Below are 57,671 nucleotides of genomic sequence, written 5' to 3'. Positions count from 1 at the left end.
ACCGGTTCGATCCGTGCCTTGTTGCCGGAAGGAGAACGCACCGAGCTTGCGCCGCATGTGGTTGGTCAGAAGCCGCTGATTGATGTGGTCAATCTTGCCAAGACCTATCAGGGCAAAAGCGGCCCGGTTCATGCGGTCAAGAAAATCAGCTTTACCATCCACGAAGGCGAAAGTGTCGGTCTGGTCGGTGAATCCGGTTGTGGAAAATCGACCACGTCCTCAATGCTGGTACGGTTGCTTGATGCCACATCGGGCAGCATCTTTTACCGTGGCGAAGATATCGCCAGCCTCCCGGCGGCGAGCTTTGCCAGGCATCCGTTGCGTTCGAAAATCCAGATGGTTTTTCAGGACGCAACGGATAGCCTCAACCCGCGCTTTACCGCCCGTCAGGCCATTGCCGATCCGTTGTACCGGTTGATGGGGATGCGCGGGGATGCAGTGACCAAACGGACCGAGGAACTGGCCGAAATGACCGGCTTCCCGGCCCATCTTCTGGACCGGTTCCCCCATCAGCTTTCCGGTGGGCAAAAGGCCCGTGTGGGAATTGCGCGCGCCCTTGCCACTGAACCTGACTTTCTGATCCTTGATGAACCGACCGCTGCCCTTGATGTGTCGATCCAGGCACTGGTTTTGAACCTTCTGGCGGATCTTCGTGTGCGTCTTGGTATCAGTTACCTGTTTGTCAGTCATGACCTTAACGTTGTGCGGTTGCTGTGTGATCACGTCATCGTCATGCAGAACGGTGCAATCGTTGAATCCGGTCCGGTCGCGACCGTGATGGAAACCCCGCAACATCTCTATACCCGCGAATTGCTTTCGGCCGCCCCACAGGCTCCGGAACGTGAAATCGCCTGACCGATATCTGCCTTCAAACTTCAATTACGCCACAGACGGAATGCAAAAATGATTGCTGATCTTCCTTTTACACTTGCCGCCCTGCGGCAGGCATACGCATCAGGTGTGAGTCCGACGCAAGTCATCGAAGAGGCGTTTCGTCGACTGGATGCCACCAATGATCCGGGCATCTTCATTCATACTGCACGCGATGCAGCCCTTGCCGCGGCCAGGGAACTTGGCAGTTATGACGGGCGTCCTCTTTGGGGAGTGCCCTATGTCGCCAAGGACAATATTGATGTTCTTGGCATGCCAACTACGGCAGCCTGTCCTGATTTCGCCTATGATGCGACGCGTGATGCCTTTGTAGTGGCCCAGCTTCGTGTGGCCGGTGCGATCTGTCTTGGCAAAGCCAATCTTGATCAGTTCGCAACGGGCCTTGTCGGGGTGCGCAGCCCCTATCCGGTGCCACTGAATGCGGTTGATCCGGCAATTGTGCCCGGTGGTTCATCGTCGGGATCAGCCGTTGCGGTGGCGCACGGGATTGCGACATTCTCGCTTGGAACTGATACGGCGGGGTCGGGGCGTGTACCCGCAGCGCTAAACAGCATTGTCGGCCTTAAACCGACCCTTGGTGCCTTTTCGGCAAGCGGGGTGGTTCCGGCCTGTCGTACCCTTGATACGATTTCGATCTTTGCGTTGAACGTGTCAGATGCGTGGGACGTCTTCGAGGTTGCCGCGAAATATGATCCCAAAGATGCCTATTCCCGAGACTTCCCGGCAATGGGCGGGTTGCGCTCTGTTGTACCGACGCGGGTTGCCGTGCCCAATGCCAAGACCCTTGAAACATTTGGCGATGACATTCAGGCCAGCCATTTCCACAAGGACGTCAAAAAGCTGTCCGAGCTTGGATGCGAAGTCACCGAGATCGATTTCACGCCGTTCTACAATGTCGCCAAGATGCTTTATGAAGGCGCATGGGTGGCCGAACGTGTTGCCGCTGTTGGATCGCGTCTGATCGAAAAGCCCGAAACCATCCACCCGACCACGCGCGCCATTCTTGAACCGGGTTTAAAGCTTTCAGCTGCCGATGCCTTTAACGGTATGTATCGCCTTAAGGATCTGGCGCGGGAATGCGAATTTGCGATGGCCGGGATTGATGCGATCTGTGTGCCGACCATTCCGCATTTCGTATCGGTCGAGGATATTACTGCCGATCCGATCGGGCCGAATTCCCGTCTGGGGACCTATACCAATTTCGTCAATTTGCTTGATATGTGCGGGATTGCCGTGCCCACGGGGGCGCGCAGCGATGGCCGCCCGGGCAGTCTGACCATCCTTGCGCGTAAGGGCGAAGATGCCATGGTTGCCTCGCTGGCAGCGCGTATGGAAGACGGCATGGTTGGTGCGACCAGTTGGGATCGGGCTGAACCGTTGCTTCCTTCTGATACGGTCGGGGCCGATGAAATCGGCATGGTGGTTTGTGGGGCACATATGTCGGGCCTGCCACTTAATCCCGAATTGACCGGACGCGGAGCAAGGTTGATACGAAAAACCAAGACCGCAGCAAAATACAGCTTCTACGCTCTTGCCGGTGGTCCTCCCAAACGTCCGGGCATGGTTGCGATGGCCGATGGTGGTGCGGCGATTGAGGTCGAGGTTTGGGCATTGCCGAAATCGGAAGTCGGTGGCTTTCTTACCGGGATTCCGTCCCCGTTATGTCTTGGCTCGGTAGAGCTTGAAGACGGAACCTTCGAGAAGGGCTTCCTGTGCGAAAGTGCCGGTCTGGTCGGTGCAACCGAAATCACCGATCTTGGAAGCTGGCGAGCCTTTATCACCAAGATGGCAGGCTAAGCTATCGGGTTTTGTGCGGTGCTAGCACGAAATCAAATGTGGATTTCCAAATGGTCGTGCCGTTATCAACTTTGTCAAACGGCGCGACCAGACTTTCCTTCACGCCAAAGACTGTATTGGCCGGATATGCAGCGGGCGATGGGGCTATCGTGGGGCTGGTCGCAGCACAAGGATACTCAATCGGAAATGACGCGGATCGGCTTTCCATTGATCCATGCCAGAACGGCCTCAACGGTTTGACCGTAAAACACTTCCCAAGTGTGGCGCGTGACATAGCCAAGATGGGGTGTCAGCAACAAGCGGTCACATTTGCGCAGCGGATGCGATGGCGGCAAAGGTTCGCGGTCATAGACATCAATTCCGGCGCCTGCGATCTCGCCCTTGTTAACGGCATCAATCAGGGCAACGTCATCGACAATCGGTCCGCGTGATGTGTTGATCAGGAAGGCAGTTTTCTTCATCTGTGCGAATTCAGCACTGCCTATCAGCCCGCGTGTCCGGTCCGAAAGACGCTGATGAATGGTGACGAAATCGGCATCACGCAACAGGGCTTCCTTGCTGTCCATGTATTCGACGCCCAGTTCTTCGCAGCGTTCTCTGGTCAGGTTGGCGCTCCAGGCAGTGACGCGCATCTCAAAGGCCTGTGCGATTTTGGCGATCTTTGCGCCAAGCCGTCCCAGACCAACGATCCCCAGTGTCGAACCGGCAAGGTCCTGACCAAGACCAATCTGCCAACCGCCACCGCGCATGGAAGCGTTCTCGTCGACGATATTGCGCGCCAGTCCCAGCATCAGGGCAAAGGTCAGTTCAGGTGTTGCGGTGGACGGGCTTTCTGTGCCGCAAACAGTGATGCCAAGTTGATTGGCGGTTGCGACATCAATCGCGTCATTGCGCTTGCCGGTCGTCACAATCAGTTTCAGGTTTGGTAATGCGCGTATCAGTTCGCCGGATATCGGGGTGCGTTCGCGCATGACGCACAAGACATCAAAGGGCATCAAACGATCACGAAGGGCATCCGGATGAATGATCGTGTCATTAAACACCGTGATTTCGCCGTGAGCAGTCACGCCTGACCAGTCCGCAGCTTGCAGGGCAAGGTTCTGGTAATCGTCAAGAATGGCAATGCGCATAGTGTGGTCGTTCCCGTTTCGGCCCGCGTTTTACGCTCTGGCAAGGATCAGTGACGTATTGATACCGCCAAAGGCGAAATTGTTGCTCATCAGATATTCCGCAGCAATGGCGCGCGGCTTGTCCCGGATATAGTCAAGCTCGGCACAATCGGGGTCGGGGGTCACAAGGTTTGCGGTTGGAACAAAGGTTCCTTCGCGCATCATCTCAAGCCCAAGCCAGGCTTCAATGGCGCCGCATGCCCCAAGAGTATGGCCAAAATGACCTTTCAGGGTATGGATCGGAACGGCACGTTCAAACACGGCCCGTGTGGCTTTGCTTTCTGCGAGGTCGCCATGATCGGTTGCGGTGCCGTGACCGTTGACGATGTCGATATCGGCCGGTGACAGGCCCGCATCTTCAAGCGATTTGCGCAGGGCGATTTCCATCTTGTCGGCCTGTGGCTGGGTGATGTGTGCCCCGTCGGAATTGGATGCAAATCCGACAATCTCGCCAAAGATGGTCGCACCGCGCGCGACGGCATGTTCATATTCTTCAAGGATCAGGGTCCCGGCCCCTTCACCGATCACCAGACCATCACGGTTCTGATCATAGGGGCGCGGGGTGATTTCCGGATGATCGTTGTTGTCGCTGGTGGCAAACAGGGTATCAAACACGGCCACCATGGTGGGGCAAAGTTCTTCGGCACCACCGGCAATCATGACGTCTTGCATCCCGTATTTGATGGCCTCATAGGCATAACCGATCCCCATGCTGCCCGATGTACAGGCGGTTGATGTGGGAATGATCCGCCCGCAAATACCATAAAGGACACCGATATTGACCGCTGATGTGTGGCTCATCATCTGGATATAGCTGGTCGCGGTAATCGCGTTGCTGTCACCGGTTTCCATCAGTCGGGTAAAGCCAAGAACGGGCGGGGTGCTTCCGAATGAAGACCCATAGGCAATGCCAAGGCGTCCCCCCTGCAGGATTGATTTTTCGTCGCGCAGGCCCGCCATTTCAAGTGCCCGGTCGGTTGCGGCAACCGACATCTGGGCAACGCGGCCCATGCTGCGCAGCTGTTTGCGGTTGAATTTGCCCTTAAGGCTGAAATCCTCTACAGGACCGGCAAGGCGGGTACGGAGATCATATTTCCCGTCCCATTCATCCATGCGTTTGATGCCGGTTTCACCCGCATTCATCCGTGATGAAATGGTTTGCCAGTCATTGCCCAATGCGGTGATCCCGGCCATGCCGGTCACAACAACCCGTCTGGTCATAGCATCCCCCCGTTCACGCTGATGACCTGCCGGGTGATATAGGACGCATCGGCACTGCACAGGAAGGCCACGGTTGCCGCAATTTCATCAGCGGTGCCGTAACGACGCATCGGGATCATGGCCTTGACCTCGTCTTCGGGCAGGTCATCGGTCATTTGCGTTTCAATAACCCCCGGTGCCACGGCATTGACGGTGATCTTGCGTTTGGCAAGTTCAAGTGCCAGCGATTTAACCGCACCAATGATACCCGCCTTGGATGCGGCATAGTTCACCTGACCGCGATTGCCAGCAAGTCCGGCAATCGACGTCAGTGCAACGATACGTCCACCTTTGCGACGCTGGATGATCGGCATGATCACGGGTTTCAGGACATTGTAAAAGCCATCAAGATTGGTGTGCAAGACACTGTCCCAATCGTCATCTTCAAGTGCGGGAAAGGCATTGTCACGCGTCAGACCGGCATTGAGAACCACGCCATAAGGCGCGCCAAATTGTGCGATATCTTCCTCAAGCGCGGTGCGTGTTGCGTCACGATCTGCAATGTCAAAGCAGATCAGACGGCCCTGACGACCAGTCGCAATGACATCATCAAGAACCTTTTGCGCGCCAATCTGATCGGAATTGTAATGCACGATGACGTCAAATCCGTCGCGGGCAAGGCGTCTTGCGGTGGCGGCACCAATGCCTTTGCTGGCACCGGTTACCAGTATGGTTTCTGTCATGGCTTTGCCGTGTCCTGATTAATGGTCGTCGTGTTTTCTTGTTGTGCGTCGTTTTCCGAAGCGGGCTGATAGACATTGATCTGTGCAAAGACCAGAACAGTTTCCCTGTTTCTGACTTCGCCTTCAAAGACGCCCATCTGTTCATCTTCGAAGATGTTTTTTACAAAGACATCAAGACAACTGCCAGCCTGAAACCAATCGCATGCAAGGGTCATTTTGCGCGTTCCCAGAAGATAGCCGATCCGGGGCGGCGAGGTCGGGTCTTCCTGCTTGCCGCGCCAGCCGCTATAGGCGGCAACGGCCTGCGCGATATATTCAATCCCGACATAGGCCGGAACCCCAAGTCCTTCCTCGAAAAACATGCTGTTTTTGTGAATGGTGACGCGGGCATGGAGTGTTTGCGGATCAGCCGAACATACCTCGTCAATCAGCAGCATCGGGGATGCATGCGGGACCAGTTCATCAACAGCAGGGATGGCAGAATGTTCATTCATGATGACGGGCCACTATTGTTAAAACCGCGCCCGAGAATTACGGACACATTGCTGCCGCCAAAGGCAAAGGAATTGCTCATCATTGCAGACTGATCAGCTGGCGCAAGACGCTGACCGACGGTTTCGACCAGATTGATGGCAGGAATCCCGGGATCAATAACACCATCCCAGATATGGCGGGGCAGCGGTGCACCATCATGCATCTGGTTGAGCGACAACCAAAGAATTGCAGCCTCGATCGCCCCCGCCGCACCAAGGGTGTGACCGGTCATTGGTTTGGTGGAACTTACTGCGACCGGGTGATCAAATATGGTGTGAACCGCGCGGGCTTCCATGCTGTCATTAAGCGGGGTCGCTGTACCATGCAGATTGACATAGGAAATGGCGTCTGTTGGCAAACCTGATTGTTCAAGGGCTGCGCGCATTGCCGCCATCGCCCCGATCCCGTCAGGATGTGGTGCGTTCGGATGATGGGCATCGGACGTTTCGCCGACCCCCATAACAGCAATCTTGCCGCGATCCGGACGCATGACAAACAATGCTGCCCCTTCGCCAATATTGATCCCGTCACGATTGATACTCAGCGGATTACAGATGCCTGTTGCAACCGAACTCAGCGAATGGAAACCGCGCACGGTCAGGCGGCATAGGCTATCAACACCGCCAACCAGAACCGCATCACACAAACCCGCCCGGATCAGGCGCTGGGCCGCGCCAAACGCCTTGGCACTTGATGAACATGCCGTTGAAATCACATAGGCCTGGTTTTGCAGATCAAGCGCATCGCGCAGGAATTCGGCAGGTGATCCGATTTCCTGATCCTCATAACGGAAACTTTCCGCCCAATGGCCGGTCGTCAGCCGGTCGCGATAGCCAGAAGTGCCTTCTTCGATCCCTGATGTACTCGTTCCAAGAATGACAGCGACCCGGTCCTTGCCAAATGTTGCAATAACATCGGAAATTTCATCAGAAATCTGGTTTGCCGCAGTCCAGAGCAAACGGTTGTTGCGCGTATCGTAATGACCAAGATGATCGGGTAAAGGATCAACCGCCCCGGTAAAAGTCCCCAATATGGTGCTTTCACCAACCAGATAGTCCTCATGCAGACGCATGTCTGCCGGGCGATCACCAAACAGCGTTTCCGATGATTGGGCGATCCCCGTACCGAGGGCCGATACCATGCCCAACGCGGACAGAAATGCGGGTTTTTCGGTCACGTTCATGGCGTCATCCGCCTTGAATTAATGGCAAGATCATAGCCAAGTGCCAAATTGCGCAACGTTGCCTGACCCTGCCAGGGATCACCATCAGGACGGTTGATCTGCATGAAGATATCGCCATCATTTTGGGTCTTGATCATGCGTTTGTTGCCTGTCTCCGAAATCGACAAATCAGTGCCAAGGGCGCTGCGCACAACATCGACCGGCCAATAGGTCATGATCATATCGGCAAGCAGGCGACGCCCGTCAACCATTCCGGAAACCCAGTCTGCGGTGGTGATATCAAGTGCATTTTCTGTCCAGTCGATATCAAGGGCACGGCGTCCCAGATCGTCAAGTACCGTGATTTTGACGCGGTCGGCATTGATGGCAATGCGGGCAATAAAGGTTGCGCGATCCTGCCCGGATTGGGGGGTCGGGTTCTTCCATTTTGCCGAAACCTGCTGGGTGACATTGATGACCGTGTCTTTCAGCCAGGGCTGATCGGGAAGTGTCAGCGCAGCACCACTGACCTGATCAAGCACGATCACGTTATACGCACTTGTCCGCGCCATTTCCGAAGTGGAACTGGTCGATATTTGCGTACTACATGCACCGAGCATCACGGCGGTCAACAAGGTCAGGACTGATCGCATAGGTCGTGCAACATCTTAAGGTAATGGTCGGTTTTGCTTACCAGTGGATTGTCGATATTCCAGGCGTAACCGGCAAGGATCGAGACAACCATGCGCTTGATCTGTGTGTCGTCGGTCGGCTGATTGAAAATGATCGTCTGAAGGCGCTCGTCATACCATGCGTCAACATAGGAACGAAAGGTCGCAACCCCCTTTTCGAGCGGGTCGGCATAGTCCTTTTGCCAATCCACGTCTTTGCCCTGATGATGTTCGATCAGAACCTTGGCGGCCATTTCGGCTGACTGCAGGGCGATGGTTACCCCCGATGAGAAAACGGGATCAAGGAACCCGGCGGAATTACCCAGCAGGGCATACCCATCCCCGAATAGCTGGTCGGACTGGGCACTGTACCCGGCAATCGCATTCAGCGGCCGGGTTGGTTTGGCGTCGGCCAGCAACGTGCCCAGTCGGGTCTCGTTGATCAGTGTGTCAAAGATATCCTGCTGTTCCATGGCTGACCATTTGGGGTCTTGGTCCGGAAAGATAACCCCGACCGATGACGTGCCGTCCGAAAACGGGATCAGCCAATACCAGATTTCATGATGGGTCGGATGAACCGTAATCAGGATCTTGTTCCGGTCATAGTCCGGATCGGTAATGTTGTCCTGAATATGGGTAAAGAGTGCCCGCCGCTCTGTCGAATGGTCCGACCGTGCAATGCCCAGCATGCGGGGCAATACGCGTCCGTAACCACTGGCATCAAGGACAAATCCGGATCGAAGATGCTCGACCGCGCCCTGATCATTTTCAAATGTCAGTTGGCATTCGCCCTTGGCAAGTTCGGCACGGGTTACCTTGTGACCAAAACGGATATCAATGCCCGCATTTGTCGCATGATCGGTCAGGATTTTGTCAAACCGGGCGCGTTGGACCTGAAAGGTTGTTCCCCAGCCGTCGGTTTCGAAATTCTCGCGAAAATCGATGGCCTGATATTGCGGGCCGCGTTCAAAGACAGCACCATTTTTGAACTGGAACCCGGCTTCTTCGACAGCATCCAGAAGACCTGCACGTTCAAGAATATTCATGCAATTGGGCAAAAGGCTTTCGCCAATCACAAAACGTGGAAAGGTTTGTGCTTCCAGGACAATAACACTGAGCCCGGCATCATGCAGAAACTTGGCTGCAACCGCACCCGCCGGTCCGGCACCGATAATCGCAACATCGCAATCGCGCATTTGTGTTCTTCCTTTCGATTACCGGCTGTCGGTAGTGTCAGCTTGTGCGGGTATTGAACACATCCAGTAGGAAAGTATCCAGGCACAGGCCAGACCGATTGAAATGATGGTGCCGATGGTATTGACCACCGGTACCGAGCTTGTCGCCAAAAGCCCAAAGGCCAGAATGCTGCTGATCAGGGACAGGAACACGGCAAAGCGGATTTCCGTCTGTTGGCCGTGATGTCGACTTTCAGAGGTGAAAATCGCGTAATCCGCCCCGATGGCAAACACCAGAAACAGCGCCATGATTGCAAAGAAATTGATCGTCACACCCAATGCGAATGCTCCGATAACGGCAATCAGGATGGCAATCAAGGGTGCGGCAAGAACGTTCAAACCGGCATATGCACCATATCTTATGACGGCAAGGATACCGGCAACGATCAGCGATGCCGCAAGCGCAATCGTGGCCCAGTTCCGGTAATGGGCGAACTGGGCTGTGATGGTTTCGCGTGGATTGATCAGTCGGGCATTGGGAATGTCTGCAATTGCGTCGCGAATGGCATCGGCATTTTTAACGGCACCAAGCCGGATAATATCGGTTTCCCCGTGCTGCAAGCTCGCAAGGGCCGGGATGGTCCCCAAAATATCCGGATCAGGTTCCAGAAAATCACTTTCGGTATGTTGGGTGGGAATTTTGATCGGTAATGATGCCCGCAGCTTTGCCCCAAAGGGTTCTTCCAGTTCCTTAGCAACCAGTTCGCGGTTTTCTTGCTGTCGTTTAATCGATGGAATGACATCGGACAGACCAAACAGACTTCCCAGAATACCGTCCCGGATAATCGGGGTCAGGGCGGTGCGTACAGCTTCACCTGTTTCGAGGCGGTCCTGAACATTGCTGCCATCAATGCGGATGAATTGCGGATTGCCCCCGATACCCAGCGTTTCGCCAATCTCGCGGACATCTTCGATCAAGGCTGCATTGCCGTGACCAAGGGCCGCTATATCGTCATTGGCGGGCAGGGAATAGACGGTTGTAATCAGGCCGATGACCGCACATGCCAGAACCGCCAGACGTTGTTTCTGAGGGATGCGGACTTTCAGCAAAGCGGTATCAATATGGGCATAGATCGTGCGGATGGCTGACCGCTCCCTTGCATCACGATGGGGCAGAACGGGCAGGATCGTCACCACAGTGACATAGGCCGCAATCAGTCCGGAAATGGAATAAAGCGATATCTGTGCAAGCAAGACTGTCGGCGTCACGGCAAGGGCTGCAAAGCCGCAAACAGTGGTCAGAAGGCCAAGCCGCAAGCCCGGACGAATATGCGCAAGCCGTGCGCTGGCAGCCCCGACTGACTTTGGCAGAACCAGAAAATGCAGCGCATAATCAATCGAAATACCAATCAGGCTTGCACCAAACACCAGTGCAATGGCGTGGATGCTGTCAAAGACGACAACAAGGGCGGTAATCCCGGCAAGCAATCCGCTGCCCACGGTCAGCAGTGTCGCAACCAGTGGAAGTGCCGACATAAAGACACCAACCACCATCATGATCACACCGATGGTGGCAATTATCGCAATGCGTTGAACGTCGCTGCGTGCGTGGCTGGCTTCTGATACGGCAAAGAAAACCTGACCGGTTTTTGCGATGTGAAGCGCAGCATCGGATGCGCTTCTTGTCGCAATCACATCGTTGATCTGTTCCACCCATTGCGCTTCCTGCCCGTTGGTGCGGACATCCGGCGACAGGGTGATGATGATTGGTGTTGCAAACCGGTTGTCATCCTGAACCAGACCGCTTTGTCCGATCTTGCCACCAAGTTCGGACAGAAACCCCGGAAGAAGCGAAAATGGGTCGTTTCCAAGCGACTGAGCACTGATCATGGATGACGGGGAATAGAGGTCCTGCAAGGCACGACGAAACAGTCGCTGCCCGTCACTATTCATCAGACTATCGCGATCCTTTTGCGATAAAAGCCCGTTGGCATGCTTTTGATAAAACCCATAAAGGGACTGCGCATCACCGGTTTCAAAACCCGGCAGACTGACATTGTTCGTGCCAGCAATGTCACGAAACTCTTGCGCCATATCCCGGCTTGCGGCCTCAAGGGTATTGCGATTGCCATGTGAGACCATAACGATGGCCTGACGGGCATCGCGTGCCAAAAGATCACGGACAATATTGATATCTGAAAACCGTTCGGCGTTTTCCGGACCACTTTCCTGCCCGATCAGGGCAAGAATATCGCCATCAATGCGGCTGTGCTTCGCGCTGATCTGCCAGACCGTCACGATCCCCATGACCAGCAGACAGATCACCCATATGGTGGCGCGCAGCTTCATTATTGTGCCTGCCCGGACAGAAGGACTGCGATATCACCCGGCAAGGGCAGGGATGCCTTTGCCTGATTGCCAAGTGTGATGTCATCATAATCGCCAGATGGCTTTTTAATCGTGACATGTTCAACGAATTGGTCGCCCGATGCCGTGATCTCGATGATCTGATCGGCAATCGGAAGACCGGCAAGCGGGACAAGTTTTACGTGCCAGGATGCATTGGTTTCGCCGGTTTCCGGGGGAATTTCAGAAAGGGTGAAATGTGCCGACAAGGCATCCCAGTTTCCGGCAAGAACGGCAGAAATCAGGGCGATGAATTGATGAAACTGTGCGCCACTTGCAATGACTTCTGTGCTGCCATCGTCAAGCACACGGGTAATCCCGCGATCTGTCATCACAGTGGTATCGGGGAATGGTTCCTGATTTTCCCACACCAGCCCGTCTTTGGGTGACAGGGTAAAGTTGCCCGTTGAAACAAGGGGCTGATCAAACCCGTTCAGGTGCCGGTCCAGTTGAAAGACCCCGGTCAGATAGGCATCATCGGAAATTGAAAGTGGTGCGGAAATACCCGCACTATCGGCCCGCACAGATGAAACCAAAGCTGAAATTGTCATCAGAATGACAACGCCAAAGGTCACCAATATCTGCTGTGCGATGGTGCGAAGCCTGATCATTTTTGTACTTCCAGCTTGGAGATCAGACATTCCGGGCTGGCAAACAGCATTTCGCCGGTCGCCTTTTCAACGGCAACCTGAATGGTAAAGCCCTTGGTCAGCTTGTCACCGGTTTTGGCGTCGGTAATCAGATAATCAATCTTGAGCCGGTTTTCATATTCCCTGAGTGTTGCGGTAATGCGGATTTCCTGTCCGAACCGGCAGGGACGGACATATTTGACCCGCATATCGACGACCGGCCACAGATAGCCGCTTTCATCCATCTGCGGATAGTTATAGTCAATCTTGTCAAGCAGCGCACAGCGGGCATTTTCAAAGAACTGAACGTAATTGCCGTGCCAGACCACATTCATCGGATCAAGATGATAGAACTGGATGGTTTCGGTGACGGATGCGGCTATCATGCGACCTCCCCGTCATAAAGTGCCCAGTGGCGGCCCTGAATACGTGAAATCACCAATCGCAAGGTCGCTTCAAGTGGCTGGTCTTCATCGATAAAGCCAATGTCTTCCTTAAGCTGGTCGATAAAGCGGACAAGGTCCGGGCCGAGTTGTGCTTGCGTAATCTCGCCCGATTTCTCCCGCAGGCGGATGGCCTGAAGGGCCGCAATCAGGTTGGCTGCAACCACCTGTTCGGTCAGTTGAAGGACACGCAGGCAATCGCGCGCGGCAATCGTGCCCATGCTGACCTTGTCCTGGTTATGACATTCGGTTGATCGTGAAAATACGCTGGCCGGCATGGTTTGTTTCAGGGCCTCAGCCGTCCAGGCCGACGCACCGATTTGGACGGCCTTCAGGCCATGATTGATCGATGCACGATCAGCCCCCGATCCCGACAGGTTGGATGGGAGGCCGTGATTGAACCTGGTATCAACCAGAAGCGCCATCTGCCGGTCCATCAGATCGGCCAGATTGGCGACCAGTGTCTTCATGCCATCCGCAACAAAGGCAATGTGGCCGCCGTAAAAATGACCGCCATGCAAAATGGTGTTTTCACCAACATCAAGCAGCGGATTGTCGTTTGCACTATTGAGTTCGATTTCAAGCGTCCTGCGGAAGGTGGGCATCATATCGGCCAGCACACCAATCACATGCGGCGCGCAGCGCAGAGAATAGCGATCCTGCAAGCGTGCCGGTTCGTAATCCGGTCCAAGATGGGCAAGATCATTCTCAATCCATGCTGCAATCTGTGCCTGTCCGGGGTGGGGCTTTGCCGCGAAAAGCCGTTTGTCGAAATGTGCGGGATTGCCCAGAAGGCCAATGCTTGCCATTGCTGTGATACGGCTGGTCAGTTTGCAAAGATATTGTGCGCGAACAAATGCCTGACACATCAGTGCCGTCATAACGGCCGTACCATTCATGATGGCCAATGCTTCTTTGGGGCGCAACACCAGTGGCGTAAGGCCAGCTTGCTCAAGTGCATCCTTGGCTGTTGTTTGGGTGCCGCGATAGAGCACATCGCGCTCGCCGATCAGGGCCGCAGCAACATAGGATAGCGGGGTCAGGTCCCCGGAAGCCCCGACCGATCCCTCTTCGGGGATCAGCGGCGTAATGTCATGGGCCAGAAGGCCGGTCAGCTGATCAAGAAGATCGACACTTACGGCAGAATAGCCACTGCAAAGTGATGCCAGACGGACGGCCAGCACCGCACGCGCCTGATCGGCGGGCAGGATGTTGCCAAGACCGCAGCCATGAAAACGGCTTAGATGCAGGGGGAGTTCTGCAACCAGTTCGGGGGGCACGCGGCGTGATACTGAATCCCCATAACCGGTGGTGACCCCGTAAATATGACCATGCTCGCGCAATTCGCGATCAAGGAAGTCCGCGCCATTCTGGATGCGATTGCGGAACTCTGCGTAACCAGACAGAACCGGTTGGGCGCGCTGTTCTGCCAGGGCAATCACATCCTCGATCATCAGATCGTTCTCGCCGAAAATGATGTTGATGTGATTATTGGTCATTATCTGCCTTTTTCTTCGCCCAGAAGTCATAGAAATTGAACCATTGCAGCGGTTCATTAACAACAATCTTTTCAAGCCATTGCGCATACAGGCTGGCGTAATTTTTGATTGCCTCTTCGCGCCTTGCACGTGGCAGGATCATCTGATCGGCCAGCTTGTGCCAGGCAATCCTGAATTTTTCCCCCGAACGCCATGCCGCAGCCGAGTAGACCGGGCATTGCAGCAGATAGGCAAGGATAAACGGACCTTGCGGGAATGGCGCGTCTTCGCCAAGGAACGGTGTGTGGACCGTTTTGTCGCGTGCGCCAATCGCAACGCGGTCGGCGGCAATCACCACCCATTCCCCCCGGTCAACCCGTTCGCGCAGCATCATCGCGGTGTCAGGGCCGATGTCGGTGACTTCAATCAGGTCGACCTGACTTTCGGGGGCAAATTTCTTCAGGACACGACCAAACCGGGCGGCATTTTTTTGATGCAGCAACACGTTGACGCGAAAATCGCGATCCCGGCTGGCAATGGCGCGCACCAGTTCCATATTGCCGAAATGCGAAACCAGCAGAACCACTGCCTGATTGCGCGGCAAATAATCAAACAGGCTGGTGGCATCATCGGGAAGGTCAAGATTGCTTTCTTTTAGCCGCCCGCTCCAGGCGGCGATCTTGTCGAGCGCGCTTTCACCAAACTGAACAAAATGGCGAAACACATTCATGCGCGTTGGTGCAATATCCGCCCCGGCCTTTTGCGCGCGGCCCAGAAAATCATGTGACGCCTGTCGGGCAGTGCGACCGGTCAGGTAGAAGTAAAAAATGATCGGCAACATGATCGCCAGACAAAACCGCCGGCCGCAATAGCGATACACCATGCCAAGGAACCGCATCCCGAAATAGATGCCCCGTTCATCAATCTCTGACCAGTGCTCGGACGGTGGGGGTGTTGCGCTGTGTGATCCCGTTTTCCCGGTTTGGACAAATCGCCCGCCACGGATCACAAATCCCGGCAACCGCCAGATCATGCCAAAAACCAGTCTGGTATGCATCCAGCTGATCAGGACATTGTCCTTCCACATCCGGAAGTTTGATGTGTTTCCTTCGGGGTATGTCACTCTGGTCGGGATATGGATCACCGGCACACCGCGCCAGAACAGACGCACCATCAGTTCGGTGTCAAAATCCATCTTTTTGCCAAGGTCCTCTTCGCGCCAGACCGCAAGGCTTTGTTCAAGCGGATAGACACGAAACCCGCACATGCTGTCGCGGATGGCAAAGGAAAGCGTTTCAATCCACACCCATACATGGGTCACCCAGCGCCCGATTTTGCGCCCGGTCGGAATGCTGTCGTCATAGATCGGAAGACCGGTGATCAGTGCATCCGGGTTACCATTTGCCGCAGCCAGCATCTCAGGGACCCGGGCAAGGTCATGTTGCCCGTCGGCATCAATCTGGATGGCGTGGCTAAATCCGGCCTTCCGGGCAATTTCCATTCCTGTCATGACCGCCACACCCTTCCCGCCATTATGTGGCAGCCGATGACAGATCACGCCATTTTCCGGATCATGAAGGCTTTCGACGACCTGTCGTGTCTGTTCATTTGAGCCGTCATCAATGATGAACACACAAAGATCATGGGCGCGGATCGACGCAACGACATCAGCCAGAACGCTATGGTGATTATGGGTCGGGATCAGCGCACAGACTTTCACGCGACGTCACCTTGGTATGTATCGGGCGTGCGTAACTTCAGGGTGCCCGAACTATGCAGATCGGCTTCGTCGGATCGGTAACAGAATTTAAGGCGCCCTGCCACTGCGTCATAATCAAGTTCAAGTTTGATGATGTCGGTGGGTGTTATTGGTTTGCGGAATTTAAGCTGGCTCACCTCGGACACATTGCGTGATGACCCGAAAAGCGACGCGCCAAAAAGGGCGGCCCAATGAAGCTGTACGACGCCGGGAAGGATCGGTTGCCCCGGGAAATGCCCCTTAAAGCAGGTCATGTCGGAATTAAGTGCAAGCGTCATCGAAAGGCTGTTGCCATCGCCTGTCTGACTTGAAACCGCCGGAAGAGTATTGCCATTGTCGTCAAATAGTGCGCGCAACAGATGCAGGGGTTTCTTGCCCTGACTGTCTGTAGGAAGGGCATCAACAAATCGCCAGCGTTGTGGTAATGCCGCGTCATCTTCAAATTGCGCAAGATCACGGCGCAAAAGGCGTCCCATCCGGAAACGGCCGCGCTTTTGCAACTCTGTCTGGCCCTTGTCGGTCAGAACCGCCACAACGGCCAGTCTTTGATCATCTTCATGGGCCAGAAGTGCAACAGCGTCTTCGACAAGGTCGCTTTGACGAAGGTGTTCTTCCACTGCACCAAGCGAAACACGCTTGCCCTCGATCTTTACCACCCGGTCGGCGCGACCTTTAAGCACGAAGCTATGGTCTTCGGTGTTAATGTCGACCCTGTCCTGTGTCTGATACCAGTCATCTCCGGCAATATGGTTTGCGCGCACGCGCAGACAGCCGTCATCATTCAGTCCGGTATCCAGCCCCGGAAGCGGATACCATGGTGTGTTTTCACCTTGCTGTTGACGCCAGGCAATACCACCGGTTTCGGTGCTGCCATAAATTTCGGTCGGGCAGGTGCCAAGCATCTTGGTGGCGGCCTGTGCCGTCGGTAAATCAAGTGGTCCGCCAGAACTCAGGACAAGTGCGGGGCGTGGCGCATGGATCAGATCGGGATGAAGGTTTTTAAGCTGTGCCGGACTGGTAACCAGCAAGTCACCGGTTCCCAGTTCGGCAAGAACCATTTCCCAGAACGGGGCCGGTTCGGCGCGGGTGACTTGCCTGTTCATGACCGGCCAGATCACCCGAAAGATCAGACCATAGATATGCTGATGGGAAACAAGTCCGATGACCCGCGATCTTTCCTGCATCAACGGGCACCAAAGCGGGGACTGGGTTTTGATTTCGTCCTCGATCTGGGCAAGGGTCTTTATGATCGGCTTCGGGATGCCACTTGATCCCGACGTAAAGAAGATGGCCTTGCAGGATGTTGCATCCGCAATAGTGTCATGCGGATCGTTTGCCGTTTCCGGATCGTTCGGATTGCCAAGCAGATCAGCGATGCGCACATCATCCAGATGTGTATCAAACTGCTGTCCGATTTCATCGAGATACCCGCTTTTGTCCGTCGCAGGCAGGATTGCGGTTGAACCGGACCGCCACACGGCCGCAAGAGCAATCAGGAACAGGCGCGTGGACTGGCAATAGATCGAAACGCGCGATCCCGGTTCAAGCATTGCAGCAAGCTTGTGGATATCGGCCTGAACGGTGCCGACATTGATCGTGCTGCCACCTTCGAGAAACAAGGCGGTTTTAGTATTGCGAGGATCACTGAGGTTTGTGAAAAAAACGCTCATGCGTTCTCCTGCCGGGGATTGTTTTGTGATTTCCGGTTATGGCGGGCGCGCAGGATACGGCGCACCGGCCATTCCCCAACGAACAAGACCCCGATCAGGACATAGGAAATCAGTCCGTTATAAAGCGTCCATGTTTCGATACTGGCATAAAGGGCAGTCCATGCCGCAACGGTGCCATTCAGAACAAAGAACCCGACCCATATGCCGGTCAGTTTGCGGGTGTAAGCGATGGCATAGGCATCAAGTTCACCAGACCGAAGCCGTGCAAACCGTTCAATCATCGGCATCCCGGAAAACAGGGATAGTCCGAACAGGGCGGCAAGGGTTGAACTGACAATGACCGGATAAAAACGGATTGCCACCAGTGCGCTTGCAATCCCCGCAGAGCTCAGAATGACCGCAATCACAAGAAAGCTTGCCGCCTGTGCGCGTTTTCCACTGCCAAGAAACAGGGCGGCGCGCAGGACGACAGCAACAATCAGCATGATAAGGATCAGACGTGGCGAAAAGATCGAAAGCCCGAAATAAACCAGTACCGGATAGGCAATACCCAGTATCGCAAGCAGAATGGCGCCGACGCGACTAGGAGCTGACCAGGTCATGAATTTTCTCGACCACGTCATCGACGGTTCTGACCGATTTGAATTCAGTGGCCGGGATTTTCTTGCCGGTAAGTTCCTGGAATTTGACGATCAGATCGACAGCATCGATGCTATCAAGATCAAGGTCTTCCATCAGGCGGGCATCGGGCGTGATGTCTTCGGCCGGGACCTCGAACAGTTCGACCAGATAATGCTGCAACTGGTTATAGACTTCGTCGCGACTATGCATGGTTACGTCCCCTTCGCTGACTGAATGAATTTGGCCAGGTTCTGAACGGACGCAAAATGTGTTTTGACGTTTTCGTCTTTGGCATCGATACGGACATCATATTTTTTCTGAAGCGCGACGCCAAGTTCAAGCGCATCAATAGAATCAAGACCCAAGCCATCAACGAAAAGGGCTTCGGTACTATCAATGTCATCGACCTGCACATCTTCGAGATTAAGCGTCTCGATGATGAATGCTTTAAGTTCTGTTTCCAGCGAAGTCATATGTCAATCTGCTCAAGAAGTATTCTTTGATGAACCGGGTCAACGCACGCGACTGTTTGGCACGCGGCAACTCGGGATCATGAATATCGTTGAATATTATTGGTGGATCAATTTCCAGCCGGTATTGGATTTTTGACGGCGGAATACGATACCACGGAACCCCTTTTTTCAAGGTATCGTGATTACAATGTACAACTACAGGAATCAAGTCGGCTTGTGTTTCTATCGCTATGTTTGCAGCTCCGCGCTGAAGCTTGCCAAGCTTGTGTTTTGGCGGGGTTCGGGTGCCTTCCGGGAAAATCATGATATTGGCACCGGACGCCAGATGGTGACGTGCCTGGGTGATCAGGTTTTCCGGATTGTCGTCATTCCGGATAAAGCCCGCCGCCCGAACAACCCCGAACAGGAACGGATTGCGAAACAGTTCATGTTTGACCACACACTGGCACCGGTCCATCCGTGACAGGATCATCACAACATCCAGAAGTGTCGGGTGATTGGCGATAATCAACGTACCCTGCGCATCCTTAAGCCGATCAAGGTTATATGCCTGAACCCCGGCAACCCCGGTGATATCCAGCATCCAGGCAAACAGCCGAAAACCCCGACAGATGACAAACTGGGCATATTGACGGCGTTTTGCGCGATTGCGCAGAATGACCATCATGGCCGGGAAAATTGTCAGGGCCATAAACAACCCGCCAAGACCAAAGCTGCCAAATGCAAAGCCGGTTGCAATCAGCCGCCAATACCAGTTCAGGCCGCGGACTGGTTTCGGATGGGAGGGTGTCGGGGCCAGGGCGGAATCAGTCATGTCTTGAAAGTGTCCAGGCGGTGGTTTTGCCGACAATATTAATGCGCTCTGTGCGTGATGACAAAAGCTCGACCATCGCTTTTGCCTGATCGAATGCTTTGCCGGGCAAAAGCATATTGCGTTCTTCCGGGGCAAGGTTTGCGAAACCAAACAGATTGTCCGTGCCGGATCCCGCCTTGTCATGTGGATCAAAGCGAATGGCAAGCGCCATGCCGGTATCGGATTGTTCAATATGGTCCTGATAAATATCAGGTAGAGGCAGATCAACGAAGCACAGGACAACCGGTCGCGGGTCGGTCGCAAGTTGTGCAAGTGTTTCAGTCATTGCTGCGATCAGGGTGTCATCACCTGCTGAAATGGCCGTATGGCTTGCGGTGATTGACCAGTTGATGGATGCAACTCCGATAAAGGCATTATGGACCGACATGCTGAAATCAGCTGGCGACAGAGCCTCGTCCGTTGCGACCTGATGGAGCAGTTTGACGGTTCGTTCGATATTGCCATGTCGGGAACAGAATACGATGCGCGGATTGTCTGTTCCGGCAAGTGTGTGTGCAAGAACCTCGGCGGCGGCGCGACCAAACAGGTCAAGACGCCGCCGCCAGGCCGGTTTTATACTTTGCGCCAGTTTGGCCAGATCCGACTGTTCATGCGCAATCAGGTCTTCCCCGTTGCGTTTTACGGTCAGCGTAGCCTGACCATCGGTATTTTCCCAAAAGGCCCATTGCGGCATGTGGGCGCAAAGCAGCGTCATCTGAAGTCCTAGTTGGCAAGGGCTGCGCGGGCAGAGACCGCACGCAGGATATCCTGTCTCAGGTTATTGACCCAACGGTTATAGTTCCGATGAATTTGAGTGCCATTATAGTTCAGATTGGCGCTGTCGACATAAATGATCGAATACTTCTTTTGATCAAACGCGATCGCGACTTCAGCACTATGAGAGCGCGGGTTATAGGTCGCCTTGAGGTGACCTTCACTTTCGCGCTGAACGATCCAGTCACGTGCAGATGCGGTCTCAATGATGGTTGCCTCGATTTCTGCCATGCTGAGCTTTTCAACATCGCTCGGGAAGGGCTGGTTCGAGAAATTCTGAACGGTTGCCGTGCACGCGCCAAGTGCCACCAATACAATGGCAACAGCTGCAAGTTTCAAGCTACGCATTTTGATCTGCCTTGATTCTTTGTTGAAAACGAATTCAATTGATCGCGTTGATTGTCGGTCGAATGACATGATTTTTATGGAAGTCGACCGTGCTCGTGTGACCAGATTTCAGCAATAATGGATTGTGTTGGTGGCGACAAGTACCACTTTCGGGATAGAGGGCGCAGACGGGATTGAGCCGACATATTGTTGTGACGGCAATGTGGTTTATGTGCTTTGCGTCCTTGATGATTATCGGGAAATATCCCGGCCGCCGCGCAAGATGATCTCGGCAGTGGCGCACGAAATCCTCGAAAGCCTTGTGGTGATGATTGCCGGCGGATCTGATGGCCGGGTGTTCAAGGATCAGGATGGGCGTCCATGGGTTGAGATCGCAGGCGCGTCATTGGCGGTATCAATAAGCCATTCACGCAATGTCATTGCCGTGGTGCTTGCGACACAAGCTGACCTCGGGGTTGGCATTGATGTCGAATATATCGATCCCAGAAGGCCCGTGGCTGAAATGGCTGTCCAGATCGGTATGCCATCCTCAACAGAAATCGGTGACTTTTACGATGGCTGGTGCCGTTATGAGGCACTTTTCAAGGCAACCGGCATTGTCGACCCTGAACAGCAGGGGCGTTTGGTTGAATTCATGGAAATTGATCTTCATATGCCCGCTGGTTTTGCCGGGAAACTCGTTGTTGGTCGAGGTTGACCAAAGGTTTCTGCTCAGTTGTCTGCTCCGCGATGAATTGTTACGGGTTTGTGAAATGTTTCCCGCTTGGGCCCGGTGATATCTGCGATCAAACAGCAAGAACGGCATATTTGAATTCGGCCAGGGCCAAAAACGGACGCATTGCCATGCTCGGAGCGTCCAGACAAGTCTCAGCCAGTGCTTCTGGTAAGCTATTGTATTTAATTAATTTGTTGCGGTGCATTTGCGGGCCGAGCCGATCTTTTCAACAGTGTTTTTGATTTTTTCAAAAAAAATTGCCCGAACGGGTTGCGATATTCGGAATTTGCGACATTTTCCGCTTTAGAAAATGTGTGCTTTCCAGTAGAGCTCACATCTAAGTGACTGATGGTCACTATTGTCGCGTGCATCTGTTCTGTGCTATGCATGCGACAGGGGTATTGGGGAATTCGTCTGGCGCATTATTTGCGCCATAGGAAGAAATAGGTTTGCACATGTCTGACCGGATAGTCACGGCACAGGATACCGGTGAGGATGAAGGTGATGACCCGTCGTTGGAATCATCGGAGATAGCAAGCCATCCGGATATGGAATTGGATCAGGATATGGACGCCAATTATTGTTTTGCGGATATCTATGTACGTAACGCCCCCAGCTATCTGAAAGGTTTTCTCGGCTCTGTGCAGGAACCTATTCATGGTGAACTGCGCGACCCGAATACTGGTCTTCTGGCCTTCGAAGACGGGGTTTGTGAAATCTCTGCCACTTCGTCATTTCTGACGGTTGCGATGTCGGCCTCGGATGACAAGGGGCTTGATCAGATCCGTGGTTATTTCGAAGAAAAATTGCGGAGCCTGTCTGATCAGCAGATCATCGAATTTGACTGGCGCAAACATTGACCAATGGTCATTAACAAATCATCTGGCAGTTCAAAAGGTTGCCAGATTGCTGTCTGATCAGCACCTCATGCAGGCACAAAGACACAAACGTCTTTGTGCCTGATGTCGTTCGGGAGCTGTTTGATCCACCAGGATGTTGCCCTTCATCATCTTGGGATAAAAGGCATAAAGCCGCGAACGCCCGGTATTCGGTGAACTGAATCAGTTCGATGCTGCCGAACTGGTGCATTGATCCACAAGGTGGAAGTAACCAGAGGTGATCGGGGCCGGACGTGAGTTGAAGGTTGATGGATGAGTTTTGGGTGTTCTAATCAACGACGAACCGATCCCGCGCCCCGCGGACAACTCGCGTAACATATTCCGCGATTGCCGCAACACTTCTTGTATCCTTGGTGTCTGGATGCTGGAGCATCCAGTAATTTCGGGTGAAGCGGATTTCAGGCAGCAGACGGACAAGGTCGGGCACGCCTTCGGTGGCGTAGTCATGCAGGATGCCGATCCCATGCCCGTTGCGCACAGCCTCCATCTGGGCGACCACGCTGCCGCATTCAAAGCGGCGGCGCATCAGTTTTCCAAGGCGGGCTGCGTAGTCAAGGGCGCGGCTGTAAATCAGGTCTTCGATATGGGTGACAAACAGGCGGTCTGAAAGATCGGCCTCGGTCCGTACATCGCCATAACGTTCAATATAATCCCGGCTGGCATAGACGCTCAGCGTATAGTCGGTCAGTTTCTTGATGACCAAGCGCCCCTGTTTGGGGCGATCAAGGGTGATGGCAATGTCGGCTTCGCGCTGGGACAGCGAAAATGTCCTTGGTAGTGGCACAATCTGAATCACCAGATCAGGGTTTTGCGCCGCAAAGTGAGCCAACTCACTTGCAAGAAAATAGTTTCCCAAGCCGTCGGGGACGCCAACGCGCACCGTGCCGCTGATGGTTTCGGACTGGTTTGAAACGGCAGTTCCGGCACGCAGAAAGGCGGATTCAGCGGCCTCTGCTGCGGCCATTAGTTCCTGTCCCGCCGTGGTTAATTCCGATCCGGTGGTGCGCCGTTCAATCAGCTTGGTGCCGAGTTCCTGTTCCAGCGCGGTAAGCTGTCGGCCAACCGTTGCATGGTTAAGGCCAAGCTGGCGGGCGGCTGCAAGGATTTGCCCCTGTCTGGCGACGGCAAGGAAGATACGGAAACGATCCCAGTCCATGGTAGCAACTGACCTTTGATGACTTTAAATTTTGCACATCGAATTTGCAGCAATGATAATTGATGTGCATCGCAGTGCATAGTCATAATGGCTTACTTTGCCGGTCATGAAATCAGGCAATCCGAAATCAGGTTTAGTCGGGAGGAACCCCATGTCGACCCAGATCACTCATTACATCAATGGCAAGCGCGTCGCCGGTACGTCCGGTCGTTCTGCTGCTGTATTCAATCCTGCAACCGGCGCACAGAGCGGAACGGTTGATCTTGCCTCCAAATCCGAAGTCCGCGCCGCGGTTCAATCGGCTGCGGCTGTTCGTGATGAATGGGCCAATACCACGCCGCTGCGCCGTTCGCGTATCCTGAACAAATTCCTTGGCATCCTTGAAGAACGTTCCGAAGAACTGGCGGCTGCGATCACCGCAGAACATGGCAAGGTTCTGTCCGATGCATTGGGTGAGGTCACCCGCGGCATTGAGGTTGTTGAATTTGCAACCGGCGCGCCGCAGCTTCTTAAAGGCGAGTTCACCGAGAATGTCGGAACCAAGGTCGATAGCCATTCGATCCGTCAGCCGCTTGGTATCGTTGCCGGTATCACGCCGTTCAACTTCCCGGCCATGGTGCCGATGTGGATGTTCCCGGTCGCTCTTGCCTGTGGCAACTGCTTTATCCTCAAGCCGTCGGAACGCGATCCGTCTGCATCGCTGCTTCTGGCAGAATGGCTGACCGAGGCCGGTCTTCCTGATGGCGTTTTCAACGTGGTTCAGGGTGACAAGGAAGCGGTTGATGCGCTTCTGTTTGACCCGGACGTCACCGCGATCAGCTTTGTCGGTTCGACCCCGATTGCGAAATACATCTATGAAACAGCAACCGCGCAGGGCAAGCGTTGCCAGGCGCTGGGTGGTGCGAAAAACCACATGATCATCATGCCCGACGCCGATATGGATCAGGCCGTCGATGCCCTGATGGGGGCGGCTTATGGTTCGGCTGGCGAACGTTGCATGGCAATCTCGGTTGCGGTGCCCGTTGGCAAGGCGACCGCAGATACCCTGATTGAAAAGCTGGTTCCGCGCATCAATGAACTGCGCGTGGCACCGGGTACCGATCCGGCAGCCGAAATGGGCCCGCTGGTCACGGCGGCACATCGCGACAAGGTTGTTGGTTATATCAACAAGGGTGTCGAAGAAGGTGCAAAGCTGGTTGTTGATGGCCGCGACATCAAGCTTCAGGGTTATGAAGAAGGCTACTTTGTTGGTGGTACCCTGTTTGATGACGTCACCCCGGATATGAGCATCTACAAGGAAGAAATCTTTGGCCCGGTTCTGTCGGTTGTTCGTGCCGACGACTACGAAATCGCTGCCAACCTTGTTGATAGCCACGAATATGGCAATGGTACCGCGATCTTTACCCGTGATGGCGATACCGCACGTGAATTTGCCGCCCGTACCCAGACCGGCATGGTCGGTATTAACGTTCCGATCCCGGTTCCGATGGCCTTCCATTCGTTTGGGGGCTGGAAAGCGTCGCTGTTTGGTGATCATCACATGCATGGTCCGGAAGGTGTGCGTTTCTACACCAAACTGAAAACCATCACCTCGCGCTGGCCGACCGGTATTCGCAAGGGTGCTGAATTCGTCATGCCGACGATGAAATAACTTTTGCTATCCTGGCAAAAAGAAAGGCGCGCAAGGAGTGCTTTGCGCGCCTTTAGTTTATGTGGAATACGGGGAGCCATATATCCACAGGGTGATTTCGCGGCCTAATGCGTGATTGGCTGGGTCAGGGTGACGATATTGAAACCCTGTCGGGCAAAGATCTTGGTTTGTTGATGGATGCTTTCGCGTTTGTTCGCCGGATTTTCATCCAGACTGATGCAACCAATCGGGATCAGGGTGGCATCACGCCGGGCAAGCGTCAGGATATCTTCGGCAATGTGGTCCTCGTGAAACACGATATCAGCCGTTTCAATCGCACGCGCGATGCCATGGGGCAGGTCAAAAGCGGTATCGGCATGGATTTCGGCATCCATGATCTGACCACTGGGCACCGTCGCGCTGCTGCCATCCGGAACGAAGTGTCGCAGGGCATCATCAATATCCTCATGCCCGGTGGGGCGGTTTGTACTGCCCTGTAATCCGCGCTGGAAAAAATGGGTCCAGAACCGCTGGCGCGAGACATTGTCATGGAGATGATCGGCAACCTTTTGCCGTGCATCGCGGGCAATGCGGGCCAGTTGTGACATTGATGCCGGCAGAACGGTTTCTAGGCGCTGACGAATGATGCGCGCCAGGGCCGGGGCGCAGGCCCCGGTTGAAATCGTGATCATCACCGGTGCACGGTCAAGGATCGCCGGAACAATGAAATCGCAATGCGGGGTTTTGTCGACCACGTTCAAAAGGATATTGCGTCGTTTGGTGGCGGCCTGAACCCGCGTCGTCAGATATGGATCATCGGTAGCATCAAACACCATGACCGCACCATTGATCATGGTATCAACAAAGGGCGCGCTTTCCCAAGCGATCCGCCCTTCGTTCACCATCATGGCAATCTCGTCGCAAATTTCGGGCGCGATGACCGTGATGACTGCCTGGCTGCGCGCAAGCAGACGCAGCTTGCCAAGGGCGACTTCGCCGCCACCAAGCACCAGTACCTTCTTGCCCGTTACATGGATGAAGGCCGGGAAATAGGCAAAGTTTTCTGCTGTGTCAGGCAGGGGATGTATACCTGCCTGTGGCGCGTGACTATTCTGCGGCGCGCGGTAATGCGTCATCGAGAATCTCCTTTATCTCCGGCAGGCAGGATCCGCATCCCGTCCCGGCCTGAAGCAAGCGGCCAATATCGACCGCCGATACGGCGTTCTGTTCGGTGATAGCCTTGCTTATCGCAGCCAGTCCGACCGAGAAGCACGAGCAGATCAGGCGATCATTTATCGCCCCGGCATCAGGCATGCGTCCGGCCAGAAGGGCATTGCGTTCAGGTGGTGCTATTTGAGCAGAGGCAAACAGGTTTGAGACCCAGTCCCGGCCAAGGGCCTGTCGGTCCGGACCGACGAAAAGCGCACCCGTGATGCGATCCCCGTTCAGACGGGCAAAGCGATGAATACCTTTTTTACTGTCACTATATTCAATGACCTGCTGGTCATCTTCATTGGCCGCAATTGGCAACAGGGATTTGAACATCATCGGCTCAGACCCGGCGATTTCATAAATCATGCTGCCCGGTCCGGTTGCTGCCACCCAATAGGGAAGCCCGGATAAATCGACCGGCGTGCTTGAAAACAGCAATCCCTGCCATTTTGGAACAAAGGGTTCCAGTTTGACGGGGATATGCTTGCTTTCGGGTTGGCCGGAATGGGGGTCGACATTGGGGGGCAAAAGCCGACCAATCCCACCCGCGGCCGAAAAGACATCGTTCCAGTGCATCGGAACGAAAACTTGTCCGGGCATTTGTGCGTCACTGATTGCAATCCGCATCAGGGACGCGCCATGTTTGCTTTTGATCCGCGAAATGCCGCCATCCGAAAGCCCAAAACGTGCAGCGTCATCGGGATGAATTTCAAGCAGCGGTTCCGGACGATGGGCCGAAAGGCGTGCCGCCGTTCCGGTGCGTGTCATGGTGTGCCATTGATCGCGATAACGTCCGCTATTGGCGATCAGCGGGAAATCATGGCTGGTTTGTGATTGCGGTGGGATGTGGGCCACGCCCAGCATTTTTGCCCGACCGCTTGAGGTGGTGAAGATGCCGTCACCATAAAGGCGTTCGGATCCGCTCGCAGGCTGATTCTTGCGTGATGCAGGCCATTGGAACGGCTGCATGGCGTCATAGGCCGACTTCTTGGCCTTGCGCCAAATGCCGATGTCAAAGGCGCGCATTCCGTCATTTTCAAATTCCGACAGGGCGGCATGTTCGGCAAAAATGTCGCTGGGATCCCTGTATTTGAACGACTTGCCAAAGCCCATGGACTTGGCAACTTCGGTCATGATCCACCAGTCGGGCTTGGCGTTGCCCTGTGTGTCACGGAACGGGCGCTGGCGTGAAATGCGGCGTTCGGAATTGGTCACCGTACCCGATTTTTCGGCCCAGCCCGATGCGGGAAGCTTGATATGGGCATGGCGCAGCGTGTCGGTGTCATTAACGACATCCGATACGATCACCAGCGGGCAGCGCGACAGCGCAAGACGTACCCGATCTGCATCGGGCAGGCTGACTGCCGGGTTGGTCGCCATGACCCAGACCGCCTTGATTTCGCCGGTCTCAATCGCGCGAAACATATCGACGGCCTTATATCCTTCGCCCGGTTCAAGGGCATCCGATTTCCAGAACCGCCGGACGCGGTCCACATCGACCGGATCGTTCGGGTTCATATGGGCGGCAAGCTGATTGGCAAGGCCGCCAACTTCGCGTCCGCCCATGGCGTTGGGCTGACCGGTGACGGAAAACGGGCTGGAACCCGGTTTTCCGACACGGCCAGTTGCCAGATGGCAATTGAGGATCGAATTGACTTTATCCGACCCGCTAGAGGACTGGTTTACACCTTGCGAAAACACCGTGACGGTGCGTTCAAAGGCCGCAAACCAGTTAAACAACGTTTCCAGTTTTCCCAGACCTGAGCCGGTTTCATCGGCACTGTCTTGCAAATCGAGCCCGCATTTTTTCGCGGTTGTCTCGATATCCGGGCAGTCGGCACGGGCCTCTGCCACGGCTTGTTCGTAGCCGCTGACATGGCGGGCTACGTAACGAAGGTCGGTATTGCCCGTCTGGTCAAGCCAGGCCAGCAACCCGTTAAACAGGGCAACGTCACTGCCCGGTTTGATGGCAAGGTGCAGATCGGCAATATCGCAACTTGCCGTCTTGCGTGGATCAATTACGACAATCTTGGTGCCGTGTTTTTCCCTGGCTGCACGCAGGCGCTGGTTAAGCACCGGGTGGCACCATGCCAGATTTGATCCGGTCAGAATGACCAGATCGGCGATTTCAAGGTCTTCGTAACATCCCGGCACCACATCGGCGCCAAAGGCGCGCTTGTGCCCGACCACGGTCGAGGCCATGCACAGACGTGAATTGGTGTCGATATGAGGCGATCCGATGAAGCCCTTGATAAGCTTGTTGGCGACGTAATAATCCTCGGTCAGAAGCTGACCCGAGACATAAAAAGCCACCGATTTCGGACCATGCTTTTCAATGGTGTCGCGCAGACGGTCGGCCGTTTCGGCAATGGCCGTTTTCCAGCTGACCTGTTTGCCATCGACTTCCGGTTCAAGCAGACGAAAATCGCGCTTGGTTTCGGCCATGATGGTATCGATCAGGGCCGCCCCCTTGGAGCAAATGCGCCCAAGATTGGCCGGATGATCGGGATCACCGCCAACAGCCCATCCGTCACGGGTTGGCGAAATGATCAGGCCACAGCCAACGCCGCAATAGGGGCAGGTTGTTTTGACCTCATCCCGCATGGCGCAATCCAGCTTGCAGTTCGGTCAGGCCAACGCGGACGATCCCGTCAACGATCTGGCATTCGACCTTGGCGGCACATCCGTCATCGGGGCCTTGTGCCTCGCCGGTTTCAAGCGAAAACACCATGTTATGAAGCGGGCAGGTCACGAAATGGCCGTGCACAATGCCCTGCGCCAGCGGCCCCTGTTTGTGGGGGCAGCGATCAAGAAGGGCAAAGACCTGGTCATCAAGGGTTCTGAATATTGCGATCCGGTCAGTTTGGGTCTGAAGGGTACGTGCACCTTGCTGCGGGATGTTGGCAGCGGGGCCGACTTCTACCCATGTCAGATTGTTTGTCATGGCTCTTACTCCGCTGCGATCATCGAAAGGGGTTTGAACTCATGGGCATCAACGCCCTCGGATGCGCGTTCGGCCCATGGGTCGATCTGGGCGGTTTGCTGGCTGATCATGAAGCGATCAAACAGGGCCTTGCGATTATCAGCATCATCAACAACCCGTTCCTGAACATGTTTCAGGCCAACGCGTTCGATCCATGGTGCCGTGCGTTCAAGGTAACGGGCCTCTTCGCGGTAAAGCTGGATGAAGGCGCCGCAATATTCCCTGACCTCTTCATCGGTTGTGACCTTGCACAAAAGCTCGGTCGCGCGGACGTGAATGCCGCCATTGCCGCCCACATGCAGGTCCCAGCCGCCATCGGTTGCAACCACGCCGAAATCCTTGATGGTGGCTTCGGCGCAATTACGCGGGCAGCCTGATACAGCCATTTTGAATTTGTGGGGCATCCATGATCCCCAGGTCATTTTTTCCAGCTCGACGCCCATGCTCATCGACATCTGGGTGCCAAAGCGACACCATTCCTGCCCGACGCATGTTTTGACCGTACGAAGCGATTTGCCATAAGCGTGACCCGAAACCATGCCTGCGGCATTAAGGTCCGCCCAGACCGCCGGAAGGTCTTCTTTTTTCACGCCCAGCAGGTCGATACGTTGCCCACCGGTAACCTTGACCGTGGGAATGTCGAATTTGTCGGCAACATCGGCGATGGCGCGCAATTCGCGCGGATTGGTCAACCCGCCCCACATGCGCGGCACGACCGAATAGGTGCCGTCTTTCTGGATATTGGCGTGCACGCGTTCATTAATAAAGCGCGACGCGCCATGGTCGACATATTCGCCCGGCCAGGCGGCCAGCAGATAATAGTTCAAAGCCGGACGGCAGACATGGCAGCCATCCGATGATTTCCATTCCAGTTCCTGCATCACAGCAGGCATGGATTTCAGGTTCTTGGCAATGATCAGACGGCGCACGCTGTCATGATCATGCTCTGTGCAGGTGCAGATCGGCTTTACGGTTGCGGCCTGATAATCACCGCCAAGCGTCGCTGCCAGAAGGTTTTCGACAAGGCCCGAACATGATCCACAAGATGCGGATGCCTTGGTGTGACCTTTGACGTCATCAAGGGTCGTCAGGCCCTTTTCGGTGATGGCAGCAACGATGGAACCTTTGCAAACGCCGTTACAGCCACAAATTTCTGCGTCATCTGGCAGGGCTGCAACGGCGTCAAGAGGGTTTCCGGCGGATCCCCCGGCAAATGCCTGACCAAAGGCAAGGGTGTCACGCAGTTCGGTGACATCCTGCCTCTCTTTCATCAGCTGGAAATACCAGCCGCCATCGGATGTGTCGCCATACAGGACCGCACCCTTGATCTTGCCGTCTTCAAGAACAATGCGTTTGTAAACACCGCGTCCGGCATCGCGGAACACGATTTCCTCGGTATTGCCACCACCGGAAAAGTCACCGGCCGAAAACACATCAACACCGGTAACCTTCAGTTTGGTCGAGGTCACCGAACCGGCATAGCCATCGGTTTCGATCTCGGCCAGATGGTCGGCACAGGATTTCGCCATTTCAAACAAAGGTGCCACAAGGCCATAGCACTGACCGCGATGCTGGACGCATTCGCCAACCGCAAAGATGGCCGGATCACTGGTGGTCATGACATCATCAACGACAATGCCACGTTCGACTGAAAGTCCCGTGTCAGCGGCAAGACGCCCGTTGGGGCGAATACCAACAGCCATGACCACCAGATCAGCCGGGATCATGCGCCCGTCCTTAAGGCGAACGCCGGTTACTGTGTCCGTGCCGACAATTTCTGCGGTGTCGGCCTCTGTAATCACGGTGATGCCGCGCCGTTCAAGTTCCTGTGCAAGAAGATAACCGGCCGACGGATCAAGCTGACGTTCCATGACGTGCCCTGCCAGATGCAGAACCGTGACATCCATGCCCCGCGATTGAAGGCCGACCGCGGCTTCAAGTCCCAAAAGACCACCGCCAATAACCACAGCCGGGCCGCCCTTGGCGGCGGCGCCAAGCATGACATCGACATCATCAACATCGCGGAAGGTGACAACGCCATCAAGTTTGTGACCGGGAACCGGAATGATGATCGGGTCGGAACCGGTGGCAAGCAGCAGTCGGTCGTATTCGGTTTCGGTGCCACTTTTGGAAATGACCACTTTACGGATGCGGTCGATTTCAATCACCGGGTCGCCGGAATAAAGATGGATGTTGTTTTCCCTGTACCATTCCGGGGTGTTGATGACGATTTCGTCGAAATCCTTTTCACCGGACAGTAATGGTGAAAGCATGATGCGGTTATAGTTCACACGCGGTTCGGCACCGAAAACGGTGATGTCATATTTGTCGGGCGTGCGGTTGAGAATCTCTTCAACGGTTCTCATGCCGGCCATGCCGTTGCCAATGACAACCAGGCGGGCTTTTGCGGCTTTTATATTTGCAGGGACGTGGTTCATTTGTCTCTGGCTCCTCGTCGCGGGATGCGAAGTTGGCACAAAAAAAAACGCCCGATGCGGCCTGCCCTTTAAAAAGGCATTTCGCAACGGACGTCGTTATCCGGTGAACCCGTCTTTGGATTCTTTATATATAGGATCGGCTTTTCGGGCCGGAGCCGCAGGCGACACTGCCCGCGCTCATACCCCTCTATATTCAAGCGCCGTGCCAGAATGAAAGATATGCGAGATTATCTTTTAAGATGCTGGAATATAACGGAGAATCAAATCCCTTCGGTTGAAGTGTATTTCACCTGAGGCACATTAATGATTAAAAAATAAACAGCACAAAAGTGGTGAGGTTAAAATTTGTGCAAACTTTGCGCATCTTGCGACATCTGAAATTGTTCGTTGCATGCGCGATCACTTAAAACACATGGATTCCAGTGATTTATGACTTTTATCCCGCATCGCGGAAAAACTGGCGCGATGTTTGCACCATGTTTTCTGCGTGAGCGGCTTTGACGAAAGCATGCCTAATGACGGGTGGCTCACAGTTCTTCGTCCAACGGCGGACGATCAGACGTTTGGAACAGCAGCGCGACGAACGCGCAGTCTTTCCAAGACGAATGACGGGTCGCCTGCGGAATCCATCTGATGACGCATGAGGCCCATGGGGAAAAACCGTCGGTCGTACACAGCATCTCGCAAGCTCTGCGCGACCTAAACGAAGGGCTTCACATTATGGAAATCAAGAACAAGGCTACACGCATAAATCTCTTCAGTCTCAAGACTGTCCAGATGCGTACTTTTCACCTCACCTGGCTTTCATTTTTCCTGTGCTTCTTTGGCTGGTTCGGGATCGCACCCTTGATGCCGCTGGTCCGTGATGATCTCGGCCTGAGCAAAAGCGAAATCGGCAGCACGATCATCGCCTCTGTTGCAATCACGGTCCTTGTGCGTCTTCTGATTGGCCCGCTTTGCGACAAGATTGGCCCGCGCAAGACTTATACAGGTCTTTTGGTTCTGGGGTCGCTTCCGGTCATGCTGATCGGTCTTGCTGACAGCTATGAAACCTTCCTGCTTGCCCGTCTTGCGATCGGTTCGATCGGGGCATCCTTTGTCATCACGCAGTATCATACCTCGATGATGTTTGCGCCAAATGTCGTCGGCACGGCAAATGCAACGACGGCAGGCTGGGGTAACCTTGGTGGTGGTGTCACCCAGATGGTCATGCCGGCAATCCTTGCCATGGTGCTTGGTTTTGGCGTTGCGGAAACCATGGGCTGGCGGCTGGCGATGGTCTTCCCGGGGGCAATCATGCTGGTTGTTGCCGTGCTGTACTGGGTATTCACCACCGATTGCCCGGATGGCAACTATGATGAAATGCGTAAAAGCGGTGCGCTCAAGCCCGAAGACGACCATGCCGGTGCTGCCAAGGGCATGCTGGCTGCGGTTTCCGATTACCGTGTCTGGGCATTGTTCCTGGTCTATGCTGCTTGCTTTGGTGTCGAGCTGACCATCAACAACATCGCTGCGATCTACTTCTTCGACAAGTTTGAACTGTCTCTGGCGACGGCGGGCATGATTGCCGGTCTGTTTGGCTTGATGAACATTTTTGCCCGGACGCTGGGTGGTGTGTTCTCTGACAGGTTTGCGGCCAAGGGCGGCCTTTCGGGACGCGTCAAGTTTCTGTTCATGGCGCTGTTCATCGAAGGTGTTGCACTGGTTGCATTCTCGCAGATGGAAGCACTGGTCATTGCCGTTTCGGTCATGATCGTCTTTTCGCTGTTTGTGCAGATGTCAGAAGGTGCGACATTCGGGATCGTTCCGTTTGTCAATCGCAAGGCACTTGGTTCGGTTGCTGGTATCGTTGGTGCTGGCGGCAATGCCGGGGCAGTTGCGGCAGGCTTCCTGTTCAAGTCCGAAGCACTTACATATCAGGAAGGTTTGCTTTATCTCGGATGCGCGGTGATTGTTTGCTCGTTTGCGGCCCTTGCAGTTCGCTTCTCGGCGGCTACACAGGCCGAGGAAAAGGCACGGTTCGAAGCTGCACAGTCAGAACGTCTTGGTACCGCATCGGCGGCACAGCCGGTTCCGGCAGAGTAACAAAGACGTTGAAGATATCTCGGGATGCGGTTAATGCCGCATCCCGAACATTCAATCCGGATCCGCAAACGGACCGGAAGATAAAAAACAAGTCAGAGAGGCGCGGCCGTCTAGTGCAACATGCTCTTAGGCTGTCAGGGAGTTGGGGATACTTTGGTAAGGCTGGAAGAATACAACATTCTGGTAATCGACGAGAATCCCGACCGTGCGGCGATTGTCGAACGCGGTCTGGTCGAAAGCGGCTATACCCGCGTTGCACGTATCGGAACCTCGCACAATCTGGTCGAACGCATTCAGGCGTTGGCACCTGATATCATCATCATTGATCTTGAAAACCCGGATCGCGACACGCTTGAGCAGATGTTTCAGGTGTCACGCGCCATTGCACGTCCGATTGCGATGTTTGTTGATCAAAGCGACGCCTCGATGATCCAGGAGGCCATTTCGGCAGGGGTCAGTGCCTATGTGGTCGATGGTCTGCGTCAGGACCGTATTCGCCCGATCGTCGATATGGCCATTTCACGTTTCAATGTTTTTGATCAGCTCCGTCGGGAACGCGACGAGGCACAGGCCAAGCTGAACGAACGTAAACTGATTGAGCGGGCGAAGGGTATCCTGATGAAGGAAAAAGGCCTGTCGGAAGAAGATTCTTATGCGCTGCTGCGCAAGAACGCCATGAAGCAAAATCGCAAGATCTACGAGATCGCCCAAAGCGTCATCACGGCGTTTCAGTTGGAGTTTTAAGGAATGGCTGAAAAGGTTCGTCTTGGTTTTGTTCCTCTGGTCGATTGTGCAATCCCGGTTGTGGCGCGCTCGATGGGCTTTGCCGAGCAGGAAAACATTGATCTGGAGCTGGTTCGGGAAATGTCCTGGGCGGCCATTCGCGACAAGCTGTCTTATGGCGTCTACGAAGCGGCCCATCTGCTGGCCGGTATTCCGATTGCGGCCCGGCTGGGGCTTGGCGGCGTGCCGGTTCAGCATATTGTGGTGCCGATGGCACTTGGGCGCGGCGGGAATGCGATTACGGTTTCTACCCGCCTGTATCAGCGCATGCTGGAAGCCGATCCGGCCGCCATGCATGGGCCGCGCGGATTATCTGCCCGTGCGCTTAAAAAGGTGATTGATGAGGATCGCGCTGCCGGTCGTCCGGTTATGTCCTTTGCGACGGTCTTTCCGTTTTCAAGCCATAATTACGAGCTGCGCTACTGGATGGCGGCAGCCGGAATTGATCCCGACAAGGATGTCAATATCGGGGTGATTGCACCGCCACGGATGTTTGACAGTCTGCGCAATGGCTGGGTTGATGGTTATTGTGTTGGTGAACCATGGAACCAGCGCGCGGTGTTCCACGGGGACGGTGTGATTGTCGCCCTTAAGGAAGATATCTGGCCGCGCAGCCCGGAAAAGGTTCTGGGCGTGCGCGAGGACTGGGTCAATTCAAATCCCGATACCGCTTCAGCCCTTGTGCGTGCGCTGGTGCGTGCAGCCGAGTGGGCCGATCAGCCCAAAAACCGTGCCGAGCTTGCCCAGATGCTGTCGGCAGAAGCCAATGTCGGTGCCCCGTTCGAGGTTCTCAAGGCATCGCTAAGTGGAAGGCCGGTTCTCCGTCCGGGCGAGGCCCCAACCGAGGTGCCGGACCGTCATGTGTTCTATCGCTACACCGCGACTTTCCCATGGTTGTCACAGGGCAGCTGGGTCGGTACTCAGATGAAGCGCTGGGGGCAGGTACCTGCGGATGCGGATCTGAATGCTGTTGTGCGCCAGGTCTATCGACCGGATCTGTATCGCATTGCCGTCCGCGATCTCGATGTTGCCGTGCCAAAACATGACTGGCGGGTCGAGGGTGTCAATAATGCCGATGATCGTGCCTTTGTCGGACCCGACAGCTTCCTTGATAATTCGATCTTTGATCCGGAGACGGTTAGCTAGGATCAGGTGCCAAAGCTTTCAGGTTTGGCGGCGTCGATGGCCTCCATGATCTGGCCGGGGATGAAAACGCGGAAAGTCGCCCCTTTGCCGGGTGGGCTTTCCGCCCAGATTTTGCCCTGACAATGTTCGACAACATGGCGTGCAATCGCAAGTCCCAGCCCCGAACCTGACGGTTTGGGCTGATCATCGGCGTATTTGCCGCTGCGTGAAAACTTGTCAAAGATGGTTTCAAGCTCGTTCAGGGCAACGCCCCGGCCATTATCCGTGATCGATACCAGATACCCGCCATCCATTGCTTCGCCCCTGACCGTCACACTCGGGAAGTCCGGGTCCGAGAACTTGGCCGCATTGGACAGCAGATTGATAAAGACCTGTGTCAGGCGGTCCCGGTCGACATGCAGCATGACCGATTGCCGTGAAAGTTCGGTGGTTAGTGAAACGCCTTTGCTGTCAAACAGGCCTTTGACGGCCTCGACACTTTCATCAAGGACCGTGCGCGGATCGACATCAACCGCCCGCCAGTCAGAATGACCGGCTTCCAGTCTTGCAAGATCAAGATGATCGTCAATCAGGCGGGTCAGGCGTTCGCTTTCGCGGACAATGATGCTCAGGAAGTGCTCGACCTTGTCATGTTCAAGGTTCGGGGTATCAACCAGAATTTCCGAAAATGACCGGATCGATGTCAGCGGAGTTCTGAATTCATGGCTGACCATGGTCAGGAATTCATCCTTGAGCTTGTCCAGTTCCTTGAGCCGGTCATTGGCGGCCCGTAATTCGGCGGCGGCCTGTTCAAGTTCGTGGGATTTCTGCTCAAGGCGCTGGGAATATTCAATCACATGTGAGGTTTCCTCAAGAATTTCGAGAACCTCCTCAAGGCTGACCATTTCCCCCTTGGCAACCGAAGAAACCATCACACGTGCCGATGCCGCCCCGATGGAACCGGCCAGAAGCCGCTCGGTAAAGGCGATCATATCAGCATTGGCTTCGCCCTTGCCCCGCCAGGCGGTATCCTTTTGCCAGCCAAATTCACGGAACGAATTAAAGGCGCGCTCGCGTCCCAGGAACCGTTCGACCAGTTCATAAAGATCGTCAATTGATGCCGATGATCGCCAGATCACCGTATCCTGCCCTTTGCGCGAAAAGGCATCGACAAAAAGGGTCGCCTGAATACGTTCAAGCGCACTGGGCTGGGTAAACAGGCTGATCAGGATGTAAAAGCCGGTATTGAGCGAAATCGACCAGATCAGTGCATGGGTCAGCGGGGCAAAATCGCTCAGTCCCAACAGGCTCTCGGGACGCAACCAGGGGTGCCCGAATGCGCCATTCTGGATGAATGCCGGGTCCATCCAGCCGCTATCGGCAAGCGATGGCAGCAGCAGGGTATAGGCCCAAAGTGCAAAGCCGACGACCAGCCCGACCTGTGCGCCGGTTTTGGTGCCGCCCTTCCAGTAAAGTCCGCCGATCATGATCGGGATGAATTGCGCGGTGGCGGCAAAGGAAATCAGGCCGATCTCGGCCAGTGCATCGGTTGCCCCGGCCGACCGGTAATAGGCAAATCCAAGGAACACCACGACCACGATAGATGCCCGGCGAATGAAAATCAAAAGTCCGGTCAGATCATCGCGCTCGGTCAGGCGAAGCGGCTTGATGCGTAAAAGCGCCGGGACGATCAGGTCGTTACAGACCATAGTCGAAAGGGCGATGGTCGCGACAATCACCATGCTGGTGCTGGCCGAAAGTCCCCCGACATAGGCAAGCAATGCAAGAAGAGACTGGTTTTCAAAAAGCGGAACCGAAATCACGAAGAAGTCCGGGTCAGCCCATGCTGGCAGGGCGCCAAGCCCGGCAAGGGCAATCGGCAAGACAAACAGGTTCATCAACAACAGATAAAGCGGAAATGCCCAGCTGGCAGTCGCCAGATGGCGTTCATCGACATTCTCGACAATGATCACCTGAAACTGGCGGGGCAGACACAGGATGGCTGCCATGGACAGCATCATCAGGGTCAGCCAGCGTGGGGCGCCATCCTCGGGCAGTCGCAAAAGCTTGGCCGTGTCGGGATTGCTTGCGGCCTGGGCGAACAGGTCCCCGATACCGCCATACATCACAAAGCAGACAAAGATGCCAACAGCAAGAAGGGCAAACATCTTGACCAGACTTTCAAAGGCGATGGCGGCAACCATGCCTTCGTGATGTTCATCTGCGTCAATGAAGCGGGTGCCAAACAGAATGCCAAACAGCGCCAGTCCAAGGGCGGCCCAGAAGCCGCTGTCGGAAAAGACGCTGAGGCCGTGCTGGGCAGTATCGACAATCCCGGGATCAATGGCGGTCAGAACCGTATAGCTGGTCGCAATCGCCTTAAGCTGAAGTGCGATATAGGGGGTTGTCCCGATCACAGCGATCAGGGTCACGAGCACCGATAGCTGGGTGCTTTTGCCATAACGCGATGAAATGAAATCGGCGATGGATGTGATGCGGTGGGCTTTCGAAATACGCAGCATCTTACGCAGTAAAAACCACCATCCCAGAAAGATGACGGTCGGCCCAAGATAGATCGTCAGATATTCAAGACCGTTGCGTGCAGCCGTGCCGACGGCACCATAGAAGGTCCATGACGTACAATAAACCGCAATCGAAAGGGTATAGACCGTCGGGTTCCTGACCCAGGAATGACCGTCGCGTGCGCGTTTGTCCCCCCACCAGGCAATGGCGTAAAGCAATCCGACATAAAAAAGCGAAACAATGATCACCAGTTCCGAAGACAGCATCTTTTATTGCCCTTCGGAACGTGCGGCGTTGCGCAAGGCACGGGTTAACAGTCCGCAGAAAACAATCAAAATCGCCCATCCGGCAAAGAAATAGACAAACAGGATCGGCAGCCCGAACACCATGCCATCAAGGGAAAACATCCCGACCAGTGGCGGTATCCACAAAAAAAGAGCTGCGAGCGTCAAGGCAAGAGCGCGTTCTGTAAGTCTTCGCGGTGATGAGATGGGAAGTTCTCCTGATTGCGGGGCGTTGGCTTGTTTCTTGACGGGTTACTGAGCCGCCCGTTCAAGCAAGGCGCGAACGCGCGAGACAACGTCGCGGGTGGAAAACGGTTTGGTCACAAAATCATCCACACCAAGCTCAAGACCCTTGCGGCGGTCGACTTCGCGTGTTTTGGCCGTCAGCATCATGATGGGGATCAATCTGGTGTTGGTGTCGTTGCGTACAGCGCGCACGACTTCAAACCCGTCGCAGCCGGGCATCATCACGTCCAGAAGAACCATATCTGGAACATCGCGGGCAATCATGGCGATCGCGGATTGGCCATCTGTGGCCACGCGCACATCATAGCCTTCTTTTTCCATAAGAAAGCTTAGCGATTCGACAATGGTTTCCTCATCTTCAGCAATCAGGACCTTTGGTCTGGCATTCAAAGGACTCTCTCCCCGATTTTTCTGATTCTTATAGTAGTTATCGTATCTGTTAATTTATCAAATTATAATGCTACTTTGGGTGATGGCAAATCTGGTGGATTTGTGCTGCGGCTCGCAGGAGATTCATAGCGGCTCGCCTAAGGTCTTCCGTCGGCGGTATCTGACATTTCATAGGCACGTTGTGCGCAATCATCGCGCGGGCACTGACGGCAGGCAATCCCGACCGGTACAGCTGAGTCCGTGCGTTCAAGCGGCAGGGCATCGGCATAGATAACCTCATTTGCAAACGCTGTGTCGCACCCGATCATGACCGAATGCACCGATTGCGGGGTGCCATATCCACCCGCACCCGACCGCAAGGCACGCGCGACAAACAGATATTCGCTGTTATCTGGCAGGCGGACAAATTGTGAAATTACCCGTTCTGGCGCAAGATAGGCCTCATGTACGGCCCAGCGCGGGCACGCACCACCATAGCGCGGCAATTGCAGACCGGATGCCGAAAAGCGTTTTGAAATATTCCCGGCAATGTCGGTCCGGATCAGGTGGAACGGAATGCCTTCTGCGCCGGGGCGACGCAATGTCGTCAGCCGGTGACAGATTTGCTCCCAGCTTGCGGCATAACGTTGCTGCAAAAGTTCGATGTCATGGCGAAGATCATGGGCATCTGCCAGGAACGCATCATAGGGCAGGACAAGGGCAGCAGCACAATATGAGATCAGTGCTTCATAGGCGCGCGCGCGCCCGGCGTCACTGCTGATACTGGCCCCCTCAAGAACCGCATTTACCGCATCCCTTGCTTCAAGCTGACAGATGACCCGTGCGGCCTGAAAGCGTGCCGATGTGATGGCAAGGGCGCGCGAGATGCGCAATGTCCGTTCTGTGCTGTCCCACTGATATCCGTTGGTCGCAAAGATGTTCGAAGGCAGGCGTTCAACCCTGATATCATGCTCGCTTTCGAGATAATTGATCAGATCCGTCAGATACAAACCGCCATCAGGATCAATTCCGGGGCGCATTTCGGCAGCCTTGTCTTCAAGGGTCGGGAAATAGTTGGCATTGTCATACAAAAGATCATCAACTTCCTCGGCGGGATTGTTGGCCGGGCGTCCGGCGCTTCCGCGTTCGAGGAAGTTGAAAATTTCGGCGGCTGATTCCTCAAGCCGATGGGATTCCTTGACCAGTGTCGCATTGAACCGTGCGCGCTGTTCGGGTGACAGATTGTCATAATCATCGAAGATTTCGGCAACAGTTCGGATCGATGTGATCCGGGTCAGGATTGAATGGCTGGCCTCGGTCAGGAACGGGTCGTGACTTAGGCGTTCGGAAAGGGCATCCACTTCATCAAGGCCACTGCGATAGGCCCGGTAAAGGGCCAAAAAGGCGCTGATCATCCCCGGAGCAGCGGCGATCATGGCCGGGAATTCCCGGTTTTCGATCGGGGTGTTGTAGAAAACCGGGTCTGATGCGGCTTCGCTCAGATCGGCAAGCAGTCGTCCTTCCTCGGAACCCGACAATGTATGCGGGTGAATTTCCAGAACGGCTGCAATCCGCATCAGCAAACCCCCGCCGATGGAACGCCGGTTATGTTCGATCAGATTAAGATAGCTTGCTGAAATTCCCGCGGCCTTGGCCAGGGCATTCTGGGTCATGCCGATGTCTTTTCGTCGTCCGCGAATGCGGTGTCCGATCGGGGCCTGACGAGACATGCTGTGACCTCATTATTGACAAAATTTACAAATTTTCACTCGTTGCGCCAGTATCTTTACAAAAAAAATGTTACATATCAACTACGTGTTGATTCATTTTCAGAACATCCCCATTGTTTTGACAGGTCATGAAAAAAATTAACCAGAAAACAGACCTCAGATTTCTCTGAAACAGATCCCAAGACATTGGGGAGGAAAACCATGTCGGAGACTAAAAATACCCGAAATGTATCTCGTCGTACGGTCCTGAAGGGCACTGCTGCGACCACCGGTGCTGCCCTGATCGGCGGTACTTTCCCGATGCATTTCATCAAGAATGCCCATGCCCAGACTTTCCGTGGCGATCCGGGCAATGCCAGCAGCGTGAAACTCGGCTTTAACGTACCGCAGACCGGTCCGTATGCCGACGAGGGTGCTGACGAATTGCGTGCCTATCAGCTTGCGGTCAAGCACCTGAACGGTGAAGGCGATGGCGGGATGCTCAACACGATCAAGCCGCTTCAGCTCAAGGGGAACGGTATTCTCGGCAAAAAAGTCGAGTTCGTGACAGGTGATACGCAAACCAAGTCGGATGCCGCACGTGCATCGGCCAAGCGTATGATCGAAAAAGATAATGTTGCAATGATCACCGGTGGTTCGTCATCGGGTGTGGCTGTTGCCGTTCAGGGTCTTTGTCAGGAAATGGGCGTCATCTTCATGGCGGGTCTGACCCACTCGAACGACACCACCGGCAAGGATAAAAAGCGTTATGGCTTCCGCCACTTCTTTAACGCTTATATGTCCGGTCAGGCAATTGCGCCGGTTCTTCTGGATGAATATGGCGCAGAACGCCGCGCCTATCACCTTACCGCCGATTACACCTGGGGCTGGACCCAGGAAGAGTCGATCAAGGCCGCGACCGAGAATATTGGCTGGGAAACCGTCAATACTGTTCGTACCCCGGTTGGTGCAGGTGACTTCTCCCAGTACATCACTCCGGTTCTGAATTCCGGCGCTGACGTGCTGATCCTGAACCACTATGGCAAGGACATGGTCAACTCGCTGACGCAGGCCGTTCAGTTCGGTCTGCGCGACAAGATGGTCAATGGCAAGCAGTTCGAAATCGTCGTTCCGCTGTATTCCCGTCTGATGGCACAGGGTGCCGGTGACGCTGCCAAGGGCATCCTTGGTACCACCAACTGGCACTGGTCGCTGCAGGATCCGGGTTCGCAGGCCTTTGTCAAATCGTTTGGTCAGGAATACGGCTTCCCGCCGTCCCAGGCTGCACACACCTGCTATGTCCAGGCGCTGCTTTATGCAAACGCCTGCGAAATGGCCGGTACCTTTGCACCTTGGGAAGTCATCAAACAGCTCGAAGGGTTCGAGTTCGATGGCGCGGGCAACGGTCCGACCCTCTATCGTGCAGAAGACCACCAGTGCTTCAAGGATGTTCTGGTCGTGCGTGGTAAAGAAAACCCGCAGTCCAACTTCGACCTTCTTGAAGTCGTCAAAGAAGTGCCGCGTGCACAGGTTGAGTATCCGGCCGACATGTTCGGCGGGGAGCTTGGCCCGTATCAGGTCTGATACAGCCAAATTGATGCAAGCAGGGCCGACCATCTCCCAATGGTCGGCCCGTTTGCCCTCTGGCCCCGGCCTATACGACTTTTGACTAAGTCCCTTACGAATACGCGGCGGATAACTGATGGACGCTATATTTCTTCAAATTCTTAATGGTCTGGACAAGGGCGGCGCCTATGCGCTGATCGCGCTTGGTCTGACTTTGGTGTTCGGCACGCTCGGCGTGGTGAACTTTGCGCATGGTGCCATCTTCATGATGGGTGCCTTTTGTGCGGTTACGGTCGAAAAACTTCTGACCCTGTCTGTTCGGGTCAGGGACGAGTCTGTGACCTTCTTTGAAGCCTACAAGGAAACGCCTTATCTCGAAGTGTGGTTTGGCGATACCGGCACGGCAATCATTGACTGGTCTGTACCGCTTTCGATCATTCTGGCGATACCCGTGATGCTGTTGATCGGCATCGTGATGGAACGCAGTCTGATCCGCTATTTCTACAAGCGTCCTCATGCCGAGCAGATCCTTGTGACCTTTGGTCTTGCCATCGTTTTGCAGGAACTGATCAAATCCTTCTTTGGTGCCAATCCGCTGCCGCAAGGCGCACCCGATATTGTCGCTGGTTCCGCCGCAATCGGCGCTGTGTTCGGTCTTGGGGATGCGGTCGTCTATCCCTGGTGGCGCCTGATCTATCTGGCCTTCTCGCTTCTGACCATCGGACTTGTCTTCTCGTTCCTGCATTTCACGACCTATGGGATGGTGGTGCGCGCAGGGATGGCTGACCGCGAAACGGTCGAACTGCTTGGAATCAATATTGAACGCCGGTTTACGATTGTGTTTGGCATTGCAGCCGTGGTTGCAGGTCTTGCCGGGGTTATGTACACGCCTGTCCTGCCACCGGATTATCATCTGGGCATGGACTTCCTTGTATTGTCATTTGTTGTGGTGGTCGTCGGGGGCATGGGCTCGTTGCCCGGTGCGGTTCTCGCAGGGTTCCTGCTGGGTATCTTGCAATCCTTCTCGTCGATGACCGAGGTGAAGGACATCTTCCCGGGTATTGACCAGATCATCATTTATCTAGTTGCCGTCGTCATTCTGCTGACCCGCCCGCGCGGTCTGATGGGTCGTCGTGGCGTGATGGAGAGCTAAAATGACAAACACAAAAATCGTCTCCCCAAAGCAGGACCTCATCTATATGGCGATCCTGTCGGCAGTGGTCCTGACCATGCCGATCTGGTTGCAGCCATTTGGTGCGGCCTATCCCGACCTGATGCAGAAATTCATGATCTTTGGCATCTTTGCCATCGGCTATAACATTCTGTTTGGTCTGACCGGCTATCTGTCCTTTGGTCACGCGGCCTTTCTGGGGGTTGGTTCCTATACCGCCGTCTGGTCGTTCAAGCTGTTGTCGATGAATGTCATCCCGGCGTTGATTTTCGGAACGGTTCTGTCGGGACTGTTTGCGTTGGCCATCGGGTTTGTGTCCCTGCGTCGTTCGGGCATCTATTTCTCGATCCTGACGCTGGCCTTTGCGCAGATGTCCTATAATCTGGCCTACTCGGTTCTCACCCCGATCACCAATGGTGAAACCGGTTTGCAGCTGACACAGGGTGATCCGCGTGTGCTTGACCGTATGTCGGGTATTGAGGCGAATGCGTCTCTTCCGACCCCGAACCTGTTCGGGATCGAGGGGGTAGGCTATTCCGGTTTCTATATCTGTGCGGCCCTTTTGCTGATTTCGTTCTTCATCTATCTGCGTATCTTCCGTTCGCCCTTCGGGTTGAAGCTGCGTGCGATCAAGTCGAACCAGAACCGTATGGGTTATACCGGCTTTAGCACACGTCCCTATCTGATGACCGCCTTTGTCATTTCGGGCATGTATGCCGGTCTTGCCGGATCGCTTCTGGCGGTGACGGATCCGCTGGCCGGTGCTGAACGCATGCAATGGACGGCATCGGGCGAGGTTGTTCTGATCACCATTCTTGGTGGTGTCGGCACCCTTATCGGTCCGCTGCTCGGTGCGGGGATCATCAAGTATTTTGAGAATATCTTCTCGGCCTTTAACGAGACGGTCCTTCTCAATGCGTTTTCATTCCTGCCTGATTGGCTGGCTCATCCGGTCGCCTCTGTGGTCGGGCTGTTTGTCGGCGAAGGCTGGCATCTGACCCTTGGTCTTGTCTTCATGCTGATCGTGATCTTCCTGCCAGGGGGCATCATGGAAGGCATCAGCCGCCTCTGGCGACTGGTAACCCGACGCAACAAGGCCGAACCGGTCGCCGGGACACATGAAAACAAAGAAAAAGAACAAGCATCGGCGGGGGAGGCCTGATCCATGTCCGAATACATTCTTGATGTCACTGACGTCGACAAGAACTTTGGCGGACTGCGCGCCCTTTCCGACATCAACCTTCGGGTCAAGGAAGGCACAGTTCACGCGATTATCGGACCAAACGGTGCAGGTAAATCGACACTGCTGAACGTCATTGTCGGGCGTCTGGCCCCGAACCGTGGCCGGGTGTTGCTGGGTGATCAGGTTTTGACGGGCAAGGAGCCCCACGAAATCAACCAGCTTGGTGTTGCCCGCGTGTTCCAGACGCCGGAAATCTTCCCGGAACTGTCGCTTTTGCAAAATGTGATGGTCCCGGCCTTTGCCAAACGTGAAGGCATCTTCAAGATGAACTTCATCAAAAGCCTGTTTGCGGAAAAGGAAGTGCGCGAACATGCCGAGCATCTTCTTGATGATGTCGGGCTGATTTCGCAAAAGGACAATATTGCCGGTTCGATGTCGCGCGGTGACAAACGCCGTCTGGAACTTGCAATGTGTCTTGGGCAACAGCCCAAGCTGTTCCTTCTTGACGAACCGACCGCCGGTATGGCCCGTCATGATACCAACCGCACGATTGATCTTCTTAAACGGATCAAGGAACGCGGCATGACCAAGGTCATCATCGAACATGACATGCATGTTGTGTTCAGTCTGGCTGACCGCATCAGTGTACTGGCTCAGGGGGCGATCATTTGCGAAGGCACGCCTGAAGAAGTGCGCAATGATCCACGTGTCAAGGAAGCCTATCTCGGAGGGGAATCAGAATGAACGCGCTACCAAAACAGGAACCTGTACGTAGACAGGGTGGCGATCCGGCATTTTTCTCGGTCTATGATATCCATGCCTATTACGGTGAAAGCTACATCGTTCAGGGGCTTTCCTTTGACATCCGCGAGGGCGAAATCCTTGCCCTTCTCGGACGTAACGGGGCGGGGAAGACATCGACCCTTCGCACCCTTGCGCGAATGGGTGACCCGGAACTCAAACATGGTGAAATCTGGCTTGATCACCAGCCGCTGCACAAGATGAAGGCCTGGCAGGCTGCGCGCATTGGTGTGCAGCTTGTCCCTGAAGACCGCCGGATCATTCCGGGCATGACGGTGCAGCAAAACCTCGAACTGGCCCAGATCGCCGAGCCGATTGGCTGGTCAGTCGAACGCATTTACGAGCTGTTCCCGCGTCTTGGCGAAAGGGCGGAACAGGAGGCCATCACGCTTTCGGGCGGCGAACAGCAGATGCTGGCGATCGGCCGTGCGTTGGCGCGTGACATCAAGATTTTGCTCCTTGATGAGCCCTATGAAGGCTTGGCGCCAGTGATCGTTCAGGAAATCGAAAAGACGCTTCAGAACGTCAAGAAACTGGGCATCACCACCATCATTGTCGAACAGAACGCGATTGCGGCCCTGAAACTGGCAGACCGTGCCATCATCATGGATAGCGGCGAGATCGTCTTTGACGGGACGGCGCAGGCTGTTCTGGATGATGCCGAACTGCGTGATCAGTATCTGGCAATCTAGATCTTGGGACAGGGGGGGCGTCTCCGAAGCTTTGTTGTAAGGGGGGCTTCGGGACAGATGAGGCCGTGCCTTTTGGGCGCGGCCTTTTCCCTTTTTAAGTGTCTATGCCGACGGCCAGTCCCTCGAAGTCCTTAAGAACATTAAGCACAATCGATGTTTTCACATGCTGGACCGAGTCATGAGGCAAAAGCACCTCATTGACGAAATGCGACAATGCGGCAAGGTCCCTGGTCGCGACTTTCAGGTGGTAGTCCATTTCGCCGGTCAGTGAAAAGGCCTCAAGCACTTCGGGTAGATCGGCCAGCAATCTTGCAAACCGTTTGGCATTGTCGCGGTTATGGGTGGCAAGGGTCACCGAAATCACCACAAGCAGTCCCAGCCCCATCTTCTGACGGTCGATATCGGCGCGATATCCCCTGATCACCTTGTCTTCTTCAAGGCGGGCACGCCGGCGTGAACATTGGGATGCCGACAGCCCGATCCGCTCGGACAGGTCATTGTTGGTCAGGCGCCCGTCCTTTTGCAATTCTGCAAGCAGTTTAAGGTCTATTCGATCAAGTTGCATGTTTTCCGCGTCCAAATGTAGATTGATGCATGATGTGTGCAATCATTTGCAGAAATCAACCCAAAATGCACGCACGTTGCATGCGGTTTGGCGCACGATTGGGACATAACAAGAATTCGAATAATTCCAGTAATTCGAATGTTTCAATCAAAGGAGACTTCCGATGGGTCCGTTCCCCCATGACGCCCCCCGTGCCACCATCAGTGATGAAAACCCTGCCGGAACTGACGGGTTCGAGTTCGTCGAGTTCGCCCATGAAGATGCGCAAAAACTCAAAACCCTGTTTGAGCGCATGGGCTACAGCCCGGTTGCCCGGCATAAAACCAAAAACATCACCGTCTGGCGTCAGGGCGATATCAATTACATCCTCAATGCCGAGCCGACCTCGCACGGCATGAAATTTGTCGAAAAACACGGCCCCTGCGCACCATCGATGGCGTGGCGCGTGGTTGATGCAAAGCATGCCTTTGATCATGCCGTATCGAAGGGGGCGGAACCCTATTTGGGTGACGATAAAAGCCTCGATGTCCCGGCGATTGTCGGGATTGGCGGATCGCTTCTGTATTTCATCGACAAATATGGTGAAACCGGTTCGGCCTATGACGCGGAATTCGAATGGCTTGGCGAACGCGATCCCAGGCCCGAAGGTGTTGGCTTCTATTATCTCGATCACCTGACCCATAACGTCTATCGCGGTAATATGGATAAATGGTGGGACTTCTATCGCGACCTGTTCGGGTTCAAGCAGATCCACTTCTTTGACATTGCCGGTAAAATCACCGGTCTGGTCAGCCGTGCGATCACATCCCCCTGTGGCAAAATCCGCATTCCGCTTAATGAATCGACCGATGACAAAAGCCAGATCGAAGAATACTTACGCAAATACAAGGGCGAAGGTATTCAGCATATCGCGGTGGGTACCGATGGCATCTATGACGCCACCGACAAGCTTGCGGCCAATGATCTGAAATTCATGCCCGGTCCGCCGGAAACCTATTACGAAAAGTCCCGTGACCGCGTCCATGGTCATGATGAACCGATCGAGCGGATGAAAAAGCATGGCATCCTGATTGACGGCGAAGGTGTCGTTGATGGCGGGATGACCAAAATCCTGCTTCAGATTTTCTCGAAAACCGTGATCGGCCCGATCTTCTTTGAGTTTATCCAGCGCAAAGGCGACGAAGGCTTTGGCGAGGGCAACTTCCGTGCCCTGTTTGAAAGCATCGAAGAAGACCAGATCCGTCGCGGTGTTCTGAAAGTTGATGCTGCGGAATAGGTCCGCCAACCCCATATCCAGTTCAGGACCGCGTTTCGCGCGGTCCTGACGGTTTGTTGCCATCGCATCGTTTTTGTCGCATTTGGGTTATCGCCATGCTTGATAAACCGACCCGTGATCCGGTCGCCGCGACCGTTGATCAAGCCGATCTGAAATATATGTCCGGTTTCGGCAATGATTTTGAAACCGAAAGCCTGCCCGGTGCCTTGCCACAAGGGCAGAACAGCCCGCAAAAATGTGCCTACGGGCTTTATGCCGAACAGCTTTCCGGTTCGCCTTTTACCGCGCCGCGCGGGACCAATGAACGGTCCTGGCTCTATCGTATCCGGCCCAGTGTCAAACATAATGGCCGCTTTAGCGCCATTGATCGTCCGCACTGGAAAACAGCACCCTGCCTGAATGATCACAGTCTTGCACTGGGGCAATTGCGCTGGGACCCGGTGCCGATGCCAAAGGACGCAACCGATTTCATTTCGGGCATGCGGACCATCACGACTGCGGGCGATGTCATGACCCAGACCGGCATGGCAAGCCATGTCTATGTCTGCAATGCCGATATGGTCGATGATTATTTCTTCAATGCCGATGGCGAACTTCTGATCGTGCCCGAAAGCGGCACGCTTCGGATATTTACCGAACTTGGCATCATGGATGTCGAACCGCTTGAAATCGCGCTGATCCCGCGCGGGATGATGTTCAAGGTCAGTATCCTTGAGCCCGGGATTGAGGGTGGTGCGCGTGGTTATGTCTGCGAAAATTATGGTGCGAAATTCACGCTGCCTGACCGCGGGCCGATTGGGGCGAACTGCCTTGCCAATCCGCGTGATTTCAAAACACCCGTGGCGGCCTATGAGGATAAGGAAACCCCGTGTCGGGTGCTGATAAAATGGTGTGGTCAGTTCCATGAAACAGATATCGGCCATTCACCGCTCGACGTGGTTGCCTGGCATGGCAATTACACCCCGTTCAAATATGATCTTCGGACCTTCTCGCCGGTCGGCGCGATCCTGTTTGACCATCCCGATCCGTCAATTTTCACCGTACTGACCGCCCCCACCGACGAGGCCGGAACGGCCAATGTTGATTTCGTGATCTTCCCGCCGCGCTGGATGGTGGCCGAACATACATTCCGCCCGCCATGGTATCACCGCAACATCATGTCCGAATTCATGGGCCTGATTTGCGGGCAATATGATGCCAAGGAAAAGGGATTTGTTCCCGGAGGCATGAGTTTGCACAACATGATGCTGGCCCATGGTCCTGATGCCTTCGGGTTTGACAAGGCATCCAATGCCGAACTGGGGCCACAGAAGCTTGATGGCACCATGGCGTTTATGTTCGAGACCCGTTTCCCGCAGCAACTGACCAGATTTGCCGCCGAGCTTGAAAGCCTTCAGGATGATTATCTTGATTGCTGGTCCGGGCTTGAGCGCAAGTTTGATGGCACCCCCGAAGGCCGCAAATAAAGGCAAAATACCCACATGAAACTCGCAACTCTTAAAAACGGTACCCGTGACGGACAGCTTGTTCTGGTGACCCGCGATCTCGAATTTTATGTCGATGCCAGCGCCATTGCGCCAACCCTTCAGGCCGCCCTCGATAACTGGGCGGTGACTGCCCCGCGCTTGCAGGAACTTTCCGACGAGGTCGAAGCGGGCTCGACGATTGCCAAACGCATCAGGCTTGATGTGACCAAGCTCCATTCCCCCTTGCCGCGTGCCTATCAGTGGGCGGACGGGTCGGCCTATGTCAATCATGTGGAACTGGTGCGCAAGGCCCGCGGGGCCGAGATGCCGCAAAGTTTCTGGACTGATCCGCTGATGTATCAGGGCGGATCTGATAATTTTCTGGGCCCGCGTGATGATATCCTGATGGCCGATGCCGCATGGGGTATCGATATGGAAGGCGAAATTGCCGTCATCACCGATGATGTCCCGATGGGGGCAAGCCTTGATCAGGCAGGCAAAGCCATTCGCCTGATCATGCTGGTCAATGATGTATCGCTGCGCGGTCTGATCCCCGGTGAACTGGCCAAGGGTTTCGGCTTTTTCCAGTCCAAGCCGTCTTCGGCCTTTTCGCCGGTTGCGGTGACCCCTGACGAGCTTGGCGATGCCTGGGATGGGGGCAAGGTGCATTTGCCCCTTCATGTTGATCTTAATGGCAAGCCTTTCGGTCGTGCCAATGCCGGGATTGATATGACCTTTGATTTTGCTCAGCTTGTTGCCCATGCCGCGCGCACCCGTCCGCTTGTGGCGGGCACCATCATCGGATCGGGCACGGTATCGAACAAACTTGATGGCGAACCGGGCAAGCCGGTGGATCAGGGCGGGGCGGGATATTCCTGTATTGCTGAAATCCGCATGATCGAAACCATCCAGACTGGAACCGCGTCAACGCCGTTTCTGAATTTTGGGGATCAGGTCAAAATTGAAATGTTCGGTGCGGATGACCGGTCAATCTTTGGCGCGATTGATCAGACTGTGCGCCAATACAAGATGTGATGGCCGGTCATGAGCGACGTGATCCTCTATGACTATTGGCGATCTTCGGCCAGTTACCGGGTGCGGATTGCGCTTGGGCTTGTGAATATTCCCTACCGGACGGTTCCGATTGATTTGCTGGCCGGTATTCACAAGATCCCCGATTTTCTCAAGCGCAATCCGCAGGGACTTGTCCCCGCCCTTGAGATTGACGGCATCATGATGACCCAGTCGGTATCAATCATCGAATATCTTGATGAAACCCGACCGGGGCAGGGGTTGTTGCCCACCGACACTTTGGGGCGGCAGCGCGTGCGCGCGCTATCGCATGCCATTGCCATGGATATTCACCCCATTTGTAATCTGGGCGTGGTGGGCCATGTCATGGATATGGTATCCGCCCATGGCGAAGACCCCGATGCCACGCGGCTTGACTGGATGGCAAAATATATCGGGGGTGGTTTGGCCGGGTTCGAGGCGATGTTGGCAAAGGGCGGTGCCGGAGCTGACGTTGGAGCTGGTGCGGGCAGCGCCGATTTCTGCCATGGCAGCCGCCCGTCGATGGCTGATATCTGCCTGATTCCGCAGCTTTATAATGCCCGCCGCTGGAATGTGAGCCTTTCTCACTTTCCACGAATCAGGGCGATTGAACGAAATTGCGCATCCATTGATGCCTTCGCCAATGCCCATCCCGACAAATGCCCGCGCTAGGCGTGCTGGCGCCTAGACACCAATCGCCATGCCGTCGCTACGCGGATCATGGGCACCATCGACAAAGCCGTCTTCATCAATGCGGATGATCCCGGCCTGACCGGCAAGGGCGCTTTGTGCTTCAATCGCGCGCAGGACATGGCCGCGTTCCGACAGCGTGTCGAACACGGCATCCCCGGCATCGACTTCAAGTTTCAGACTGTCATTGGTATCGGAAAATGTCTTGCCGAGCAGGAAGCGCGGCTTTGCCAGTGCTTCTGCCGGAGAAAGGCCAAAATCTAGCACACGGGTCAGCAGCATCGCCAATGTCTGTGGCTGTCCGTCAGCCCCTTGGGTACCATACAGCAAATGCGGCTTGCCGTTCTTAAGCGCCAGTCCGGGATTAAGCGTATAGAACGGGCGTTTGCCGGGTTTGTAGCTGTTTGGGTGGCCGGGCCTGGTGGTGAATGCCGCACCCCGGTTTTGCCATACGATGCCGGTATCGCCCGCGACAACCCCGCTGCCCCAATCGAAATAGGTACTTTGCAGAACGCTTGCCGAGTTCCCGTTTGCATCTTTGGCGGCAAGGAAAACCGTATCGCCATGGCGGAACGGGTGGGGCCAGTCCATGGCCTGCGACGGGGAAATGTTGCCCGCAGCACTTTGCAGTTTGGCAGGATCAAGCATGGCGGTGAAATCATCCAGTGCAAAATCCGGATCGCCAATCTGATCACGTTCAAGAAATGCCTGCTTGATGGCCTCGACCACCAGATGGAAATGATCAGCATCGCCTTCGGCCCAGTTCTTGGCACCGAGTTCGCGCAAGACCCCCATGGTCATCAGGGTCGCCAATCCTTGCGTCGGGGCAGGCGGGGCAAACAGGGTGACATCGCCATATTCAAGGGATACCGCATCAGCCGTCCGGGTGCGGGTTTTGGCAAGATCAGCAGCGGTGATCGGCGAGCCGACCGCAGACAGTCCGGCAATGATCCGCCCGGCAAGTTCGCCTTCATAAAAGTCGCGCGCACCGTTTTGGGCAATCAGTTTCAGGCTTTCGGCCAGTTGCGGCTGATAGAACATCTCACCCGCCACCGGCATCTTGCCATTGGGGGCAAAGATATCGGTAAAGCCCGGCCAGTTGGCGATGTCTTCCTTCCGGAAATCAAGCCAGAAGCATTGCGATGCACTGATCGGAAAGCCGTTTTCGGCAAGACTGATGGCAGGCGCAATCAGATCGGCCAGTTTCTTGTTCCCACCCCAATGTTTGGCGGAGTGATCAAGGGCATGTTGCCAGGAATCAACCGTGCAGGCCGTGGTCAGGGTCGAACCCGGACCGCGCAGCGGGATCGGTTTGCCAGCATCGGCAAAACTGCCGGGATTTTGAGCCGCCTGTCCGATACCCATAAACGATTGCACATTGCCCGATCCGTCCGAAACCATCCAGACCGCGTCACCGCCAATGCCGCAGAAATGCGGGTATGTTACTGCTAGCATCGCAGCGGTTGCGACCACGGCCTCTATCGCGGTTCCGCCATCACGGAGCACTGCGGCCCCGGCTTCGCTTGCCGCAGTGCTTGGGCTTGTGATCATGGCGCGGTGCATTTTGGTCGATACTTCTTTATCGGACATGGTCATGAATTCTTTCAGCAATTCGGAATGCAATGCGATGCGGAGCAGGTAAAGTCGGATCAGCTGTGGCGAAATTGCATGCAATCAATTATACAAACGCAAACAGTTTATTGTATGCACCATAAAAATTGGCGGTCGGGATGAAGGCGGCGGACAAGGCAAAACATCGTACGGACATGATCAGTTCGGCATTGCGTTCGGCCATTCTTGAACGCGTCCTGATGCCCGGCATGAAATTGCCCGAAGATTCCCTTGGCGAACGGTTCGGTGTCAGCCGTACCCTTATTCGTCAGTCGCTTGAACGGCTTGCCGCCGAAGGACTGGTCGAGCTCCGCCGCAACAAGGGCGCTATGGTCGCCAAACCAAGCCTTGAAGAAGCACGCGATCTTTTTGAGTTGCGCACCCAGATCGAAGACCTTGTGATCAGTCGCGTCATCAAGAATATGACCCCCGAGCTTCTGGGCGAACTTGAAGCCCATCTGGCCAAGGAAGTCGAGGCCGAACACGCATCCGAACCGATTTCGATCCGCCTTGCCACCGAATTTCACATCCTGCTGGCCAAGCTTTCGGGAAGCCCGGTTTTGCTGCGCTATGTCGAGGAAATCGGATATCGCTGCGGCTTGACACTGTCGCTCTATGCGCGTCCGCATTCGACGGATTGCGGCATTCAGGAACACCGCCAGATCATCGAAGCCCTGTCCAATGGTGACGAGGAAGCCGCGCGCAAACTGATGCGCCATCACCTGACGGCGGTGGCTGATCGTGCGTTGTTCACAACCGAGGAACGCGGTCCGCTTTTGTATCTGGATGCGCTTGAACCCTATGCCCGAAAAGTGCGCGACGGCGGGGCATAACGCAACAATGCGCGCGCACACATAATCACCCACCCGCAAGAGCAGGCGATTGGCGTTCCGGATCAGGTTCGGGTCACGCGGGTAAAAATATGTGCGCTGCATGTCTGGCGGGATCAGGCCTTGATGCCTTTACGCACCAGAATGCGTTCCGCACTTTCATTCCAGACATCCATTTTGATGATCTTGCCGTTTTCAATCACGAAACGGTCCACATAGCGGTTGCCTTCAAATGGCGTTCCGTCGGGCCATTCGCCGTAAAGCCAGCCGGTGCTATAGACCACGGTCTGTCCATTGGTGTGCGCGACATCAAACTGGCCGAACTTCTTTTTCACCCATTTATAACGTGCAGCGTTAAAGGCGGTCGTTCCCGACGGATGGTCGTATTTCTGACCATCGGTAAAGGTGATGACCACATCATCTGACATAAAGGTCGCTGCCAGTTCCGGGTCGGGCTTCATCGATGCATCAAGAAATTCGCGCACGGTCTGGGCTTCGGGCGGCAGCGTATCAAGCACATTTGCCGCAGTCTGGTCGGTCATCTGGATATCCTCATTCACTGCGATTGATCTGGGATCAGCATAATACGTAGGCGGAAAATTTGCATGCACTAATTTTATGCAATAATTGCATGCAATTTGCGTATGCATGAGGCAAATGACTTTTGATAAATGATACGAAATTACGTAAGTATCTGATTTTATGTGATTTTGATTCTTGGCACGGGCTTTGCTGCAATGCGGTGGTTGTTCGGCGCGTATCGTGAAACTGCGACGACCGAATGCGAAGTCACATAATCAGGGAGTCTCACATGCCTATTTCTTCGCCTATTCCGAAACTGACGCGTCGTGCCGCCCTTCTGGGGGCTGCGGCTGTGATGATGTTTGCTGCCACCTTGCCTGCCCATAACGCCCGTGCTGATGAAACCGTGAAGCTCGGCCTTGTTGCTGCGCTTAGTGGTCAGTCGGCCAAATCGGGTGAAGCAATTACGCGTGGGATCACCCTTGCGATTGACAAGATCAATGCCGAAGGCGGCGTTCTGGGCAAGCAGCTTGAACTTGTTTCGCGTGATGATGAAAGCAACCCGGGCAAAGGTCTGGTTGCTGCCCGTGAACTGGCACAGCGCGAAGGCGTTGCTGCGATCATTGGTGGTCTTGATACGCCGGTTTCCTTTGCCATCGTGCCCTATGCCAACCAGCAGAAAATTCCCTTCATCGGTCCGTGGGCCGCAGGCACCGGGATTACCAAAAACGGTGCGGAAGAAAACTATGTCTTCCGTGTCTCGGCCGTTGATGAATATGTCGACGAAGCGATCACTGAATATCTGATCGCAAATTACGGTGCAAAAAAGCCGGGCATGATCCTGATTAACAATCCCTGGGGTGAGTCCAACGAAAAGGGTCTGCTCAAGGCGCTTGAAAAACGTGGCATGACCCATGCCGGGATCGAAAAGTTTGAATCAAACGACGTTGATGTGGTCCCGCAGCTGACCCGTCTCAAGGAAAACGGTGCGGACTCCCTGTTCGTGGTTGCCAACGTTGCCCCGACCGCACAGGTGATCAAATCGCTTGATCGCATGGGATGGGATGTGCCGATTTCCTCGCATTGGGGTCCGGCGGGTGGTCGCTTTACCGAACTCGCAGGCAAATCGGGCGAAAAGGTTCACTTCATCCAGACCTATCTGTTTACCGATGCAACCAGCCCGATGTTCGTCGAACTTCAGAAAAAGTTCCCTGAAATCAAAACCCTTGCCGATGTGACCCCGGCAACCGGTATCGCCAACGCCTATGATGCGACCCTTCTGATTGCAGCGGCTATCGAAAAGGCCGGTTCAACCGAAGGTCCGGCGATCCGCGAAGCGATGTACGAGATTTCGGGCATCGAAGGCATGATCAAAACCTATGACAAGCCGTTCACCCCGGACGATCAGGACGCGCTTGGTCCGGAAGACTACACCTTCGCACATTTCGTCGAAGGTCAGATCATTCCGATCAAATAAGCCATCTTTTAATCCCTGTGCGGTGCGGTCCCATCCCGTATCGCACGGGTTTTATTCCTTTTTGAATGATGCGCTTTCGGGCGCGACATAAACAGGCGACTGGCAATGACATTATTAATCGCAGCCCTGATTACCGGGATTGGACTGGGCAGTATGTACGGTCTGATCGCGCTCGGTTTTCAGATCACCTATTCCGTGTCTTCGAAAGTCAATTTTGCCCAAGGGTCGATGGTGATGCTTGGGGCGGTGTTGGGTTTTGTTTTTTGTGAACGATACGGTTTGCCTGTCATTGTCGGTTATCCGTTGGCGATCCTGTGCTGTGGTCTTGCCGGTATTCTTGTCGAATTCTTCCTTGTCCGTCCCTTTGCCGTTCGCAATTCCGAAGCCTGGCTGATGGCAACCGTTGCAGGCGGCATTTTGCTTGATAACGCGGTGCTTTTCACCTTTGGCAATGAACCGCGCACCCTGCCTTCCGCCCTTGTTGGCGAAAGCTGGAACATCTTTGGCACGGGTGTCTATCCGCAACAGATCCTGATCCCGATTGCAGCCATCGCTGTTGCCCTGGCCCTTCATGCGCTGTTCCGTCATACCCGTCAGGGGCGTGCGCTTTTGGCAGTCGTTCAGAACCTTCAGGCGGCAAAGCTGATGGGGATCAACACCACGGTGATGGTCACGGGTTCCTTTGCCATTTCGTCGATGCTTGCGGGCTGTGCCGGTCTTTTGATCGCGCCGCTGTTTTCCGTGCATTCGGATATGGGCACGCTGTTTGGGCTTAAGGCCTTTGCGGTTGCCATTCTGGGCGGGATGACGTCGGCCTATAGCGTGATGCTGGCGGGCTTTATCTATGGTCTGGTCGAGGCCGGTGTGACCACCTATCTCGGATCGTCCTATACCTTCATTGTCGTATTCGCACTTGTGATTGCGGTTCTGACCATCAAACCAAGCGGCCTGTTTGGCCGTGCAGCGATCAAGAAGGTCTGATGATGAAGCGCGATATGAAGTTCAAAAATCCAATGCCCAGGCTTGATAAACCTGTCGCCCTTGATAGCGTGATTGTCCTTGCCGTCCTTGGCGGATTGATCGGTGTTTCGATCACGGGTGGCTATACCCAGTTCATCATCGGCCTTGTTGCCATCACCACGGTTCTGTGTGTGGGACTGAACGTTCTTTATGGTCTGACCGGACTTGTGTCACTCGGTCAGGTCGGCTTCTTTGCCATTGGCGCTTATGCCAGTGCGATCCTGACCCTTGCCGGGGTCAATTTCTGGCTGTCGCTGGTTGCAGCAACCTTGATTGCCGGTGTTGCTGGCTGTGTGCTGGCGCTTTCGGCTGCAAGGATGGCCGGGCCGTTCCTTGCCATGGTGACCATTGCCTTTGCCTTTATTGTCGAGCATGGCGCGATTGAATGGCGATCACTCACCGGCGGGCAGAACGGATTGATGGGTTTTCCCATGCCCGAACTGTTTGGCTATATGTTTAGCGAAACCGATCTGGTGATGCTGTGTGTGGTTCTGGGCGGGGTTGCGTTGCTGGCATTCCGTCGTCTGGCGACAAGCGGCTGGGGCATGGCGATGACGTCGATGCGCGATGCCGAAATTGCGGCCAGTTCGCTGGGTTATAATGCCTTTGCGGTCAAGGCGTCGGGCTTTGCGATTGCCGCGGCCATGGCGGGCCTTGCCGGTGCGCTGTTTGCACCGCTTATGATGTTCATTGCCCCGTCGAACTTCCCGTTCAGCCAGTCGATCCTGTATCTGTTTGCGGTCATTCTGGGCGGTGCTGGCACGGTTCTGGGGCCGCTGGTTGGCGCGACCGTTT

The 57,671-nt window shown here is 54.8% G+C and carries 52 protein-coding genes (2 of these 52 cut by a window edge); 21 read left to right on the top strand and 31 right to left on the bottom strand.

Translation table 11 applies throughout. The annotated features are described in order from the left end of the window. On the top strand, window positions 1-855 hold the 3' portion of the coding sequence (locus tag ACTU44_RS19965) for a dipeptide ABC transporter ATP-binding protein (RefSeq protein WP_462096200.1). Its footprint begins 774 nt before the window's first position; 855 of the gene's 1,629 nt are visible here — the last part of the coding sequence; its start codon lies beyond the left edge, outside the window; it ends in the stop codon at window positions 853-855. A gap of 48 nt (window positions 856-903) precedes the next feature. Beyond that, window positions 904-2,688 (top strand): allophanate hydrolase, encoded by a 1,785-nt coding sequence (gene atzF, locus ACTU44_RS19960; protein ID WP_462096199.1) that lies wholly within the window; start codon window positions 904-906, stop codon window positions 2,686-2,688. Between the two features lie 176 nt (window positions 2,689-2,864). On the opposite strand, the gene ACTU44_RS19955 is transcribed toward atzF, so the two are convergent. The 19 genes from ACTU44_RS19955 to ACTU44_RS19865 are packed head-to-tail and all read right to left on the bottom strand — an operon-like array spanning window position 2,865 to window position 20,796. Then, complete coding sequence (locus tag ACTU44_RS19955) at window positions 2,865-3,818, bottom strand: D-2-hydroxyacid dehydrogenase family protein (protein ID WP_462096198.1); 954 nt, start codon at window positions 3,816-3,818, stop codon at window positions 2,865-2,867. Window positions 3,819-3,848: 30 nt separating this feature from the next. After that, window positions 3,849-5,078, bottom strand: a complete 1,230-nt coding sequence (locus ACTU44_RS19950; RefSeq protein WP_114098122.1) for a beta-ketoacyl-ACP synthase — start codon at window positions 5,076-5,078, stop codon at window positions 3,849-3,851. Further along, window positions 5,075-5,800, bottom strand: coding sequence for a 3-oxoacyl-ACP reductase FabG (gene fabG, locus ACTU44_RS19945; protein ID WP_462096197.1), 726 nt, complete (start codon window positions 5,798-5,800; stop codon window positions 5,075-5,077). The genes ACTU44_RS19950 and fabG overlap by 4 nt, the downstream gene beginning before the upstream one ends. Further along, window positions 5,797-6,294: a hotdog family protein gene (locus tag ACTU44_RS19940; protein WP_114098124.1), complete on the bottom strand. Its 498-nt coding sequence runs from the start codon at window positions 6,292-6,294 to the stop codon at window positions 5,797-5,799. Before ACTU44_RS19940 ends, fabG begins: the two co-directional genes overlap by 4 nt. Further along, a complete protein-coding gene (locus ACTU44_RS19935; RefSeq protein WP_114098125.1) occupies window positions 6,291-7,517 on the bottom strand; it encodes a beta-ketoacyl-ACP synthase in 1,227 nt (408 codons plus the stop codon). Before ACTU44_RS19935 ends, ACTU44_RS19940 begins: the two co-directional genes overlap by 4 nt. Continuing rightward, complete coding sequence (locus ACTU44_RS19930) at window positions 7,514-8,149, bottom strand: DUF3261 domain-containing protein (RefSeq protein ID WP_462096196.1); 636 nt, start codon at window positions 8,147-8,149, stop codon at window positions 7,514-7,516. Before ACTU44_RS19930 ends, ACTU44_RS19935 begins: the two co-directional genes overlap by 4 nt. Beyond that, window positions 8,134-9,363, bottom strand: a complete 1,230-nt coding sequence (locus ACTU44_RS19925) for an NAD(P)/FAD-dependent oxidoreductase (RefSeq protein WP_114098127.1) — start codon at window positions 9,361-9,363, stop codon at window positions 8,134-8,136. The genes ACTU44_RS19930 and ACTU44_RS19925 overlap by 16 nt, the downstream gene beginning before the upstream one ends. Before the next feature lie 18 nt (window positions 9,364-9,381). After that, window positions 9,382-11,691 (bottom strand): MMPL family transporter, encoded by a 2,310-nt coding sequence (locus tag ACTU44_RS19920; RefSeq protein ID WP_462096195.1) that lies wholly within the window; start codon window positions 11,689-11,691, stop codon window positions 9,382-9,384. Next, complete coding sequence (locus ACTU44_RS19915) at window positions 11,691-12,359, bottom strand: LolA family protein (RefSeq protein WP_462096194.1); 669 nt, start codon at window positions 12,357-12,359, stop codon at window positions 11,691-11,693. Before ACTU44_RS19915 ends, ACTU44_RS19920 begins: the two co-directional genes overlap by 1 nt. Beyond that, window positions 12,356-12,763, bottom strand: a complete 408-nt coding sequence (locus tag ACTU44_RS19910; RefSeq protein ID WP_114098130.1) for an acyl-CoA thioesterase — start codon at window positions 12,761-12,763, stop codon at window positions 12,356-12,358. The genes ACTU44_RS19915 and ACTU44_RS19910 overlap by 4 nt, the downstream gene beginning before the upstream one ends. Then, window positions 12,760-14,319 carry an HAL/PAL/TAL family ammonia-lyase gene (locus tag ACTU44_RS19905; protein ID WP_462096193.1) on the bottom strand — a complete coding sequence of 520 codons (1,560 nt, stop codon included), beginning with the start codon at window positions 14,317-14,319 and terminating at the stop codon, window positions 12,760-12,762. Before ACTU44_RS19905 ends, ACTU44_RS19910 begins: the two co-directional genes overlap by 4 nt. Continuing rightward, window positions 14,309-16,018 carry a glycosyltransferase family 2 protein gene (locus ACTU44_RS19900; protein WP_462096192.1) on the bottom strand — a complete coding sequence of 570 codons (1,710 nt, stop codon included), beginning with the start codon at window positions 16,016-16,018 and terminating at the stop codon, window positions 14,309-14,311. The genes ACTU44_RS19905 and ACTU44_RS19900 overlap by 11 nt, the downstream gene beginning before the upstream one ends. Further along, window positions 16,015-17,727, bottom strand: coding sequence for an AMP-binding protein (locus ACTU44_RS19895; protein ID WP_462096191.1), 1,713 nt, complete (start codon window positions 17,725-17,727; stop codon window positions 16,015-16,017). The genes ACTU44_RS19900 and ACTU44_RS19895 overlap by 4 nt, the downstream gene beginning before the upstream one ends. Further along, entirely contained in the window at window positions 17,724-18,329 is a 606-nt protein-coding gene (locus tag ACTU44_RS19890; RefSeq protein ID WP_336083918.1) for a COG4648 family protein, read from the bottom strand. The genes ACTU44_RS19895 and ACTU44_RS19890 overlap by 4 nt, the downstream gene beginning before the upstream one ends. Beyond that, complete coding sequence (locus ACTU44_RS19885; RefSeq protein WP_114098135.1) at window positions 18,310-18,558, bottom strand: acyl carrier protein; 249 nt, start codon at window positions 18,556-18,558, stop codon at window positions 18,310-18,312. The genes ACTU44_RS19890 and ACTU44_RS19885 overlap by 20 nt, the downstream gene beginning before the upstream one ends. Before the next feature lie 2 nt (window positions 18,559-18,560). After that, complete coding sequence (locus tag ACTU44_RS19880) at window positions 18,561-18,821, bottom strand: phosphopantetheine-binding protein (RefSeq protein ID WP_462096190.1); 261 nt, start codon at window positions 18,819-18,821, stop codon at window positions 18,561-18,563. Next, the gene (locus ACTU44_RS19875) at window positions 18,796-19,635 is read right to left on the bottom strand and encodes a lysophospholipid acyltransferase family protein (protein ID WP_114098137.1); all 840 of its coding nucleotides are present in this window, start codon (window positions 19,633-19,635) and stop codon (window positions 18,796-18,798) included. The genes ACTU44_RS19880 and ACTU44_RS19875 overlap by 26 nt, the downstream gene beginning before the upstream one ends. Beyond that, on the bottom strand, window positions 19,628-20,389 hold the full coding sequence (locus ACTU44_RS19870; RefSeq protein WP_462096189.1) for a beta-ketoacyl synthase chain length factor: 762 nt from the start codon (window positions 20,387-20,389) through the stop codon (window positions 19,628-19,630). The genes ACTU44_RS19875 and ACTU44_RS19870 overlap by 8 nt, the downstream gene beginning before the upstream one ends. Window positions 20,390-20,397: 8 nt before the next feature. After that, a complete protein-coding gene (locus ACTU44_RS19865) occupies window positions 20,398-20,796 on the bottom strand; it encodes a hypothetical protein (protein ID WP_147251976.1) in 399 nt (132 codons plus the stop codon). Between the two features lie 130 nt (window positions 20,797-20,926). Here ACTU44_RS19865 and ACTU44_RS19860 point away from each other — a divergent pair, with 130 nt between their 5' ends. Together ACTU44_RS19860 and ACTU44_RS19855 are read left to right on the top strand one after the other, a co-directional pair. After that, on the top strand, window positions 20,927-21,493 hold the full coding sequence (locus ACTU44_RS19860) for a 4'-phosphopantetheinyl transferase family protein (protein ID WP_462096188.1): 567 nt from the start codon (window positions 20,927-20,929) through the stop codon (window positions 21,491-21,493). A 473-nt stretch (window positions 21,494-21,966) separates the two neighbouring features. Then, window positions 21,967-22,371, top strand: coding sequence for a DUF2218 domain-containing protein (locus tag ACTU44_RS19855; protein WP_114098141.1), 405 nt, complete (start codon window positions 21,967-21,969; stop codon window positions 22,369-22,371). Window positions 22,372-22,678: 307 nt separating this feature from the next. Here ACTU44_RS19855 and ACTU44_RS19850 read toward each other — a convergent pair whose 3' ends face one another. Next, the gene (locus ACTU44_RS19850) at window positions 22,679-23,566 is read right to left on the bottom strand and encodes a LysR family transcriptional regulator (RefSeq protein WP_114098142.1); all 888 of its coding nucleotides are present in this window, start codon (window positions 23,564-23,566) and stop codon (window positions 22,679-22,681) included. 151 nt (window positions 23,567-23,717) lie between these two features. Here ACTU44_RS19850 and ACTU44_RS19845 point away from each other — a divergent pair, with 151 nt between their 5' ends. Beyond that, window positions 23,718-25,217: a CoA-acylating methylmalonate-semialdehyde dehydrogenase gene (locus ACTU44_RS19845; RefSeq protein ID WP_462096187.1), complete on the top strand. Its 1,500-nt coding sequence runs from the start codon at window positions 23,718-23,720 to the stop codon at window positions 25,215-25,217. A gap of 104 nt (window positions 25,218-25,321) precedes the next feature. Here the strand turns inward: ACTU44_RS19845 and ACTU44_RS19840 are convergent, their stop codons facing one another. Genes ACTU44_RS19840 through nirB form a run of 4 tightly spaced genes read right to left on the bottom strand, consistent with a single transcriptional unit; the run spans window position 25,322 to window position 31,829 of the window. Continuing rightward, window positions 25,322-26,332, bottom strand: a complete 1,011-nt coding sequence (locus ACTU44_RS19840; RefSeq protein WP_462096186.1) for a precorrin-2 dehydrogenase/sirohydrochlorin ferrochelatase family protein — start codon at window positions 26,330-26,332, stop codon at window positions 25,322-25,324. Beyond that, window positions 26,304-29,012: a molybdopterin-dependent oxidoreductase gene (locus ACTU44_RS19835; RefSeq protein ID WP_462096185.1), complete on the bottom strand. Its 2,709-nt coding sequence runs from the start codon at window positions 29,010-29,012 to the stop codon at window positions 26,304-26,306. The genes ACTU44_RS19840 and ACTU44_RS19835 overlap by 29 nt, the downstream gene beginning before the upstream one ends. Beyond that, window positions 29,002-29,352: a nitrite reductase small subunit NirD gene (gene nirD / locus ACTU44_RS19830; protein ID WP_462096184.1), complete on the bottom strand. Its 351-nt coding sequence runs from the start codon at window positions 29,350-29,352 to the stop codon at window positions 29,002-29,004. Before nirD ends, ACTU44_RS19835 begins: the two co-directional genes overlap by 11 nt. 5 nt (window positions 29,353-29,357) lie before the next feature. Next, complete coding sequence (nirB, locus tag ACTU44_RS19825) at window positions 29,358-31,829, bottom strand: nitrite reductase large subunit NirB (protein ID WP_336083904.1); 2,472 nt, start codon at window positions 31,827-31,829, stop codon at window positions 29,358-29,360. Between the two features lie 777 nt (window positions 31,830-32,606). Between nirB and ACTU44_RS19820 the strand changes: the two genes are divergently transcribed. The 3 genes from ACTU44_RS19820 (at window position 32,607) to ACTU44_RS19810 (ending at window position 35,843) form a co-directional block, all read left to right on the top strand. After that, window positions 32,607-33,914 carry a NarK family nitrate/nitrite MFS transporter gene (locus tag ACTU44_RS19820; RefSeq protein ID WP_258548687.1) on the top strand — a complete coding sequence of 436 codons (1,308 nt, stop codon included), beginning with the start codon at window positions 32,607-32,609 and terminating at the stop codon, window positions 33,912-33,914. A gap of 153 nt (window positions 33,915-34,067) precedes the next feature. Further along, a complete protein-coding gene (locus tag ACTU44_RS19815; protein WP_258548688.1) occupies window positions 34,068-34,658 on the top strand; it encodes an ANTAR domain-containing response regulator in 591 nt (196 codons plus the stop codon). Between the two features lie 3 nt (window positions 34,659-34,661). Further along, window positions 34,662-35,843 carry a CmpA/NrtA family ABC transporter substrate-binding protein gene (locus tag ACTU44_RS19810; RefSeq protein WP_336083898.1) on the top strand — a complete coding sequence of 394 codons (1,182 nt, stop codon included), beginning with the start codon at window positions 34,662-34,664 and terminating at the stop codon, window positions 35,841-35,843. A gap of 2 nt (window positions 35,844-35,845) precedes the next feature. Here the strand turns inward: ACTU44_RS19810 and ACTU44_RS19805 are convergent, their stop codons facing one another. The 4 genes from ACTU44_RS19805 to ACTU44_RS19790 form a co-directional block, all read right to left on the bottom strand. Then, window positions 35,846-38,611, bottom strand: coding sequence for a sensor histidine kinase (locus tag ACTU44_RS19805; protein ID WP_336083896.1), 2,766 nt, complete (start codon window positions 38,609-38,611; stop codon window positions 35,846-35,848). 3 nt (window positions 38,612-38,614) lie between these two features. Next, on the bottom strand, window positions 38,615-38,776 hold the full coding sequence (locus tag ACTU44_RS19800; RefSeq protein ID WP_462096183.1) for a hypothetical protein: 162 nt from the start codon (window positions 38,774-38,776) through the stop codon (window positions 38,615-38,617). Window positions 38,777-38,881: 105 nt separating this feature from the next. Then, window positions 38,882-39,265 carry a response regulator transcription factor gene (locus ACTU44_RS19795; protein WP_258548689.1) on the bottom strand — a complete coding sequence of 128 codons (384 nt, stop codon included), beginning with the start codon at window positions 39,263-39,265 and terminating at the stop codon, window positions 38,882-38,884. A 137-nt stretch (window positions 39,266-39,402) separates the two neighbouring features. Beyond that, window positions 39,403-40,974 carry a helix-turn-helix domain-containing protein gene (locus ACTU44_RS19790; protein ID WP_336083892.1) on the bottom strand — a complete coding sequence of 524 codons (1,572 nt, stop codon included), beginning with the start codon at window positions 40,972-40,974 and terminating at the stop codon, window positions 39,403-39,405. A 201-nt stretch (window positions 40,975-41,175) separates the two neighbouring features. Here ACTU44_RS19790 and ACTU44_RS19785 point away from each other — a divergent pair, with 201 nt between their 5' ends. From ACTU44_RS19785 to ACTU44_RS19765, 5 genes are all read left to right on the top strand, one after another. Beyond that, window positions 41,176-42,537, top strand: coding sequence for an ABC transporter substrate-binding protein (locus ACTU44_RS19785; RefSeq protein WP_114098153.1), 1,362 nt, complete (start codon window positions 41,176-41,178; stop codon window positions 42,535-42,537). 118 nt (window positions 42,538-42,655) lie between these two features. Continuing rightward, entirely contained in the window at window positions 42,656-43,672 is a 1,017-nt protein-coding gene (locus tag ACTU44_RS19780) for a branched-chain amino acid ABC transporter permease (protein WP_114098154.1), read from the top strand. A gap of 1 nt (window position 43,673) precedes the next feature. After that, window positions 43,674-44,852 (top strand): branched-chain amino acid ABC transporter permease, encoded by a 1,179-nt coding sequence (locus tag ACTU44_RS19775; protein ID WP_462096182.1) that lies wholly within the window; start codon window positions 43,674-43,676, stop codon window positions 44,850-44,852. Between the two features lie 3 nt (window positions 44,853-44,855). Then, on the top strand, window positions 44,856-45,617 hold the full coding sequence (locus ACTU44_RS19770; RefSeq protein ID WP_336083888.1) for an ABC transporter ATP-binding protein: 762 nt from the start codon (window positions 44,856-44,858) through the stop codon (window positions 45,615-45,617). Next, on the top strand, window positions 45,614-46,366 hold the full coding sequence (locus tag ACTU44_RS19765; protein ID WP_114098157.1) for an ABC transporter ATP-binding protein: 753 nt from the start codon (window positions 45,614-45,616) through the stop codon (window positions 46,364-46,366). Before ACTU44_RS19770 ends, ACTU44_RS19765 begins: the two co-directional genes overlap by 4 nt. Before the next feature lie 94 nt (window positions 46,367-46,460). Here the strand turns inward: ACTU44_RS19765 and ACTU44_RS19760 are convergent, their stop codons facing one another. Next, window positions 46,461-46,931 carry an Lrp/AsnC family transcriptional regulator gene (locus ACTU44_RS19760; RefSeq protein ID WP_114098158.1) on the bottom strand — a complete coding sequence of 157 codons (471 nt, stop codon included), beginning with the start codon at window positions 46,929-46,931 and terminating at the stop codon, window positions 46,461-46,463. Window positions 46,932-47,094: 163 nt separating this feature from the next. Between ACTU44_RS19760 and hppD the strand changes: the two genes are divergently transcribed. From hppD to maiA, 4 genes are all read left to right on the top strand, one after another. Next, entirely contained in the window at window positions 47,095-48,207 is a 1,113-nt protein-coding gene (gene hppD, locus ACTU44_RS19755; protein ID WP_462096181.1) for a 4-hydroxyphenylpyruvate dioxygenase, read from the top strand. Between the two features lie 95 nt (window positions 48,208-48,302). Beyond that, complete coding sequence (gene hmgA, locus ACTU44_RS19750) at window positions 48,303-49,673, top strand: homogentisate 1,2-dioxygenase (protein ID WP_462096180.1); 1,371 nt, start codon at window positions 48,303-48,305, stop codon at window positions 49,671-49,673. Window positions 49,674-49,688: 15 nt separating this feature from the next. Further along, window positions 49,689-50,708, top strand: coding sequence for a fumarylacetoacetate hydrolase family protein (locus ACTU44_RS19745; protein ID WP_462096179.1), 1,020 nt, complete (start codon window positions 49,689-49,691; stop codon window positions 50,706-50,708). A 9-nt stretch (window positions 50,709-50,717) separates the two neighbouring features. Next, window positions 50,718-51,398 carry a maleylacetoacetate isomerase gene (gene maiA, locus ACTU44_RS19740; RefSeq protein ID WP_462096178.1) on the top strand — a complete coding sequence of 227 codons (681 nt, stop codon included), beginning with the start codon at window positions 50,718-50,720 and terminating at the stop codon, window positions 51,396-51,398. A 12-nt stretch (window positions 51,399-51,410) separates the two neighbouring features. On the opposite strand, the gene ACTU44_RS19735 is transcribed toward maiA, so the two are convergent. After that, window positions 51,411-53,006, bottom strand: a complete 1,596-nt coding sequence (locus tag ACTU44_RS19735; protein WP_462096177.1) for a gamma-glutamyltransferase family protein — start codon at window positions 53,004-53,006, stop codon at window positions 51,411-51,413. A 140-nt stretch (window positions 53,007-53,146) separates the two neighbouring features. Between ACTU44_RS19735 and ACTU44_RS19730 the strand changes: the two genes are divergently transcribed. Next, a complete protein-coding gene (locus ACTU44_RS19730; protein ID WP_462096176.1) occupies window positions 53,147-53,860 on the top strand; it encodes a GntR family transcriptional regulator in 714 nt (237 codons plus the stop codon). 113 nt (window positions 53,861-53,973) lie between these two features. On the opposite strand, the gene ACTU44_RS19725 is transcribed toward ACTU44_RS19730, so the two are convergent. Further along, on the bottom strand, window positions 53,974-54,399 hold the full coding sequence (locus tag ACTU44_RS19725; RefSeq protein WP_114098268.1) for a nuclear transport factor 2 family protein: 426 nt from the start codon (window positions 54,397-54,399) through the stop codon (window positions 53,974-53,976). A gap of 269 nt (window positions 54,400-54,668) precedes the next feature. Here ACTU44_RS19725 and ACTU44_RS19720 point away from each other — a divergent pair, with 269 nt between their 5' ends. From ACTU44_RS19720 to ACTU44_RS19710, 3 genes are all read left to right on the top strand, one after another. Next, window positions 54,669-55,856, top strand: coding sequence for an ABC transporter substrate-binding protein (locus tag ACTU44_RS19720; protein WP_462096175.1), 1,188 nt, complete (start codon window positions 54,669-54,671; stop codon window positions 55,854-55,856). A gap of 105 nt (window positions 55,857-55,961) precedes the next feature. Then, window positions 55,962-56,837: a branched-chain amino acid ABC transporter permease gene (locus tag ACTU44_RS19715; RefSeq protein ID WP_114098165.1), complete on the top strand. Its 876-nt coding sequence runs from the start codon at window positions 55,962-55,964 to the stop codon at window positions 56,835-56,837. Beyond that, window positions 56,837-57,671 carry the beginning of a branched-chain amino acid ABC transporter ATP-binding protein/permease gene (locus ACTU44_RS19710; protein ID WP_462096174.1) on the top strand. 1,730 nt of this gene lie beyond the right edge of the window, so only the first 835 of its 2,565 coding nucleotides appear in the window; the start codon lies at window positions 56,837-56,839; its stop codon lies beyond the right edge, outside the window. The genes ACTU44_RS19715 and ACTU44_RS19710 overlap by 1 nt, the downstream gene beginning before the upstream one ends.

This window comes from Thalassospira sp. SM2505, assembly GCF_054901115.1.
This window is presented reverse-complemented; position numbering and strand designations above follow the sequence as displayed.

Excerpts from the sequence above, each read along its gene's own strand:
- atzF (WP_462096199.1), top strand. The coding sequence starts at position 904 with ATGATTGCTGATCTTCCTTTTACACTTGCCGCCCTGCGGCAGGCATAC.
- ACTU44_RS19955 (WP_462096198.1), bottom strand. The coding sequence starts at position 3,818 with ATGCGCATTGCCATTCTTGACGATTACCAGAACCTTGCCCTGCAAGCT.
- ACTU44_RS19950 (WP_114098122.1), bottom strand. The coding sequence starts at position 5,078 with ATGACCAGACGGGTTGTTGTGACCGGCATGGCCGGGATCACCGCATTG.
- fabG (WP_462096197.1), bottom strand. The coding sequence starts at position 5,800 with ATGACAGAAACCATACTGGTAACCGGTGCCAGCAAAGGCATTGGTGCC.
- ACTU44_RS19940 (WP_114098124.1), bottom strand. The coding sequence starts at position 6,294 with ATGAATGAACATTCTGCCATCCCTGCTGTTGATGAACTGGTCCCGCAT.
- ACTU44_RS19935 (WP_114098125.1), bottom strand. The coding sequence starts at position 7,517 with ATGAACGTGACCGAAAAACCCGCATTTCTGTCCGCGTTGGGCATGGTA.
- ACTU44_RS19930 (WP_462096196.1), bottom strand. The coding sequence starts at position 8,149 with ATGCGATCAGTCCTGACCTTGTTGACCGCCGTGATGCTCGGTGCATGT.
- ACTU44_RS19925 (WP_114098127.1), bottom strand. The coding sequence starts at position 9,363 with ATGCGCGATTGCGATGTTGCGATTATCGGTGCCGGACCGGCGGGTGCG.
- ACTU44_RS19920 (WP_462096195.1), bottom strand. The coding sequence starts at position 11,691 with ATGAAGCTGCGCGCCACCATATGGGTGATCTGTCTGCTGGTCATGGGG.
- ACTU44_RS19915 (WP_462096194.1), bottom strand. The coding sequence starts at position 12,359 with ATGATCAGGCTTCGCACCATCGCACAGCAGATATTGGTGACCTTTGGC.
- ACTU44_RS19910 (WP_114098130.1), bottom strand. The coding sequence starts at position 12,763 with ATGATAGCCGCATCCGTCACCGAAACCATCCAGTTCTATCATCTTGAT.
- ACTU44_RS19905 (WP_462096193.1), bottom strand. The coding sequence starts at position 14,319 with ATGACCAATAATCACATCAACATCATTTTCGGCGAGAACGATCTGATG.
- ACTU44_RS19895 (WP_462096191.1), bottom strand. The coding sequence starts at position 17,727 with ATGAGCGTTTTTTTCACAAACCTCAGTGATCCTCGCAATACTAAAACC.
- ACTU44_RS19890 (WP_336083918.1), bottom strand. The coding sequence starts at position 18,329 with ATGACCTGGTCAGCTCCTAGTCGCGTCGGCGCCATTCTGCTTGCGATA.
- ACTU44_RS19885 (WP_114098135.1), bottom strand. The coding sequence starts at position 18,558 with ATGCATAGTCGCGACGAAGTCTATAACCAGTTGCAGCATTATCTGGTC.
- ACTU44_RS19880 (WP_462096190.1), bottom strand. The coding sequence starts at position 18,821 with ATGACTTCGCTGGAAACAGAACTTAAAGCATTCATCATCGAGACGCTT.
- ACTU44_RS19875 (WP_114098137.1), bottom strand. The coding sequence starts at position 19,635 with ATGACTGATTCCGCCCTGGCCCCGACACCCTCCCATCCGAAACCAGTC.
- ACTU44_RS19870 (WP_462096189.1), bottom strand. The coding sequence starts at position 20,389 with ATGACGCTGCTTTGCGCCCACATGCCGCAATGGGCCTTTTGGGAAAAT.
- ACTU44_RS19865 (WP_147251976.1), bottom strand. The coding sequence starts at position 20,796 with ATGCGTAGCTTGAAACTTGCAGCTGTTGCCATTGTATTGGTGGCACTT.
- ACTU44_RS19855 (WP_114098141.1), top strand. The coding sequence starts at position 21,967 with ATGTCTGACCGGATAGTCACGGCACAGGATACCGGTGAGGATGAAGGT.
- ACTU44_RS19850 (WP_114098142.1), bottom strand. The coding sequence starts at position 23,566 with ATGGACTGGGATCGTTTCCGTATCTTCCTTGCCGTCGCCAGACAGGGG.
- ACTU44_RS19845 (WP_462096187.1), top strand. The coding sequence starts at position 23,718 with ATGTCGACCCAGATCACTCATTACATCAATGGCAAGCGCGTCGCCGGT.
- ACTU44_RS19840 (WP_462096186.1), bottom strand. The coding sequence starts at position 26,332 with ATGACGCATTACCGCGCGCCGCAGAATAGTCACGCGCCACAGGCAGGT.
- ACTU44_RS19835 (WP_462096185.1), bottom strand. The coding sequence starts at position 29,012 with ATGCGGGATGAGGTCAAAACAACCTGCCCCTATTGCGGCGTTGGCTGT.
- nirD (WP_462096184.1), bottom strand. The coding sequence starts at position 29,352 with ATGACAAACAATCTGACATGGGTAGAAGTCGGCCCCGCTGCCAACATC.
- nirB (WP_336083904.1), bottom strand. The coding sequence starts at position 31,829 with ATGAACCACGTCCCTGCAAATATAAAAGCCGCAAAAGCCCGCCTGGTT.
- ACTU44_RS19820 (WP_258548687.1), top strand. The coding sequence starts at position 32,607 with ATGCGTACTTTTCACCTCACCTGGCTTTCATTTTTCCTGTGCTTCTTT.
- ACTU44_RS19810 (WP_336083898.1), top strand. The coding sequence starts at position 34,662 with ATGGCTGAAAAGGTTCGTCTTGGTTTTGTTCCTCTGGTCGATTGTGCA.
- ACTU44_RS19805 (WP_336083896.1), bottom strand. The coding sequence starts at position 38,611 with ATGCTGTCTTCGGAACTGGTGATCATTGTTTCGCTTTTTTATGTCGGA.
- ACTU44_RS19790 (WP_336083892.1), bottom strand. The coding sequence starts at position 40,974 with ATGTCTCGTCAGGCCCCGATCGGACACCGCATTCGCGGACGACGAAAA.
- ACTU44_RS19785 (WP_114098153.1), top strand. The coding sequence starts at position 41,176 with ATGTCGGAGACTAAAAATACCCGAAATGTATCTCGTCGTACGGTCCTG.
- ACTU44_RS19780 (WP_114098154.1), top strand. The coding sequence starts at position 42,656 with ATGGACGCTATATTTCTTCAAATTCTTAATGGTCTGGACAAGGGCGGC.
- ACTU44_RS19775 (WP_462096182.1), top strand. The coding sequence starts at position 43,674 with ATGACAAACACAAAAATCGTCTCCCCAAAGCAGGACCTCATCTATATG.
- ACTU44_RS19770 (WP_336083888.1), top strand. The coding sequence starts at position 44,856 with ATGTCCGAATACATTCTTGATGTCACTGACGTCGACAAGAACTTTGGC.
- ACTU44_RS19765 (WP_114098157.1), top strand. The coding sequence starts at position 45,614 with ATGAACGCGCTACCAAAACAGGAACCTGTACGTAGACAGGGTGGCGAT.
- ACTU44_RS19760 (WP_114098158.1), bottom strand. The coding sequence starts at position 46,931 with ATGCAACTTGATCGAATAGACCTTAAACTGCTTGCAGAATTGCAAAAG.
- hppD (WP_462096181.1), top strand. The coding sequence starts at position 47,095 with ATGGGTCCGTTCCCCCATGACGCCCCCCGTGCCACCATCAGTGATGAA.
- hmgA (WP_462096180.1), top strand. The coding sequence starts at position 48,303 with ATGCTTGATAAACCGACCCGTGATCCGGTCGCCGCGACCGTTGATCAA.
- ACTU44_RS19745 (WP_462096179.1), top strand. The coding sequence starts at position 49,689 with ATGAAACTCGCAACTCTTAAAAACGGTACCCGTGACGGACAGCTTGTT.
- maiA (WP_462096178.1), top strand. The coding sequence starts at position 50,718 with ATGAGCGACGTGATCCTCTATGACTATTGGCGATCTTCGGCCAGTTAC.
- ACTU44_RS19735 (WP_462096177.1), bottom strand. The coding sequence starts at position 53,006 with ATGTCCGATAAAGAAGTATCGACCAAAATGCACCGCGCCATGATCACA.
- ACTU44_RS19730 (WP_462096176.1), top strand. The coding sequence starts at position 53,147 with ATGAAGGCGGCGGACAAGGCAAAACATCGTACGGACATGATCAGTTCG.
- ACTU44_RS19725 (WP_114098268.1), bottom strand. The coding sequence starts at position 54,399 with ATGACCGACCAGACTGCGGCAAATGTGCTTGATACGCTGCCGCCCGAA.
- ACTU44_RS19720 (WP_462096175.1), top strand. The coding sequence starts at position 54,669 with ATGCCTATTTCTTCGCCTATTCCGAAACTGACGCGTCGTGCCGCCCTT.
- ACTU44_RS19715 (WP_114098165.1), top strand. The coding sequence starts at position 55,962 with ATGACATTATTAATCGCAGCCCTGATTACCGGGATTGGACTGGGCAGT.